The sequence below is a fragment of the Alcanivorax sp. 24 genome, assembly GCF_004360225.1.
GTDB classification, from domain to species: Bacteria; Pseudomonadota; Gammaproteobacteria; order Pseudomonadales; family Alcanivoracaceae; genus Alloalcanivorax; species Alloalcanivorax xiamenensis.
This window is the reverse complement of record NZ_SNUA01000006.1, coordinates 114,163-171,833: the sequence shown is the minus strand read 5'-3', so window position 1 is coordinate 171,833 and position 57,671 is coordinate 114,163. Positions and strand designations below refer to the sequence as shown.

General features: G+C 62.8%; 48 protein-coding genes (2 of these 48 only partly in view). 22 read left to right on the top strand and 26 right to left on the bottom strand.

Features of this window, described 5'->3' with window-relative positions:
* The 4 genes in view from E0L37_RS10435 to E0L37_RS10420 are tightly spaced (at most 36 nt apart) and all read left to right on the top strand, a layout consistent with a single transcriptional unit that may run on beyond the window.
* Window positions 1-1,194, top strand: the 3' portion of a protein-coding gene (locus E0L37_RS10435) for an acetyl-CoA acetyltransferase (protein ID WP_133491681.1). It extends 348 nt beyond the left edge of the window; 1,194 of the gene's 1,542 nt are visible here — the last part of the coding sequence; its start codon lies beyond the left edge, outside the window; the stop codon is at window positions 1,192-1,194.
* Between the two features lie 36 nt (window positions 1,195-1,230).
* Window positions 1,231-2,019, top strand: a complete 789-nt coding sequence (locus tag E0L37_RS10430; protein ID WP_133491680.1) for an enoyl-CoA hydratase-related protein — start codon at window positions 1,231-1,233, stop codon at window positions 2,017-2,019.
* A 22-nt stretch (window positions 2,020-2,041) separates the two neighbouring features.
* Window positions 2,042-3,220 (top strand): CaiB/BaiF CoA-transferase family protein, encoded by a 1,179-nt coding sequence (locus tag E0L37_RS10425; RefSeq protein ID WP_240687454.1) that lies wholly within the window; start codon window positions 2,042-2,044, stop codon window positions 3,218-3,220.
* A complete protein-coding gene (locus E0L37_RS10420; RefSeq protein WP_133491679.1) occupies window positions 3,217-3,873 on the top strand; it encodes a glutathione S-transferase family protein in 657 nt (218 codons plus the stop codon). The genes E0L37_RS10425 and E0L37_RS10420 overlap by 4 nt, the downstream gene beginning before the upstream one ends.
* Here E0L37_RS10420 and E0L37_RS10415 read toward each other — a convergent pair.
* Complete coding sequence (locus E0L37_RS10415; RefSeq protein WP_133491678.1) at window positions 3,847-4,203, bottom strand: DUF6694 family lipoprotein; 357 nt, start codon at window positions 4,201-4,203, stop codon at window positions 3,847-3,849. The two genes, E0L37_RS10420 and E0L37_RS10415, sit on opposite strands and share 27 nt — an antisense overlap.
* A gap of 168 nt (window positions 4,204-4,371) precedes the next feature.
* Here E0L37_RS10415 and E0L37_RS10410 point away from each other — a divergent pair, with 168 nt between their 5' ends.
* On the top strand, window positions 4,372-5,268 hold the full coding sequence (locus tag E0L37_RS10410; RefSeq protein ID WP_133491677.1) for an ATP-binding protein: 897 nt from the start codon (window positions 4,372-4,374) through the stop codon (window positions 5,266-5,268).
* 130 nt (window positions 5,269-5,398) lie between these two features.
* On the opposite strand, the gene E0L37_RS10405 is transcribed toward E0L37_RS10410, so the two are convergent.
* From E0L37_RS10405 to epmB, 3 genes are all read right to left on the bottom strand, one after another.
* Window positions 5,399-7,477, bottom strand: coding sequence for an EAL domain-containing protein (locus E0L37_RS10405; protein WP_133491676.1), 2,079 nt, complete (start codon window positions 7,475-7,477; stop codon window positions 5,399-5,401).
* Between the two features lie 93 nt (window positions 7,478-7,570).
* Window positions 7,571-8,509 carry a hypothetical protein gene (locus E0L37_RS10400; RefSeq protein ID WP_133491675.1) on the bottom strand — a complete coding sequence of 313 codons (939 nt, stop codon included), beginning with the start codon at window positions 8,507-8,509 and terminating at the stop codon, window positions 7,571-7,573.
* A 244-nt stretch (window positions 8,510-8,753) separates the two neighbouring features.
* The gene (gene epmB / locus E0L37_RS10395) at window positions 8,754-9,761 is read right to left on the bottom strand and encodes an EF-P beta-lysylation protein EpmB (RefSeq protein ID WP_166643039.1); all 1,008 of its coding nucleotides are present in this window, start codon (window positions 9,759-9,761) and stop codon (window positions 8,754-8,756) included.
* Window positions 9,762-9,813: 52 nt separating this feature from the next.
* Between epmB and efp the strand changes: the two genes are divergently transcribed.
* Together efp and epmA are read left to right on the top strand one after the other, a co-directional pair.
* Window positions 9,814-10,383: an elongation factor P gene (gene efp / locus E0L37_RS10390; protein WP_022993939.1), complete on the top strand. Its 570-nt coding sequence runs from the start codon at window positions 9,814-9,816 to the stop codon at window positions 10,381-10,383.
* Between the two features lie 34 nt (window positions 10,384-10,417).
* Window positions 10,418-11,356, top strand: a complete 939-nt coding sequence (epmA, locus tag E0L37_RS10385; RefSeq protein ID WP_133491673.1) for an EF-P lysine aminoacylase EpmA — start codon at window positions 10,418-10,420, stop codon at window positions 11,354-11,356.
* Here the strand turns inward: epmA and E0L37_RS10380 are convergent.
* Both E0L37_RS10380 and E0L37_RS10375 read right to left on the bottom strand, forming a co-directional pair.
* Window positions 11,288-12,250 carry an alpha/beta fold hydrolase gene (locus E0L37_RS10380; protein ID WP_133491672.1) on the bottom strand — a complete coding sequence of 321 codons (963 nt, stop codon included), beginning with the start codon at window positions 12,248-12,250 and terminating at the stop codon, window positions 11,288-11,290. The genes epmA and E0L37_RS10380 overlap by 69 nt on opposite strands.
* 143 nt (window positions 12,251-12,393) lie before the next feature.
* Window positions 12,394-12,822 (bottom strand): MarR family winged helix-turn-helix transcriptional regulator, encoded by a 429-nt coding sequence (locus tag E0L37_RS10375; RefSeq protein ID WP_159660001.1) that lies wholly within the window; start codon window positions 12,820-12,822, stop codon window positions 12,394-12,396.
* Window positions 12,823-13,184: 362 nt separating this feature from the next.
* Between E0L37_RS10375 and dapA the strand changes: the two genes are divergently transcribed.
* Complete coding sequence (dapA, locus tag E0L37_RS10370; RefSeq protein WP_133491670.1) at window positions 13,185-14,063, top strand: 4-hydroxy-tetrahydrodipicolinate synthase; 879 nt, start codon at window positions 13,185-13,187, stop codon at window positions 14,061-14,063.
* 45 nt (window positions 14,064-14,108) lie between these two features.
* On the opposite strand, the gene E0L37_RS10365 is transcribed toward dapA, so the two are convergent.
* From E0L37_RS10365 to E0L37_RS10355, 3 genes are all read right to left on the bottom strand, one after another.
* A complete protein-coding gene (locus E0L37_RS10365) occupies window positions 14,109-16,496 on the bottom strand; it encodes a penicillin acylase family protein (protein WP_133491669.1) in 2,388 nt (795 codons plus the stop codon).
* Between the two features lie 87 nt (window positions 16,497-16,583).
* Window positions 16,584-17,351, bottom strand: coding sequence for a helix-turn-helix transcriptional regulator (locus tag E0L37_RS10360; protein WP_133491668.1), 768 nt, complete (start codon window positions 17,349-17,351; stop codon window positions 16,584-16,586).
* A gap of 95 nt (window positions 17,352-17,446) precedes the next feature.
* On the bottom strand, window positions 17,447-17,983 hold the full coding sequence (locus E0L37_RS10355) for a DUF2058 domain-containing protein (protein WP_133491667.1): 537 nt from the start codon (window positions 17,981-17,983) through the stop codon (window positions 17,447-17,449).
* Between the two features lie 155 nt (window positions 17,984-18,138).
* Between E0L37_RS10355 and E0L37_RS10350 the strand changes: the two genes are divergently transcribed.
* Window positions 18,139-18,879, top strand: a complete 741-nt coding sequence (locus tag E0L37_RS10350; RefSeq protein ID WP_133491666.1) for a TIGR04219 family outer membrane beta-barrel protein — start codon at window positions 18,139-18,141, stop codon at window positions 18,877-18,879.
* A gap of 163 nt (window positions 18,880-19,042) precedes the next feature.
* Here the strand turns inward: E0L37_RS10350 and E0L37_RS10345 are convergent, their stop codons facing one another.
* The 4 genes from E0L37_RS10345 to E0L37_RS10330 all read right to left on the bottom strand — a co-directional run bounded on the left by E0L37_RS10345 (window position 19,043) and on the right by E0L37_RS10330 (window position 25,114).
* Window positions 19,043-19,963, bottom strand: coding sequence for an acyltransferase (locus tag E0L37_RS10345; protein WP_133491665.1), 921 nt, complete (start codon window positions 19,961-19,963; stop codon window positions 19,043-19,045).
* Between the two features lie 70 nt (window positions 19,964-20,033).
* Window positions 20,034-22,271 (bottom strand): DNA topoisomerase IV subunit A, encoded by a 2,238-nt coding sequence (gene parC, locus E0L37_RS10340; protein ID WP_133491773.1) that lies wholly within the window; start codon window positions 22,269-22,271, stop codon window positions 20,034-20,036.
* Window positions 22,272-22,479: 208 nt separating this feature from the next.
* On the bottom strand, window positions 22,480-24,366 hold the full coding sequence (parE, locus tag E0L37_RS10335) for a DNA topoisomerase IV subunit B (RefSeq protein ID WP_133491664.1): 1,887 nt from the start codon (window positions 24,364-24,366) through the stop codon (window positions 22,480-22,482).
* A 160-nt stretch (window positions 24,367-24,526) separates the two neighbouring features.
* On the bottom strand, window positions 24,527-25,114 hold the full coding sequence (locus tag E0L37_RS10330) for a YqiA/YcfP family alpha/beta fold hydrolase (RefSeq protein WP_133491663.1): 588 nt from the start codon (window positions 25,112-25,114) through the stop codon (window positions 24,527-24,529).
* A gap of 367 nt (window positions 25,115-25,481) precedes the next feature.
* Between E0L37_RS10330 and E0L37_RS10325 the strand changes: the two genes are divergently transcribed.
* A complete protein-coding gene (locus E0L37_RS10325; protein ID WP_133491662.1) occupies window positions 25,482-27,113 on the top strand; it encodes a Na/Pi cotransporter family protein in 1,632 nt (543 codons plus the stop codon).
* On the opposite strand, the gene E0L37_RS10320 is transcribed toward E0L37_RS10325, so the two are convergent.
* Together E0L37_RS10320 and E0L37_RS10315 are read right to left on the bottom strand one after the other, a co-directional pair.
* Window positions 27,110-27,466 (bottom strand): DUF1428 domain-containing protein, encoded by a 357-nt coding sequence (locus E0L37_RS10320; protein ID WP_133491661.1) that lies wholly within the window; start codon window positions 27,464-27,466, stop codon window positions 27,110-27,112. The genes E0L37_RS10325 and E0L37_RS10320 overlap by 4 nt on opposite strands.
* A gap of 89 nt (window positions 27,467-27,555) precedes the next feature.
* A complete protein-coding gene (locus E0L37_RS10315; RefSeq protein ID WP_022993955.1) occupies window positions 27,556-28,119 on the bottom strand; it encodes a LuxR C-terminal-related transcriptional regulator in 564 nt (187 codons plus the stop codon).
* A gap of 179 nt (window positions 28,120-28,298) precedes the next feature.
* Between E0L37_RS10315 and E0L37_RS10310 the strand changes: the two genes are divergently transcribed.
* The 7 genes from E0L37_RS10310 (at window position 28,299) to E0L37_RS10280 (ending at window position 35,940) form a co-directional block, all read left to right on the top strand.
* The gene (locus E0L37_RS10310) at window positions 28,299-29,483 is read left to right on the top strand and encodes an acetyl-CoA acetyltransferase (RefSeq protein WP_133491660.1); all 1,185 of its coding nucleotides are present in this window, start codon (window positions 28,299-28,301) and stop codon (window positions 29,481-29,483) included.
* A gap of 6 nt (window positions 29,484-29,489) precedes the next feature.
* Window positions 29,490-31,016 (top strand): class I adenylate-forming enzyme family protein, encoded by a 1,527-nt coding sequence (locus E0L37_RS10305; protein ID WP_133491659.1) that lies wholly within the window; start codon window positions 29,490-29,492, stop codon window positions 31,014-31,016.
* Window positions 31,000-31,806, top strand: coding sequence for a 3-hydroxybutyrate dehydrogenase (locus E0L37_RS10300; protein ID WP_133491658.1), 807 nt, complete (start codon window positions 31,000-31,002; stop codon window positions 31,804-31,806). Before E0L37_RS10305 ends, E0L37_RS10300 begins: the two co-directional genes overlap by 17 nt.
* A gap of 79 nt (window positions 31,807-31,885) precedes the next feature.
* Window positions 31,886-32,983 carry a TRAP transporter substrate-binding protein DctP gene (dctP, locus tag E0L37_RS10295; protein WP_236563969.1) on the top strand — a complete coding sequence of 366 codons (1,098 nt, stop codon included), beginning with the start codon at window positions 31,886-31,888 and terminating at the stop codon, window positions 32,981-32,983.
* A 46-nt stretch (window positions 32,984-33,029) separates the two neighbouring features.
* The gene (locus E0L37_RS10290) at window positions 33,030-33,545 is read left to right on the top strand and encodes a TRAP transporter small permease (protein WP_133491657.1); all 516 of its coding nucleotides are present in this window, start codon (window positions 33,030-33,032) and stop codon (window positions 33,543-33,545) included.
* A gap of 21 nt (window positions 33,546-33,566) precedes the next feature.
* Window positions 33,567-34,883: a TRAP transporter large permease gene (locus E0L37_RS10285; RefSeq protein WP_055099848.1), complete on the top strand. Its 1,317-nt coding sequence runs from the start codon at window positions 33,567-33,569 to the stop codon at window positions 34,881-34,883.
* 79 nt (window positions 34,884-34,962) lie between these two features.
* Window positions 34,963-35,940, top strand: a complete 978-nt coding sequence (locus tag E0L37_RS10280) for a zinc-binding dehydrogenase (RefSeq protein WP_236563972.1) — start codon at window positions 34,963-34,965, stop codon at window positions 35,938-35,940.
* A 25-nt stretch (window positions 35,941-35,965) separates the two neighbouring features.
* On the opposite strand, the gene E0L37_RS10275 is transcribed toward E0L37_RS10280, so the two are convergent.
* From E0L37_RS10275 to thiC, 8 genes are all read right to left on the bottom strand, one after another.
* Window positions 35,966-36,664, bottom strand: coding sequence for a DUF3592 domain-containing protein (locus tag E0L37_RS10275; RefSeq protein ID WP_133491655.1), 699 nt, complete (start codon window positions 36,662-36,664; stop codon window positions 35,966-35,968).
* A gap of 71 nt (window positions 36,665-36,735) precedes the next feature.
* Window positions 36,736-37,233, bottom strand: a complete 498-nt coding sequence (locus E0L37_RS10270) for a hypothetical protein (protein ID WP_133491654.1) — start codon at window positions 37,231-37,233, stop codon at window positions 36,736-36,738.
* A gap of 236 nt (window positions 37,234-37,469) precedes the next feature.
* The gene (locus E0L37_RS10265) at window positions 37,470-38,567 is read right to left on the bottom strand and encodes a DUF6708 domain-containing protein (protein ID WP_133491653.1); all 1,098 of its coding nucleotides are present in this window, start codon (window positions 38,565-38,567) and stop codon (window positions 37,470-37,472) included.
* The gene (locus E0L37_RS10260) at window positions 38,567-43,882 is read right to left on the bottom strand and encodes a T6SS effector BTH_I2691 family protein (RefSeq protein ID WP_205655602.1); all 5,316 of its coding nucleotides are present in this window, start codon (window positions 43,880-43,882) and stop codon (window positions 38,567-38,569) included. Before E0L37_RS10260 ends, E0L37_RS10265 begins: the two co-directional genes overlap by 1 nt.
* Window positions 43,883-43,982: 100 nt before the next feature.
* Window positions 43,983-44,789 (bottom strand): 3',5'-cyclic-AMP phosphodiesterase, encoded by an 807-nt coding sequence (cpdA, locus tag E0L37_RS10255; RefSeq protein ID WP_133491652.1) that lies wholly within the window; start codon window positions 44,787-44,789, stop codon window positions 43,983-43,985.
* A 175-nt stretch (window positions 44,790-44,964) separates the two neighbouring features.
* Window positions 44,965-45,414: a DUF1249 domain-containing protein gene (locus E0L37_RS10250; RefSeq protein WP_133491651.1), complete on the bottom strand. Its 450-nt coding sequence runs from the start codon at window positions 45,412-45,414 to the stop codon at window positions 44,965-44,967.
* On the bottom strand, window positions 45,411-46,040 hold the full coding sequence (locus E0L37_RS10245; RefSeq protein ID WP_133491650.1) for an NUDIX domain-containing protein: 630 nt from the start codon (window positions 46,038-46,040) through the stop codon (window positions 45,411-45,413). The genes E0L37_RS10250 and E0L37_RS10245 overlap by 4 nt, the downstream gene beginning before the upstream one ends.
* Entirely contained in the window at window positions 46,033-47,910 is a 1,878-nt protein-coding gene (gene thiC / locus E0L37_RS10240) for a phosphomethylpyrimidine synthase ThiC (protein ID WP_133491649.1), read from the bottom strand. The genes E0L37_RS10245 and thiC overlap by 8 nt, the downstream gene beginning before the upstream one ends.
* A gap of 248 nt (window positions 47,911-48,158) precedes the next feature.
* Between thiC and E0L37_RS10235 the strand changes: the two genes are divergently transcribed.
* Complete coding sequence (locus E0L37_RS10235; protein ID WP_133491648.1) at window positions 48,159-49,565, top strand: TolC family outer membrane protein; 1,407 nt, start codon at window positions 48,159-48,161, stop codon at window positions 49,563-49,565.
* Here E0L37_RS10235 and waaA read toward each other — a convergent pair.
* Window positions 49,511-50,788 (bottom strand): lipid IV(A) 3-deoxy-D-manno-octulosonic acid transferase, encoded by a 1,278-nt coding sequence (waaA, locus tag E0L37_RS10230; RefSeq protein WP_133491647.1) that lies wholly within the window; start codon window positions 50,786-50,788, stop codon window positions 49,511-49,513. The genes E0L37_RS10235 and waaA overlap by 55 nt on opposite strands.
* Before the next feature lie 136 nt (window positions 50,789-50,924).
* On the opposite strand from waaA, the gene E0L37_RS10225 reads away from it, so the two are divergent.
* Window positions 50,925-52,133 (top strand): FAD-dependent oxidoreductase, encoded by a 1,209-nt coding sequence (locus tag E0L37_RS10225; RefSeq protein ID WP_133491646.1) that lies wholly within the window; start codon window positions 50,925-50,927, stop codon window positions 52,131-52,133.
* Entirely contained in the window at window positions 52,133-52,918 is a 786-nt protein-coding gene (locus tag E0L37_RS10220) for an aldo/keto reductase (RefSeq protein ID WP_133491645.1), read from the top strand. Before E0L37_RS10225 ends, E0L37_RS10220 begins: the two co-directional genes overlap by 1 nt.
* 103 nt (window positions 52,919-53,021) lie before the next feature.
* On the opposite strand, the gene E0L37_RS10215 is transcribed toward E0L37_RS10220, so the two are convergent.
* Window positions 53,022-54,551 (bottom strand): NAD(P)/FAD-dependent oxidoreductase, encoded by a 1,530-nt coding sequence (locus tag E0L37_RS10215; protein WP_133491644.1) that lies wholly within the window; start codon window positions 54,549-54,551, stop codon window positions 53,022-53,024.
* Window positions 54,552-54,694: 143 nt separating this feature from the next.
* Between E0L37_RS10215 and E0L37_RS10210 the strand changes: the two genes are divergently transcribed.
* Window positions 54,695-55,705 (top strand): AraC family transcriptional regulator, encoded by a 1,011-nt coding sequence (locus tag E0L37_RS10210; protein WP_133491643.1) that lies wholly within the window; start codon window positions 54,695-54,697, stop codon window positions 55,703-55,705.
* A 217-nt stretch (window positions 55,706-55,922) separates the two neighbouring features.
* Here the strand turns inward: E0L37_RS10210 and hldE are convergent, their stop codons facing one another.
* Complete coding sequence (gene hldE / locus E0L37_RS10205) at window positions 55,923-57,356, bottom strand: bifunctional D-glycero-beta-D-manno-heptose-7-phosphate kinase/D-glycero-beta-D-manno-heptose 1-phosphate adenylyltransferase HldE (protein ID WP_133491642.1); 1,434 nt, start codon at window positions 57,354-57,356, stop codon at window positions 55,923-55,925.
* A gap of 237 nt (window positions 57,357-57,593) precedes the next feature.
* Between hldE and E0L37_RS10200 the strand changes: the two genes are divergently transcribed.
* Window positions 57,594-57,671, top strand: the start of a protein-coding gene (locus tag E0L37_RS10200) for a hypothetical protein (protein WP_133491641.1). Its footprint extends 1,110 nt past the window's final position; only the first 78 of its 1,188 coding nucleotides appear in the window; its start codon is at window positions 57,594-57,596; the stop codon falls past the right edge of the window.

Below are 57,671 nucleotides of genomic sequence, written 5' to 3'. Positions count from 1 at the left end.
GTCGGCGCCGAATCCCGGCATACCACGGAACGGGCGGCGAAACAGAATCTGGATCTGCCCTGGCCACCGCGTGATCCTGCGCCGAAGGTACGGCGCGGCAAGGACATTCTGCATCCGCTGTCGCTCAAGCACGGCATTCTGATGCCGCCCACGGTGTACCCATTTTACGAAAACGCTCTGCCTCACCGCTATGGCCAGACGCCCCGCGCGGCCATGGAGGAGTCCGGCCGTCTGTGGGCGCGAATGGCCCGCATCGCGGCGAACAATCCCCATACCTGGTCCGAACGCACGCCGAGCGCCGAGGAGATCATTACCCCGACAGCGGAAAACCGGGCAGTGGCCTGGCCGTACACCAAATGGCAGGTGGCCAATCCGATGGTCAATCAGGGCGCCGCCCTGCTGCTGACCAGCGCCGCCGTGGCCGCGGAAATGGGCATTCCCGAGAAACGCTGGATCCACTTGTGGGGCGGAGCGGCGGCGGTGGAGCCGGAGGATTATTTGCAACGGGATCAGTTCCACCGCTCCCACGCCCAGGACACCGTGCTGGAAACCGTGCTGCGGTGGGCCGGCGGCGACGTTGGCGGCTTCCGCCATCTGGAGCTGTACAGCTGCTTTCCCTGCGTGCCCAAAATGGCCCGCCGCACGCTCGGTCTGGACGAGGATTTCCAGCCCAGCGTGACCGGCGGCCTGAGCTTCTTCGGCGCGCCGATGAACAACTACATGACTCATGCCGCCGCCGCCATGGTGCGCCGCCTGCGTGACAGTGCCCCGGGCGAGGGGTTGCTCTATGGCCAGGGGGAATATGTCACCAAACACCATGCCGTGGTGCTTTCCAACCGGCCGCCACCGGCACCGCTGGCCGAGGACTACAGCGTCCAGGCGCAAGCCGATGCCCGCCGCGGACCGGTGCCGCCCCTGCGGGAACGCTATCAGGGCCCGGCCACGCTGGAGACGTTCACCGCGCTATTCAACCGTGCCGGCGAGGTGGATTACGCCGTGGTGCTGGCGCTGACACCGGCCGGCGAGCGTTTGATGGCCCGGGTTCCGGGCACCGACCGCGCCACCCTGGAAGCCCTGCTCGACCCGGAAAACAGCCCCATTGGCCTGGCCGGGGAGGCCATGCCGGGAGAAGGCGGCCTTCTGAACTTCCGCGTGACCTCGCAGCGGACGACCAACACCAGAGAGGCTGTATAGCCGCCAACCCCCAAGACCTGGATGAGAAACACACACATGACGGATAACACCAATAACGCCGTAACCCTGGAACGCCTGGGTGATCACATTGCCCTGGTCACGCTCAATCGCCCGCAAGCCCGCAACGCCGTCAACGGTGACGTGGCCCAAGGGCTGGAAGCCGCGGTCAAAGCCACCGAAGCGGACAACGACATCCGTGCCGTGATCCTGCAAGGCAGCGGCGACAAGGTGTTCTGCGCCGGCGCCGACCTCAAGGAAATCTCCGCCGGCAACGCCCATCGGCTGGTTACCCGGGAAGGCGGTTTCGCCGGATTTGTGCATGCGCCACGCCGCAAGGTGTGGATCGCCGCGCTCAATGGTCTGGCCCTGGCCGGCGGCCTGGAAATCGCTCTGACCTGTGACCTGCGCGTGGCGTCCCCCAGGGTGGCGTTCGGTTTGCCGGAGGTGAAACGCGGGCTGGTAGCGCTGGCCGGCGGTCTTTACCGCCTGCCCCGTAATCTGCCCCGGGCCATCGCTCTGGAACTGATCGCCACCGGCAACACGCTGGACGCCCAGCGCGCCTATGACTTCGGCCTGGTAAACCGGCTGGTAGAAGCGGATCGGGTTCTCGACACCGCCCGGGAACTGGCCGAAACCATCGCCGCCAACGCGCCGATCGCGGTGCAGGAAAGCCTGGTCATCGCCCGCCTTACCCACGACCTGGACGAGGCCGCCCTGATCGCCGCCGGCGACAAGGCCCGCGATTATCTGGTGACCACCGAGGACTACAAGGAAGGGCCGCGCGCGTTCATCGAGAAACGGGAACCGGTCTGGAGCGGCCGCTGATCGCCCACTCTTCGGGAGATTCATGATGTCCCAGAGCATGCTCGAGGGCATACGCATCATCGACATGACAACGATGATCTTCGGCCCTTATTGCACCCAGATGCTGGCCGATCTCGGCGCCGACGTGATCAAGGTCGAGGCGCCCGCCGGCGACCTCATGCGCATCGCCGGCAATCCGGCGAAAACACCGGGCATGGGGCCGGCGTTCGTGACCACCAATCGCGGCAAGCGGTCGGTGGTGCTGGATCTGAAACAGGAACGGGACCGGCGGGCGCTGGCGGCCCTGCTGGGTGACGCCGATGTTTTTATTCACAACGTGCGTGCCGATGCCATCGCCCGACTCGGTTTCGACTACCCCAGCGTCAAGGCGCTGCGCCCGAACATCATCTACGCTCACTGTGTCGGCTTCGGCTCCGGCGGTCCCTATGCCGGCCTGCAGGCTTACGACGACGTGATCCAGGCCGCCAGCGGCATGACCGATCTGGTCGGCCGCTACGACGGCGATGGCGGCCAGCCCCGCTATGTGCCTTCGGTGATCGCCGACAAGGTGGGCGCCTTGTACGCCAGCCAGGCGGTGCTGGCGGCGGTGGTGCACCGGCTGCGCAGCGGCGAAGGCCAGCAGGTGGAGATCCCCATGTTCGAGGCCTTCACCCAGTTTCTGTTCCAGGAACACTTGTTCGGCCACGCGTTCGAGCCGCCCACCAGCGAGGACGCCGGTTACTTCCGACAGCTGGACCCGCACCGCAATCCCTTTCCCACCGCCGACGGCCACATCAGCATCGTCCCCCACAACGATCATTGCTGGCTGACGCTGCTCGACCTGCTCGGCTGCCCCGAGCTCACCGAACGGCCGGAATTCAGCAGCCAGCCCGAGCGCCGCGCCAATATTTCCCTGCTTTACAAGGAAATGGCGCAACGCACGCCGCAAAAAACCACCGCCGAGTGGATGACACTGTGCCGGGCGTCGTCGATTCCGGCCATGCCGGTGTGCGCCTTCGACCGCGTGTTGCAAGACCCGCACTTGTGGGCCACCGGCCTGTTCCAGCGCCGCCATCACCCCAGCGAAGGGGATTACGTGGAAATGCCGCTGCCCACTCGCTTCAGCGCGCGGGCGCCACAACCGGCCCGGCCGGCACCACACCTGGGTCAGCACACCGATGAAGTGCTGGCCGAATATAAAATCACGGAGCCCCCGCGATGATCACACTGTACCACTGCCACAACGCCCGCTCGTTCCGCTGCCTGTGGGCCCTGGAAGCGCTTGAATTACCCTACCAACTCAACATGATGCCGTTCCCGCCGCGTGTTGAATGCCCGGATTACTTGCAGCAAAACCCGCTGGGCACCATTCCGCTGCTGGTGGACGGCGACACCCGCATGACCGAATCCTCGGGCATTGTTCATTATCTGGTAAGCCGCTATGGACCGGATTCGTCACTGGCACTGTCGGCGGACCATCCCGAATACGGCGCCTGGATCAACGGGTTGTACTTTGGCGAAGCCACCCTGACTTTCCCGCAGACACTGGTACTGCGCTACACCCAACTGGAACCGGAAGAACGGCGACTGCCGCGAGTGGCGGAGGATTATACGCGCTGGTTTCTATCGCGTTTGAAAGGTGTGGAGAGGGCTCTGAGCGACCGCGACTGGCTGTGCGCCGGCCGCTTCACCGCCGCCGATATTTCCGTGGCCTATGCACTGCTGCTGGCGCAGCGACTCGACCTGTCCCAGTACTTTCCGCCACGCGTCAGCGCCTATTGGCAACGGGCTCAGCAGGAGCCCGCCTACCTGCGGGCCCAGCGCTCCCAGGACCGGCATCAGCCATCCTCAGCCGCCGTTAATCCGCTGGTGTAGTTCGCGCCCGGCCGCCAGCACCTGCTCGGCGGTCATGCCCTGCAATCGTTGTGGGGCCACATCCATAATAAGCTTCACCGACTGGTCGAACTCAATGCGTCGTTCTTCCGGCAGTGACGAGCGGACCCGGCCCAGGGATTCTTGCAGGGAAACCTCGGTGCGGGTATCCAGCACCGGCGCGCTCCGGCCGGAAGAGCCGGCCTGATCCGCACTGGCGGCGTTATCGGAGGCCACATCCGCCGAAGCATCCGCGGATGGATTATCGGACGGGCCACAGCCCGTTACCAGCGCCACCACGATCATGGCGGCGGGTAGTTTCCAGATCGACATGTTGTTCCTTAGCTACTTCCGCACGATTGTCGAACCGGCTCAGAATAGCGCCGGCGGAGAGGTTTGTCTGTCGTATTCGCGCTAGTATTAGGCGGTTTTCAGGTAACCGCACCAGATCAGGTTGCGCCATCATAGGAGTTTCATCCTAGCCCCATTGACGGAGTCATCATGTCTCAGGATTCACCCTCATCCAACGAGGCGCTGCTGGCCGCTTTGCATCACCAGCTCGAGCGCATCGCCAACGCTCTGGAAACCGCCACCGGCACCGCTCCGGTGTCCTTCCCCGAAGAGGCGTCGGCCTATCGCTGGGAACGCCGTCAGGGGCCGTTCGGCGGCGGCCGCCTGGTTGCGATCGAGAATCCCGCGTTGATCCGCTTCGACGATCTGCGCAACGTCGACCGCCAGCGACAGGCGATCGAACGCAACACGCGGCAATTCGTCACCGGCCGCCCCGCCAACAACGTTCTTCTCACTGGCGCCCGGGGTACCGGCAAGTCATCACTGGTGAAGGCCTGCCTGCAAGCCTTCCAGGATGAAGGACTGCGTCTGATCGAAATCGACAAGGAAGATCTCGCCGACCTGCGCCAGGTGGTCGCCCTGATCCGCCAACGCCCGGAACGCTTCATTCTGTTTTGCGACGATCTCTCGTTCGAGGAAGGAGAAGGCGGTTACAAGGCGCTGAAAACCGCCCTGGACGGTTCGCTGACCGGCGCCGCCGCCAACATGCTGATTTATGCCACGTCCAACCGCCGTCATTTACTGCCGGAGAAGATGAGCGAGAACCTGGAGGCCCGTCCTGGCGAAAACGGCGAGATCCATCCCGGTGACACCACCGAGGAAAAGGTGTCGCTGTCGGAGCGGTTCGGCCTGTGGCTGAGTTTCTATCCTTTTACCCAGGACGATTACCTGCACGCCGTGGACCAGTGGCTTCACTATTTTGGTTTCAACGATGCGGAAGCGGCGGCGTTGCGCGACGAGGCGGTGCTGTGGTCCCGTACCCGCGGCGCCCGCTCCGGACGCATCGCCTGGCAATTCGCCCGCGACCAGGCCGGGCGGCGGGGCTGATCGCCCGTGGACATTGATACCCCACAGTTGGAAGAACAGCCCTGGACGCAAAACTGTTCGCCGGCAAGCCAGCTTCCCACAGCCGCTTCGTAGCCCCCTGTGAGAAGCTGGCTTGCTAGCGAATACCGCGTCACTCCTCCTCGGCTTCCGTCACCAGCAACGCCTCCGTGGGCGCCTGCAGGTAGTAACCCTGCAGGTAATCCACCCCGCCCAGAGTCCATAGCGCCTGCATCTGCGCGGCGGATTCAACGAATCCGACCACCGTGCGGCACCCCTGCTCGCCGGCCCGTTTGACCAGATCGGCGAAACGGTCGCGGCTTTCCGGTTTGCCCAGTTCCTGGGTGAACGACCCCTCGAACTTGACCATGCTGGCGGGTAAATGCTCAAGCAATTTGAACGGGTCCAGACTGCCACCAAACCGGCTGATCGACAGACCACAGCCCAGTTTGCGAAGGTCCCGGCCAAACGCCGCCGCCTGCTTCAAGTGATTCACCGCATCCCCCTCGGTGAGCTGGAAGGTCACCTGGGCCGGGCGTAACCGCGCCGCGCGCAAGGCTTTGGCCAACCAGTCCACCAAACCGGCTTCGCCCACCGAGAAGCCACTGAGGTTGATCAACAGCCCCGGTACCCGCGATTGTGTCGCGGCGGCGCGCATGGCGTTCAGTATGATCCAACGATCCACCCGTCCGGCCATGCCCATTTCCGCGGCCACCGGCATGAACTCGGCGGCGGCCAGAGGCTCCCCCTGGCGTTGCGGCATCTGCACGAACACCTCGAACAGCTGCTCACGATCATCGTTCAGGTTCATCAGAGGTTGATAGCGCAGTTGGAACCCGTTGTGCTCCAACGCTTCGCGCAGACTCAGCACGATCGCCTCCCGAGACCCGGAAGCGACGTCGTCCATGGGATCGTGCACCTTCACCGCGTTACCCTTGCCGCCGTTTTCGCGCTGGGCCTGATGGCAGCATTTCAAGGCCAGTGTCAGGATCGAGTGACTGCTGCGGGCATCCTCGCGGGCGAAAGCCAGCCCGACACTGGCACTGATATGAACGGTACGGGAAGCCACTTCCGGCATCAGTCCGGCGATGCCGGTGCACAGCGACTCCGCCATGGCACGCGCCTCATCGATGTCGTTGACCGGCCGCAGCACGGCAAAGTCCTCACCATCCATGCGCGCCAGCTTGGCGTCGGCGCAATGCCGGCGCAGCCAGTCCGCCACCGCCCGCAACACCTGATCCGCGTTCTCCACGCCCAGAGCGGATTGGTGCTGCTCGAAGTCATCCACCCGCAAATACAGCACCGCCGCCAGTTGCCCCTGGCGGACCGCCTCCGCCACCGCCTGGTCCAACTGCTCCATGAACCAGGAACGGCTGTACAAGCCGGTGACCTGGTCGGTCTGCACGATCTCATCCAACCGCGCCTGAATCGCGTTTTCATCCACCTCGCTGACGCGAATCACGATCTGGGTACAGGTCTCGCCGTCATAGGTACTGGGGGAGAACACGAAGGTCGCGTCGAACTCCTCGCCGTCGGTACGCAGCCCCCGGCATTGCAGTTCGTCGGTCTGACTGGCGTCGGCGGCGCGGCCACGCAGCAACTGCTTCAGACGGGCGTGGTCGCTGGCGGAGATCAGATCCATGATCGGCACGCCGGCCAGATCGTCCGCGCTCTGATAGCCGAACATCGAGACATAGTTGTCATTGGCGTGAATATGCATGCCGTCGAGGACATAGGCAATGGCGTCCCGGCTCTGGTCCATCAGCAACGCCAGCCGCTTTTCCGCCTCGTGGCGAATGATCTCCGAGTGTTGCAATTCCCGGCGCAGACGCAGGAACTCGATCATCCGGTCCACCATCAACATCAGCAGTTCGCGATCGTCCACCGGCACCACCGCCCGGGCGCCCGCCATCATGGCGGTACGCACCCGGTCCGCCGAGTAGTCATCGCACAGCAGCACCACCGGCAAGGCCCGCCCCAGGCGATTGATGTGCTCCAGCGCCCGCTCAAAGCTGCCGTCGCCAAAACGGGGCCGGCACAGCATCAACTCCCAGGTGCCGCCCTTCAGGGCCTGGGCCAGATCTTCATCGTTCAGGGCCAGATGGGCCCGGGTAGCACGCCCGGCATTGCGCAGGGCGTTCATCAGTTGTTCCGCGTCGTCCTGGGAATCGTGCGCGATCAGCAGGCGAAGGGTATCGAGAGCGTAACTCATCGGCGCATTCACTCATCCATTATTCGTAGATGAACTATTGTGCCTGACCCTTTCGGGTTCTCCAAAACGATCCTTCGATCGTGTGAAAAAGGATCAACCGCAATCCTGCGCGGAGGGTCTGGACACCGGCCCCGGTTCCCAGGCCCAGCGCAAATGGTCGTGCAAACGCCGCGCTTCGTCACCGCCGCGCCGGGTCAGCGCCGCCGCCAGCGGCCGGGGGTCGAAATAACGCGTGTTGAAGCCGCCACCGGAATCGGCGCGGGAAGGCGGCCGGTCGGAATCCAGCTCCACCCGGAACAAGGCCCGTCCTTCCAGCGGCTCCAGGGTCAGCCAGCGCGCCCATTGCGCGGCCGCCCGATACAACGCCAGCACGGCGGGTCGCGACAAGGCCCCCGGTTGAGCGCTGGCCAGCAGCACCAGACGGCCGTAGGTCACCGCCACCGTGGTTTCCCGCCCCGGCCAGTCCACGTCATCCACCGCCATGGCCTCCAGCTCTTGGTGCTCGGCTACCGCGTAGAGCCGGTGCAGACGCCGCCACAATCCCGGCTCCGGGGGACGGTGCAGCAGCAAATACAGCAACAGACCGTGCCCCAGTTGCTCCAGGGTCCGTTGCAGCGCCACGGCCGCGGCCTGACGCGATGGCAACCCACGCCCCGCCAACACCGAACGTGCCACGCCCTGATACCCCAGCGCCAGGCGATCATGCAGGCGTACCCCCAGATACAACACTTCCAAATCGGTGCCGCGCGGAGACAACGGTAAATTGAGTAAGTCACCGTCCAGAGCCTGACGGCATTGCCGGACTCGTGGCCGGCACAATTCCAGCAGGGTCATCCGCAAGGGGGACTCCGCCCGCAGGCGGCAAAGATCAGAGAGCACCGCGGCCAAAAGCTCCACGCTTTCCAGCGGGTCCTCCATGGGTAACTTCGCCAGCCAGGCGGCCAGACGGCGGGGGCGGTGATTGGCGAACGGCAAGCGATCCAGGTCCGGCGCGCGTTCCTCGGCCGGTATGGTCCAGATGACCTCATCCATGACGGTGCTTCCCCAACAATTCGAGGCCCTTGATTCAGGGCCTCTTGATTCGAGCTTTACGGCGTAACCCAACAATTATTTGTGACTCACATCACAGAATTTAATTGAATAAAAAGAAAATGTAAAACTCGCCACGGCGCCTGGATTAATGCCGCCCCACCGTTGTGGCACAACCCGCCCGGCATGACGTTTTCATCGTCTTTGGGTTTAGCGTGCTGGCGTGTTGCGTGTATGCGTACTGGACTCACCCCGCCAATACCGTCTTGGCGTCCTCCCCGGGCTCCTCCCGCGCCAGCCGCGGCACCAGAAAACCAGGCAAGCGCCCACGCATTTCCCGCACCAGCGCCAGGGCCCGCCGGTCGTCCACGGCGAAATGCGCGGCGCCGGCCACCGCGTCCAGCTGGTGCAGGTAATAGGGCAGCACCCGCGCCTCGTGCAAGGCCTCGGACAAGTCCACCAGGGCATCGCTGTCGTCGTTCACCCCGGCCAGCAACACCGACTGGTTCAGCAGGGTGACCCCCGCCGCGCCAAGATCGGCACAGGCCACCGCCAGTTCTGGAGAGATCTCCCGGGCATGATTGGCATGAAACACCACCGTGGTACGCCAACGCGGCCGGGCCAGCAATTCGATCAGTTCCTGATCCAGCCGGGCCGGCAGCACCACCGGCGTGCGCGTGTGCACGCGCAGCCGGCGCAGATGCGGCAAAGCCGCCAGTTCATCCAGCAACCGCCGCAACCGGTCGTTACTCAAGGTCAGCGGGTCACCGCCGCTGAGAATCACTTCCTGAATATCCTCACGCCGCGCCAGCCAGTCCAGCGCCGCCCGCCAGCGTCCGCCGCTGAGATGGGTCTGATAGGGAAAATGACGGCGGAAACAATAGCGGCAGTGCACCGCGCAGGCGCCGGTCACCACCAGCAAGGCGCGCCCGTGGTACTTGTGCAGCACCCCCGGTACCGGTGTATGCACGCTTTCATCCAGCGGATCCGGCCCGTAGCCCGGCACCTCGCGGCGTTCATCGCGGTGCGCGAGCACTTGCCTCAGCAGCGGATCCTCGGGATTGCCCTTTTCGATCCGGTCCAGATAGGCCCGTGGCACGCGCAGGGGAAAATCACTGTCCGGATCGGCCCCGGCGGCCAGTTCGGCACGGTCCAGTTCCAGCAGTTCGCAGAGGCGGTCCAGATCAGTGACCAGATCCGCTTGCTGCCGGCGCCACTCCGGCACCTGCCAACCGTCGGCCTCCTGCGTTATCATGGCCAACCTTTGTAACGCCATCGAAAGATTCCTGAATCAACGGAAAGGGTTTATGGCCAACTATTCTACCAGTGAATTCAAGTCCGGCTTGAAAGTGATGCTTGATGGGGACCCCTGTTCCATCATCGAGAACGAGTTCGTCAAGCCCGGCAAGGGCCAGGCATTCAACCGGGTCAAACTGCGCAACCTGAAAAGCGGTAAGGTCTGGGAACGGACCTTCAAGTCCGGGGACAGCCTGGAAGGCGCCGACGTCATGGACGTGGAGATGCAGTATCTCTACAGCGATGGCGAGTTCTGGCACTTCATGGATCCGCAGAGCTTCGAGCAAAAAGCCGCCGATGCCGCCGCCGTGGGCGACGCCAAGCAGTGGCTGAAGGAAGAGGACCTGTGCGAAATCACCCTCTACAACGGTGAACCGCTGTCGGTGTCCGCGCCCAACTTCGTCGAGTTGGAGATCGTGGAAACCGATCCCGGCCTGAAAGGCGACACCGCCGGCACCGGCGGCAAACCCGCCACCCTCACCACCGGCGCGGTGGTCCGGGTGCCGCTGTTCGTGCAGGTGGGCGAGGTGGTCAAGGTGGACACCCGCACCGGCGAATACGTCGGTCGGATCAAAGGCTGAGCATCGCCTGGCCGTGTCCTGACGCCGGATAACCATGTCATCCCGGATCTGGCAGCCCGCCGCCTCCCTGGAGGCCATGAAAGCGCGCGCCGAGCTGTTGAGCACGGTACGCGCTTTTTTTGCCGACCGTGGCGTGCTGGAGGTGGAAACCCCCGCCCTGGCCACTCACGGCGTCACCGACCCGCACATCCATTGCATCGAAGTGCCCGGCTACGGCTGGCTGCAGAGCTCGCCGGAGTACCACATGAAGCGGCTGCTGGCCGCCGGCAGCGGCCCGATCTACCAGTTGTCCCGGGTGTTCCGTCACGGTGAGGCCGGCCCCCGCCACAATCCGGAATTCACCATGCTGGAGTGGTATCGGCCCGGTTTCTCTCTGGAACAATTGATCGACGAGTGCCTTGCGCTGTTAGGCCAGTGGCTCCGCTGTCCCCACACCATCCGCCCGTTCCGGCACCTGTTCGCCGAAGTGACCGGGCTGGATCCACTGACCTGTCCGCCAGCGGCGCTGGTGACCGCCGCCGTCGAGGCCGGCGCGCCGCAGGGTCTGGATCACGGCCAGTCAGCGGACTTCCTGATGGCGACACAAGTGGAAACCGCCCTGGATCCGGCCACCCTCACCGTGGTCACCGACTTCCCCGCCTGGGCGGCGGCGCTGGCTCAGGTGCGGGAGGATGAGGACGGCGTGCCGGTGGCACGGCGCTTCGAGATTTACCACGGCGGCCTGGAGCTGGCCAACGGCTATCAGGAATTGACCGACGCCGGCGAGCAGGCCCGGCGCTTCGCCGCCGACAACCAACAGCGTGCCGGACACGGTGACCACGCCATGGCACCGGACCCGCATCTTCTGGCCGCGCTGCAAGCCGGCCTGCCCCCCTGCAGTGGCGTGGCCATGGGGGTGGAACGGCTATTGATGGCCATCCACGGATACCGCGACATCCGCCAGGTGCTCACCTTCCCCACCCAGCGGGCGTGATGCCCCGGCGCGGCGCGCGGTGGCGGCAATCAGTTCTCCGACACGCGGCAACACGGCGGGTGGCAGGTCATGGCCCATCCCTTCCAGAATCGCCAGTCGGGCACCGGGAATCGCCTTGGCCGAGGCCTTGCCGCCGGCGGGGCGGATCAGCGGATCACTGCCCCCATGAATGATTTGCGCCGGGCATTGGACCCGGCGCAAATACCGGTTGAGGCTGCCGGTGGCGAGAATGGCCATGAATTGATTACGGATGCCGCGCGGATTCAAGCCACGTTCCCAACTCTGCCGAAACGCCCGCTCCAGGTCCTGCTGATCCTGCGGCAGGGTGCCGCCGATCCTGCTCATCATGTCACGGCCAAACGCCAGATACTGGTCCAGGGTTTCCACTTTCACTTTCGGCGCCACCAGGGTCTTCAACGCCGCCGGCTTCGGTGGCGGCAGAAACGGGCTGTTATTGCTGGACATGATCGAGGTGAGGCTGAGCACCCGGTCACTCCGGGTCGCCGCGGTCAGCTGCGCGATCATGCCGCCCATGGAAGCGCCCACCAAATGCGCCCTGGCAATGCCGAGAGCATCCAGCAGGCCGACGGTATCCGCCACCATATCCACCAGCGTGTACGGCGCCGCCACCGGCATCCCCAGCATATAACGCGCCATAGCGCCCACCGGCCCCTGCCGGATCGGCGCGCGAATGGCGGTGGACATCCCCGCGTCCCGGTTATCAAAAGCGATCACCCGGTAACCGCGTCGCGCCAGATCATTCAGCAGCGCCTCCGGCCAGAACACCCACTGGGCGGACAACCCCATGATGAACAGGATCGGCTCGCCGTCCTCGGGCCCGCGGGCGTCGTAGTACAGCTCCATACCATTGCTTTTGATGATTCCGGATGACACCTGGACGCTCCTTAGGACCTGTTCACACTACTTTCGTCCCGCCCCCGATCTCGGAGCGCCGACGCGATAACGGATTAAAGGGTAAGCAAGGCCACGAAGGTCAACAAGCCATCCCCATCGGTTTGGCCCCGCCGGCATGGCCTTCAACCTTCATCTTCCTGCAGACAGCGACGCAGCAGCCGCGTCAGGGAGGCCTGATCGGAAGCGGACAACGGCTCACAGAGATGGTGCAGCGCGCGCCGTTCGATGCGGGCGCAAAGAGATGCCGTGCTCAAACCCTTGGCGGTCAGCGAGACCCTGGCGGCGCGGCGGTCCAGGTCATTGACCTGGCGTTCCACCAACCCCTCTTCCACCAAGGCGGTCACCAACCGGGTCAACTGGCCCTTGTCCCTGCCGGAGCACGCCGCCACATCGCGCATCCCCATCGCCCCGCGCCGTTGCAGCAGCAACAGCACCTGCACCGCCGGTGGCGGCAAGCGTATGCCCTCGCGGCGCAACCCGTCGCGCAGCTCCCGACGCAGACGGATCAACACGCCGTCCAGAGCCTGAGACAGCTCATTCAATACATCCAAGCCGAATTCCTCCTGCCGCGGTTCCCGATCGGCCCCGTCACCATCCGAAATTATTGACCAAGTCTATCAAAGCCCCCATCGGGAAGCGCGCGACGCCGGCAATCCCGATTGACCGATCGTTCCGGCCACTGCTAAAGTCGGGCCTCGACAGTGTCAATTCAGACTCACACCGATGCACCCGACTTTCTCCAATAAACGCCAGGCCAAGAAACGGACCTCCGATGTCCAGGCCGGGTGCCGCATGGAAAAAGTCTGAATCACCACTGACGTCAGATCTTAAACAAAACCCGGTCGCGGATGGCGCGACCGGGTTTTTTATTGCCTGCCAGCGCCCCCGATCCTTAACACAAGGAATTTCCGATATGTTTGAAGGTTCCCTGGTCGCGCTGATCACTCCCTTTCAGGATTACCGGATCGACGTCCCCGCTTTGCGGCGCTGTCTCGATCTGCATCTGACTGGCGGCACCGAAGGCCTGGTGATCGCCGGCACCACCGGTGAGGCGCCCACTTTGTCAAAGCAGGAATACGGACAGCTGCTGGAGGAAGTGTGCCGATATGTGGCGGGCCGGCTACCGGTCATCGCCGGCGCCACGTCCTACGATCCCATAGCCGCGTTGCAGTGGGTGAACATCGCCCGGGAGTGCGGCGCGGATGCGGCACTCTGCGCCACCGGATTCTATAACCGGCCCAATCAGGAGGGGCTGTACCACCATTTCCGATACCTGCATGACAACAGCGACCTCCCCCTCCTGATTTACAACATTCCTCCCCGCACCATCGTCGATATTCAACCGGAAACCATGGCACGCCTGGCTGTCCTGGAACGGGTGATCGGCGTCAAGGATGCCTGCCGCGACCTGGCCCGGCCGGCGCAGGAACGTGCCCTCATTGGCGACGACTTCATCTGGCTTTCCGGCGATGACTGCACTTCGGCGGCCTATAACGCCATGGGGGGACAGGGCGTGATCAGCGTTATCGCCAATATCCTGCCCCGCGCAAGCCGGCAATTGCAGGACGCCTGCCGCGACAACGACTTCGCCACCGCGACCCGCTTGCAACAAGCACTGACTCCGTTGATTCAGGCATTGAGCCTCGCCCCCAATCCGGCCGGCGTGAAATACGCCTGTTCCTTGCTGGAGTTGTGCACGGAGGAATGCCGGCCGCCAATGATGGCGCTGGACGAGCCTGGCCGCCAGGCGATACGGGCGGCGCTGGAACCGTGGTTACAGGAGGATTGGTGAAAGGCAGCGAGGCGCGGACGGTCGATCCGTCCGCGCCGTCGCGTTTTACTGGCTCAATTCGGTGATGGAGATGCTCTGTTGCTTGATCTGTTCCTCGGTGAACGGGAACTCAAGCCATGTTTTCTCGGAATAATCCTCGGTGGCCTCGCTGTAATAGGGGCTGGCCGGGTCCGTGGTCACCGCGTGAGTGAGCATGGTGTAAGCCCGCACCGGTTCGCCTTCCGGGAAGTCCACCACGTGCATGTAAGTGTTGCGCAGCACCGTGAAGTAGCCTTCATAGCCTTCACCGCCGAACTGTGGAATGTCGGTGCCAGTCTTGGCGTACTTCTGCCAGTCACGGACCTTGGCGTTCAGAGCCACGCCGGAGTCCACCACTTCCTGCACGGCCTCGGAGAAAGCGGCTTCCACGGCGGCAACCACATCCGCGTTACCGGTATTCAGACCATTCGGTGTGTGTATCGGATCTTCCGCGTTGAACGGATTGGCGTAAAGTTCATCCTGGTTGCGGATCTTGAGCCAGAACGCGCTCCAGATATGAGCACCAGCCGCATCCAGGTTGCCGGTGTTATCCCAGTTAGTCAGTACGGTACAGGCTTCAGCTTCATCGGCGGTATCACCCGGGCAAACCAACGGCAATACATCCGCTTTCAACAGTTCGGCGCTCAGGTTACGACTGTTCAATACCAGATCCCGGATGGTTTCACTGCTGGCATTACCGGTGCCAAGCCCACCATTTCCGAGTGCCGGATCCTCGACCAGAATATGCCCCATACGGGTACGCAGGCTTTGCTCATAGTCTTCCTGGCCGATGATGCCGGCATAGCCGGTCAGCGGCTGGTCCGGGCTGCTCAGCCAGTAGCTGTCGTTCATGTTGGCGATGTAATCCGTGGTCAGCAGCATCGGCAGATTGGCCGGACCGAAGGTCCCCGGCGCGGCGGAATCCCCATCGGTTTTCCAGTCGCATTCGGAACGGCTGCCATCCAGCAGCGGCAGCCCTGGTACCGCCTGCATGATGACCGGCCCCAGGGTGGGCACCAGGCAACCCGCCAACATGCTGTCAGGGACGTTGGGAACCGCGGTGACGTCGGAATACAGTGCGTTGCTGTTGTCACGGCCGATAGCGGAGGTATTCACCCAGGGGATACCGACGTACTGTTTGATGGCGGCGACGAACTCATCCAGCGAGCCGGCATGGCCGAAGGCGAAGAAGTTCTTGAACGAGCGAGTGTTCTCCAGGTTCACGTCACGCAGCGTGAACGCCTGGCTGGTACTCCAGGCCAGCGCCGGATGCAGCGACGACAGGTTGATCATCGGACCGTACTCGGAACGATACAGCGTGCGGGACACCGGCGCCAGAGAACCGTCCTCCTGCAGCACCTGAACGGTGATGGTTTCCTCTTGCAGCGGCTGCTCCACGCCATCCTTGATGTAGGTGGTCGGGTCGCCGTCCTTCAAGGCGAGACGATAAAGCGTGAACCGCCGCGCGGTGGACACCGTATGCGACCAGGACACATTGTTGTTGAAGCCCAACAGCACCATGGGCGCGCCCATGATGGACACCCCGGCCACATCGAGTTTGCCCGGCAAGGTCATGTGCATCTGATAAAAGCGATCCACGCCTTCAAGATACCAGTGTGGATTGGCGAAATTCAGCGACCGGCCATCCTCGGTGTAATCGCCGCCAAAGGCATAAGTGTTGCTACCAATACCGAATTCACGCCCCAGTTGGAACCGCTCCGGATCCAAATCGATCTCGCCGTCACCGTCACTGAAATTACCGCGCAGACGCTGCTGCTCCGGCGCTGAAGGGGGCGCCGCCGCAACGATTTCCTCGACCCAGTTGGCGGAACTGGCCGCCAGATTCAGTGCCACCAGACGGCGGAACACCGCCTTCTCATCGATTTCGTCAAGCCATTCCGCGTCACGGCAATCAGCATGGCGACCGACATGCTGGCCGGCCTTGATTTCATTCAGATAGCGGTTATAACCCACCGCGAAGCCATCGGACAGATCGCGCATTTCCCGCGGTTGCTCCGCCATGAAATCCTCGACCTGCTGGTCATTGACGACAAAACGGAAGAAGAAATCCGCTTCCAGATTCGACGGCGTCCCGAACGTCCCCGTGACCGCCGCCGGGTCATCCGCGCCGAAATACCGTGACCGTTCCCCACGGAAGGTCACATAGGCGTCCGCCAGTACACACAGGTTATCCTCGGCAATGGCATAGCCGTGGCCATACCCAAGGCCACGATAGTCGTCAGCACTGATATGAGGGATACCCTGGGTGGTGCGCTCGATGGTGGCGTTGTAGGAAATCGAGGACCGATTGGAAGAGGAATCACTGCCACAGCCGCTCAAGGCGACCGCGACGGATAACACGCAAGCGGCAGACAAACTGCCCCTGTAGCGACGATAAAGGTCAGGAAAAGGCATTACAGCACTCCCATTCTTGTTATTAAGACAGCGTTATTGAATAACGGAGTCTAGGGACGTACCGGCAGGTAGGCTTGAACGCAGCGGCTATTTCATATGCAGGCGCATGCCCCGCGCCAGAAACGACGGCGTCAGCCCAAAAAACGCCTTCAATGTTCGGGTAAGGTGAGCCGAATCGGAGAAGCCCACATCATGGGCCACGCTGACCAGGGTGTCGCCACGGGCAATGCACTCCACCGCCCGGCGCATCCTCGCCCATAACAAATAGCTTTTTATGGAAATACCAAGAGATTCGGAAAACAGATGGGTCAGCCGGTCCTGGGACAACCCGACTTCTTCCCCCAGCTCCGCCACCGTACTGGTCAGCGGCAATTCCTTTTTGATCTTCTGGGCGATGTGCATGACGCGCATGTCGATGGGCATACGAATCGGTTGGTATCCGATGATGGCGCGTGGCAACTGCGTGGTGAGCCGGAAAAACGCCGCGTCCTCGAAAGCCTCACAGGTACAGCGACGCACCCAGTCCGATGGCAAGGCCTCGTCATCCAGGGTCACCGCCTTGACCCCTTCCTCCCCCAGGAAGGCGGAAAGCGCATGATATTCATAACTCTGCGGGTCGAAATTCAGCGACAGCAAGGGCACCGAGCCGGCATCCAGCGACCGGGTCACCTGTTTGCCCACCAAAGCAGCATGATAGGGCTGCACGGCGCCGTCCGATTCACACAGCGTGAAGGGCTGGTCATTCAATGACAGCAGCAAGGTAACGGTATGACGCTGGGTATAACCGGAAGCAATCCCCTCGGTCAGGTATAAAAAGCGGTCGTCCCAGACATAAAGCACATTGGGAAATCCCATCTCGGCTTCTCGTTGTTATAGTCCATTTTATTAAGCAGTGTAATAAACCGCGTTTCAGGCGGCCTTGCCCTGGCCGCCTCGCCGATGCCCGGGATCTACCACATCAGATCGTCGGGCACCTCGTAGCCGGCATAGGGATCGTCCTCGTCCTGCTTCTTCGTGGACGGGGCATTGCACACCAGGACGACGCCCTCATCCCGTTCCCGGATCTTGTCCACCACCTCGGCGGGCACCAGCTCATAGCCTTCACCCAGCGCCACCAGGGCCAGCCGGCCATTGGCCAGCTGGGCTTGCTGGGCAGCGGTTACATAGGCGGTTTTCACCTTGCGTTCCTGCACGAACCGGAACCCCACTTCGCCCTGCTCGCGGGGCAGACGGTGGGTTTCGATCAGCTGCCGTAACTGTGCCCGTTTTTCCTTTTCCTCGCGCTCGGCCTGGCGCTGAACCTCCAATTGGCGGTCCCGTTCGGCCTGCTCCTGGCGCTGGCGGCGGGCACGCTCCGCGGCGTCTTCATCACCCCCATCGCGGCGGGCACGGTTGGCGTCCTCACGTTTTTGCTGCTTGGCCCGGCGGGCGGCCTTCTTATCCGCCAGCCCGGCTTTCATTAACTGCTGTTGCAGGGAATTGGCCATGGTTCTGTTCCCGGTCTGTCCGAACCCACTAGGATAGCCGTGAAGGGCGCCCGGGGCCATCGGCGCGGCGGCTTTTCCGGGGTTGGTCCGCGGCGAAGGCGATGCAATACTGCGCCTCAAACGCAGCCCTCACATGCAACAAGGATACCCTGATTATGAAACGATTGATGCTTGGCGCCCTGGTACTGGGCGCGACACCCCTGGCTCAGGCCGCCCCGCTGGTGGACGCTTATTTCGGCGCCTACACCTGGGACGCGGAAATCAGCGGTGACATCGCCTCCGGCGGCGGCAACATTGATGTGGAACACGATCTGGGGCTGGACGACAGCCGCGAGAACGTGCTGTTCGTGGGCGTGGAGCACGCCATTCCCCTGATCCCCAATGCGCGCATCCGGCATATGGAATTCTCCGAGGGCGGCAGCCATACCCTGGGCCGTGGCATCTCCTTCAACGGCCAGGACTTTCTGGCTGGCGAGGAGGTCAGCGGCGACCTGGATCTGGAGATGCTCGACGGCACCCTTTACTGGAGCCCGCTGAATAACGTGGTGAAGCTGGATCTCGGGGTGACGGTACGCCGCATGGAAGCCGACTTTAAAGTGAGCGGCCTTGGCCGCAGCGCTTCGGAAAGCGCCAACAAGACCTTCCCCATGGGCTACCTGGCGGCCCGCGTCAATCTGCCACTCACTGGTTTGTATGTGGGCGGGGAGGTCAACGCGATTACCTACGATGGCAGTGACATGCGCGACTATACCGCCCGGGTGGGCTGGCAGTCCGACTTCCTGCTTGGTGTGGAAGCCGGCTACAGCCGATTGGAAGTGGAACTGGATGACATCAGCGGCGTGGATACCGACCTGGAGATCGGCGGGCCTTATCTGGCGGCGACACTGCGTTTTTAGGGTCAGTGCTGTCCCACGGTTGGGGAGACACGCTTACACGCAACACGCCGTATTTGCTGGCAAGCCAGCTTCCCACAGTGGCTAAAGAGTCGCAGTGGGAAGCTGCTTTAGCAGCGAATGGTGAGACGGCACCGGTCCACGGAGCGCAGTAACGCCGCTTTTCTCAGGACAGCTCCCGGGTTTCGGCGCCAACGCTGCGATTCTGCTCCGCCAGTGCATCGATCAGCGCGTCTTTCTCCCGCCACAAGTCGTTGACCCAGCGCTGGATCACGGTCCGGAATTTGGGGTCGTTCTCGTAGTCCCCCCGCCACAGGGCCGGATCCAGCTCACGCATGCGCAGGTCCACGATCACCCGCTCAACCTGGCCGCTGATCAAGGCCCAGAATCCCGGCGGCGTGTCGTCCGGGTAAACGATGGTGACGTCCAGCAAGGCGTCCAGGCTGTCTCCCAACGCCGCCAGTACAAAGGCAACACCGCCGGCCTTGGGCTTGAGCAGATGCTTGAACGGGGAATTCTGCCGGGCCTGCTTCTCCGGCGTGCGGCGGGTACCTTCCAGGTAGTTGACCACGGTCACCGGCATGTCCTTGAACTTTTCGCAGGCAGCCTTGGTGATCTCCAGATCCTTGCCGAGCAATTCCGGGTGCTTTTTCAGATAGCTCTTGGTGTAGCGTTTCATGAAGGGGTAATCCAGCGCCCAGAACGCCAGACCGAGGAACGGCACCCAGATCAGCTCTTTCTTGAGGAAGAACTTGAAGTACGGCACCCGGCCGTTGAGCACCTGAACCAACGCCGGAATATCCACCCAGGATTGATGATTGCTGACCACCAGATAGGAGGTGTCCCGGCGCAGCCCCTCGGCGCCGCGCACCTCCCAGCGGGTCGGCGTCATTACGTTGAAGATCCCCTTGCAGATGGCCGCCCAGGTCTCCGCGACCCACATGACACCGCGGGAACAGCGGTTACGCAGGGCCTTGCCCGGCAGAATCAGCTTGAGCAGGGCGATCACCATCATCGGCCCGATCAGAATCAGCGTGTTCAGCAGCAACAACAGTGCGGTGGTAACACCGGTCAACATGGCACGCATGACGCGGCAACTCCTTTTCACTTAACGCCCGGATCATAACCAAAAGCGGCGATCCGGGCGCCCCCCTGGCTCAGTCGCGGGACTCCACATCCATGGCGTCCACATTCTGGAAACCGCGTGGCAGCTTGGCGCCACGCCGTCCCCGCTCTCCCATGTAGTGCTCCAGATCCGAGGGTTTGAGTTTCAGATGACGCTTGCCGGCACGCACCACCAGCGCATCCTCGGGGCCAAGCACCTGGATGTCCTGCACGAACTCCACCCGGTCCGCCACCCGCGCGGACGGAATGGAGACCATCTTGTTGCCCTTGCCACGCGCCATCTCCGGCAGATCCGCCGCCGGGAACACCAACAGCCGGCCTTCGTTGGACACCACCGCGATCAGCGCCTGCTCGATTGCCGGCATCGGCTTCGGCGTCATCACCCTGGCCCCTTTGGGCACGGTCAGCACCGTCTTGCCGGCTTTCTTGTTGGCCAGCAGATCCCCGTAACGCACCACGAAACCGTAACCGGCGTCGGTACTCATCAGGAACGCGTCTTTCTCCTTACCCATGACCGCCGCCACGAACTGGGCACCGGAAGGCGGATTAACCCGCCCGGACAGCGGCTCACCCTGGCTGCGGGCGCTGGGCAGGGTGTGGGCCGGCAGTGAGTAGCTGCGGCCGGTGGAGTCGAGGAAACACACCGGCTGGTTGGACTTGCCCTTGGCGGCGGCCAGGAAGCCGTCACCGGATTTATAGCTGAGCCCCTCCGCGTCCACATCGTGGCCCTTGGCGGCACGCACCCAGCCTTTCTCGGACAACACCACGGTGACCGGGTCCGAGCCCAGCAGATCCGCTTCGTCCATGGCCCGGGCTTCGCCACGCTCCACCAGCGGGGAGCGGCGGTCGTCACCATAGGTGGCGATGTCTTCTTCCAGCTCCTTGGCCACCAGCTTCTTCATCTTGGCCATGGAACCGAGGGTCGCTTCCAGGTTATCGCGCTCCTGGGACAGGTCGTCTCGCTCGCCCTTGATCTTGAATTCTTCCAGCTTCGCCAAATGACGCAGCTTCAACTCCAGGATCGCTTCCGCCTGTTTGTCGGAAAGCCCGAAGCGCTCCATCAATACTGGCTTGGGCGCGTCCTCGCGACGAATGATCTCGATCACTTCATCAATATTAAGGAAGGCGATCAACAAACCTTCCAGGATGTGCAGGCGATCGAGTACCTTGTCGAGTCGATGCTGCAGACGGCGGCGCACGGTGACCATGCGGAATTGCAGCCACTCGTTGAGAATCACGTCCAGGCTCTTCACCTGCGGCCGCCCGTCGATGCCGATCATGTTCAGATTGACCCGGTAATTCTTCTCCAGATCGGTGGTGGCGAACAGGTGCGCCATCAGCTGTTCCACGTCCACCCGGTTGGAGCGCGGCGTGATCACCAGGCGGGTGGGGTTTTCATGGTCGGACTCATCGCGCAAATCACTGACCATGGGCAGTTTTTTCTTCTGCATCTGATCAGCGATCTGTTCCAGCACCTTGGCGCCGGAGACCTGATAAGGCAGCGCGGTGACCACGATATCCCCCTCTTCCCGGTCGTAAACCGCGCGCTGCTTGAGCGTTCCCCGGCCTTCCGAGTACATGCGGATGATGTCGTTGCGGGAGGTGATGATTTCCCCTTCGGTGGGGAAGTCCGGCCCTTGGATGTATTCCATCAGATCATCCAGCGAGGCGCCGGGGTCCTTGAGCAGGTGGATACAGGCCTGGGCCACTTCACGCAGGTTATGCGGCGGGATATCCGTGCTCATGCCCACGGCGATGCCGGTGGTGCCGTTCAGCAAGACATTGGGCAGACGCGCCGGCAGCAGTTTTGGTTCGTCCATGGTGCCGTCGAAATTGGGCACCCATTCCACCGTGCCCTGGCCCAGTTCCGCCAGCAGCGTCTCGGCATAGGGTGCCAGCTTCGACTCGGTGTAACGCATGGCGGCGAACGATTTGGGGTCATCCGGACTGCCCCAGTTGCCCTGCCCGTCCACCAGGGGATAGCGGTAACTGAACGGCTGCGCCATCAACACCATGGCTTCGTAACAGGCGCTGTCGCCATGGGGGTGGTACTTACCCAGCACGTCGCCCACGGTACGGGCGGACTTTTTGTACTTGGCGGTGTTCTTCAGTCCCAGCTCGCTCATCGCATAGACAATGCGGCGCTGCACCGGTTTCAGACCATCGCCGATGTGCGGCAAGGCCCGGTCCAGAATCACGTACATGGAATAATCCAGGTACGCTTTTTCGGTGTAGTCCCGGAGGGAGAAACTCTCGAAATCGTCGGCCATAATGATTCGCTTCACTCGTGGGCTTGCACGCTAACACGCAACACGCAACACGCTTGGGCATATCGCGATCTGTAACCATTGCTGCCAGGCACCAACCTCTATCTACAATTCTTAAAAATCCAGAAAACGCCAGGCCAACCCGCCTTCCCCAACATGCAAAAAATATCTTTTCGCGTGCAAGCGTGAAGCGTGTTGCGTGTAGGCGTCTTTATACTTCCGCCAGGTTGCCCTTTTCTTCCAGCCAGCTCTTGCGGTCGGACGCGCGCTTCTTGCTGAGCAGCATGTCCATGAGCTGATGGGTGTCGTCGTCGCTGGTCATGGTCAATCGCACCAGGCGGCGGGTATCCCGGGCCATGGTGGTTTCCCGCAGTTGCATTGGATTCATCTCACCGAGGCCCTTGAAGCGGGTCACGCTGACCTTGCCGCGCTTTTTCTCGGCCTTGATGCGATCCAGCACGCCTTCCCGCTCTTCTTTGTCCAGGGCGTAATAGACGTCCTTGCCGATGTCGATGCGGTACAGCGGCGGCATCGCCACGAACACGTGCCCTTCGCGCACCAGCGCCGGGAAATGACGCAGGAACAGCGCGCACAGCAAGGTGGCGATGTGCAGGCCGTCGGAATCGGCATCGGCGAGGATGCAGATCTTGCCGTAACGCAGACCGGACAGATCATCGGCGCCCGGCTCGATGCCCAGGGCCACGGCGATATCGTGAATCTCCTGGCTGCCCAGCACTTCCGCCGGATCCACTTCCCAGGTGTTCAGGATCTTGCCGCGCAACGGCATGATCGCCTGGTAAACCCGGTCACGGGCCTGCTTGGCGGAACCGCCAGCGGAATCCCCTTCCACCAGGAAAATCTCGGTTTGCGCCGGGTCATCGCTGGTGCAATCGGCCAGCTTGCCAGGCAGCGCCGGCCCGCTGGTGACTTTCTTACGGGTGACTTTTTTGGCCGCGCGCAGACGCTTCTGGGCGTTGCTGATGCACAACTCCGCCAACTGCTCCGCCTCGGAGGTGTGCTGGTTGAGCCACAGCGAGAACGCATCCTTGACCACCCCGGAGACGAAACTGGCGGTTTGCCGGGAGCTGAGCCGCTCCTTGGTCTGGCCGGCGAACTGCGGGTCCTGCATTTTGACGCTGAGGACGTAGCAGGCCCGGTCCCAGATGTCCTCCGGGGTCAGTTTCACGCCACGGGGCAATAAATTGCGGAATTCACAGAATTCGCGCAGCGCGTCCAGCAAACCGGAACGCAACCCGTTCACGTGAGTACCGCCCTGGGGCGTGGGGATCAGATTCACGTAGGACTCGGTGATCAGCTCGCCGCCTTCCGGCAGCCACAGCACCGCCCAGTCCACTGCTTCAGTGTCGCCTTTCATGGCGCCATCGAAGGGCTCCGCCGGTACCCGTTCCCAACCCCGGGTCCCTTCCAGCAGATACTCCACCAGGCCGTCACTGAACCGCCAGTTCTCGGTCTCGCCGGTGGCCTGGTTTTCCAGGGTCACCGCCAGCCCCGGGCACAGCACCGCCTTGGCGCGCAATAAGTGACGCAGGCGGGCCACGGAAACCTTGGGAGAATCGAAGTAGCTCTCGTCCGGCCAGAACCGCAGCAGCGTCCCGGTATTGCGCTTACCGACGGTATCGACCACTTCCAGGTCGCTGGTCTTCTCGCCGCCGGCGAAGCTGATGTGGTGCAGCTGGCCATCCCGTTTGACCAGGACCTCCAACTTGCGGGACAACGCGTTCACCACCGAAACCCCAACGCCGTGCAAACCGCCGGAAAACTGGTAGTTGTTGTTGGAGAACTTGCCACCGGCGTGCAGCGTGGAAAGGATCACTTCAACGCCGGGCTTCTTCTGCACCGGATGCAGATCCACCGGCATGCCGCGGCCGTCGTCCTCCACTTCCACTCCGCCGTCCTTGAGCAAGGTGACGCGGATACTGCGCGCGTGCCCGGCCAGGGCTTCGTCGACGGAGTTGTCCACCACTTCCTGGATCAGGTGATTGGGACGGGTGGTGTCGGTGTACATGCCGGGGCGCTTGCGCACCGGCTCCAGGCCCGAAAGGACCTCGATATTCTCTGAGGTATAGGTGTTGGTCATAGATTTCCTAAACAAACGCCTGAGGCCAAACGCCAGACGCCGGACGCTTTTACATGCCTTGGCCGAAGCCATTGCGGGGTACCCTGCACGTTACGGCCAAGACGCATGCTTTGGTGGTCCCGGGGTTTGGTGTTCGGCATCCAGCGTTCGGCGTCGAGCGTCAGGCGTGCTTTAACTCTATTCCACAAAAGCGCAACACTAACGGAATAAAGGCATCGAAGTCATCGAACCCGTGGCTGCCGCCCAGCCCGCAGTAGCGGTGGCAGTCGGCATAGTATTCCCAGCCGTCGGTCCAATCCAGGGACTCATCCCCGGTTTGCGTCAGCAGCAGCATGCGCTCGGGCTTGCTGACCTCCGGCACCTCGTAGCGTTTGAGTTCATCGAGCCAGGCCGGATCGAAATCATAGGCCTGGTTGGTGTGGTAGTTATGATTGATACCTGTGTATTTGTCCAGTAGTGCCCAGGGCCGAACCGCCGGATTCACCAGTACCGCGGGCAAATCGTGGTGCTCCGCCAGCCAGGTGGCGTAGAAACCGCCGAGGGATGACCCCAGCAGGGCCACCGGACCGGCACCGGCGATTTCCGTTTCCAGCGCGGCCATGGCCCGCTTGGGCTGCGGCTCCAGGATCGGAATATGCAGGCGATGCCCGGCGCCGGCGGCCTCGAACACCTGACGTAACAGCCCCGCTTTATGAGATTGAGGCGAGCTGTTGAAGCCGTGAATGTAGATCAATGACGTTTCGTTCATGGCCTTCCGCCGTTCATGATGTTTTACGGTTGCCCCCACCCGCTGGGCCAAACCAGGGCTCAAGGCTCCCGAGTTTGCCGGTCAGCGTCAAGCACCCCAGCTGTGCCACGGTTGTGGAACCGCCCGCTGGCACGCCTACACGCCGATTCGTTGGCAAGCCAGCTTCCCACAGCAGTTCCTTAGTTCCCTTTATGGGAAGCTGGCTTGCCAGCGAATACAACGCGAATTCATATCTACAAGGCTGCGCAAACACGTCCAGCATGTTGCGGTGAACGAATTATGGGATGCCAGCAGGTCAAGCGCCGCGATGGCAACCGTGCTATAACGAAAACAACCATCCTGACCGTTCATTATCGGGAGGGTCGCCATGCAGGTGCTGCTGCATCTGATGTCCGCCGTGGCGTTGCTGGTGTGGGGCACGCATATCGTGCGCACCGGCGTTCTGCGGGTTTACGGAGCCCGTCTGCGCCATTGGCTGAGTCACTATCTGGATCGCCGGCTGCTGGCCTTTGCCGCCGGTACCGGGGTTACTCCGCTGGTGCAAAGCAGCAACGCCACCGCGCTGCTGGTCAGCGGCTTCGTCGCCGACGGCCTGATGCCTCTCGCCACCGGTCTGGCGATCCTGCTTGGCGCCGATCTGGGCACCGCCCTGATGGCCCGCGTGCTTACCCTGGATCTGTCCTGGCTTTCCCCGCTGCTACTGATCATCGGCGTTCCGCTGTTCCTGTCCCGCAAGCAAAGCAAGGCCGGGCAACTGGCACGGGTGGCGCTGGGACTGGGCCTGATGCTGCTGGCCCTGACGCTGATCATCGAGGCCATGGCGCCGGTTACCGAAGCCCGCGGCGTGCGCGTTCTGTTCGAGTCCCTCACCGGTGATCTGCTGCTGGACGCGGTGGTCGGCGCATTGTTCGCCATGTTGACCTACTCCAGTCTGGCGGCGGTCCTGCTCACCACCACCCTGACCGCGGCCGGTGCCTTGTCCCTGCCGGTGGCGTTATGTCTGGTGATGGGCGCCACCGTGGGCAGCGGCGTGCTGGCCTTCCTCAACAGCGGTTTTTATCACACCGCCGGCCGCCGCGTGGCCCTGGGCAGCCTGCTGTTCAAGCTGACCGGGCTGATCCTGATGCTGCCCTTCGTGGATCCCACCGCGCGCTGGCTGACCACCCTCCCCTTCGCGCCCCAGGATCTGGTGATCGGCTTCTACCTGGCCTACAACGGCGGCCGCTGCCTGATCATGCTTTCCTTGACCCAGCCAATGGCCCGGCTGTGCCGGCTATTGCTGCCGGACCCGGCCACGCCCGAGCCGCGCCAGGGGCCTCGCCATCTGGACCCTCAAGCCCTTGATCAGCCTGCTCTGGCACTGGCCAACGCCAGCCGCGAGGTGCTGGCCATGGGGGACCTGGTGGAAACCATGCTGGAAGCCCTGGGTAACAGCCTGCGCCACGAGACCACCAAAATCGAGGCTCCGCCCGCTCAACTGGACGACCAGTTGGATACGCTGCACACCGCGATCAAACTCTATCTGGCGAAGCTGCCCAGGGAACAACTGACCCGGTCCGAACTGCGCCGTTGGGGGCTGGTGCTGGAGATGAGCATCAGCCTGGAACAGGGAGGCGATCTGATCGAACGGATGATGGTCAAGGTGCGTGACCGCAAGACCGCGCGCCGCCGTTCATTTTCCAGCGCCGGGTTGCGGGAGCTGCTGGAATTGCATCAGCGCCTGACAACCAATCTGCGTCTTGGCCTGTCGGTCTTTCTCAACGATGACGATGACAGCATTGGCCGCCTGCTGGAGGAAAAACGCCGGTTTCAGACGCGCCAGCGGCAACTGGCCCACGCCCACCTGGAACGGCTGCGCCATCAGGTGGTGCAGAGCCTGGAAACCAGCTCCCTGCACCTGGATCTGCTGGGCGACATGAAACGGCTGAACTCCCTGTTCTGTGCCGCCACGCTGAAACCGGTGGAGCGGGAGCGACCGGCCGGCGAGTCCCGCTTTTAGAGACTCAATACCGGCCGGAACCCACCCCATATCATCCGTTTGCCGTCGAAGGGCATGGTGGTCGGATCGATACCGGCGATGCGCGGATCCTTCATCACCTGCTCGTTGATACGATCCCGTTCCTCCCGCGAGGCGTAGGTGATCCAGGAGAACACCACCACCTCCCCGGGCTCCAGTTTGACGCTCATGGGAAAGGAGGTGACTTCACCGTCCGGTACGTCATCGGCCACGCATTCCACGTAATCGATGGCACCGTATTCCTTCCACACTTCCCCGGCTTTGCGGGACATCTCCAGGTAAGCCTCCAGATTTTCTTGCGGCAAAGGCAGTATGAAACCGTCCACGTAATGCATCGCTGTCTCCTTGATCAAGCGCCTGTTTAAGGTCTCTAGGGGTTTTCCTGACCTGGTCGAACCAGCCGTTTCAGGATCGACACCCACGGTCACCTCAAAACGATGATTTTCGACACCAGTTCGGCGGTGTTCTTCGCTTCCAGTTTCTTCATCAGACGGCCACGGTGGACTTCCACCGTGCGATGGGAAATCCCCAGCTTGCGGCCGATCTCCTTGCAGGTGAGGCCGTTGACGATATAAGCGGAAATCTGCCGTTCCCTGGGCGTGAGCTTCACCGTCGCCTGGATCGGATTATCGATGCGTTCGAAGTGCCACACCATCAGTTCGAAAGGCGACTCGGGGGTCAAGGTGTAGCCGTTGGCGCGGGCCCAGAAAACTTCGCCGGAACGGTGCTGCATGAAACGTTCATCGGAATAGGAACGGTTGCGCTGCAACCAGCTCAGACAGCGGTCGCCGATGGCCTGGAAATCCGCCATGGAGGGGTACAAACGCAGAATCAGCTGGCCCAGCAATTGCTCCCTGGAGTAGCCGAACAGCGCGTTGAACGCTTCGTTGAAATCCAGCATGGCCCGCTGCCGGGTGATCACCTGGGGCGCCGGCGAAACACGAAAGGCCAGACGTTCCAGATCCTCGGTGGTGACGGAATCGTGCATCGCGACACCTCTCGCAGTCAGCCCCCACAGGCATTGGGGCCGTGAACAGGCTCTTAGTCACGTACGTAGTTGCACGAATAGCGGTACGGGACGGGAATGGACCACATTGTAAATAGAACCGGCGGTCTGGCAAGTGCCTGTACCGCGAACCCCGCGAACAACAACAACGCAGGTGCCTCATGACTCAGCAGGACCACTCCGTCGCCATTGTCGCCAGCGGCCACACCCGCTTCGGCCGACTCAACGACACCACCCTGGAAGACCTGATCGTCGAAGCCAGCCGCGAGGCGCTCGACGACGCCGGTGTGGACGCCAGCGACATCGATCAGATTTTCCTCGGCCATTTCAACTCCGGCATGGTCCCGGACGGCTTCCCCTCCTCGCTGGTATTGCAGGCGGATCCCGGTCTGCGCTTCACCCCGGCCAACCGCTGCGAAAACGCCTGTGCCTCTGGTGCCGCGGCGGTGTTCGCCGGCATCAACGCGATCCGTTCCGGCGCCGCCGAGATGGTGCTGGTGGTGGGCGCGGAGAAAATGACCGCCAACAGCACCGCCGATGTTACCCGCGCCCTGGGCGGCGCCGGCTATCAGAACGATCCGCGCGAGGCCGGGCTCAGCTTTCCGCAGGTGTTCGGCATCGCCGCCCGCGCCTATCAGGAGCGTTACGGCGATCCGCTGGCGGCGATGGCCCGCATCGCCGAAAAGAACCACGGCAACGCCATGGAAAACCCGCTGGCGCAGATGCACCGTCCGCTCAGCTTCGACGAATGCAATACTGTCTCGGAGCAAAATCCGCTGATCGCCGACCCGCTGCGGCTCACCGACTGCTCGCTGATCACCGACGGCGCCGCCGCCATCGTGCTTGCCTCGCCGGAGCGGGCCCGGGACTTCCCCCGCCAGGTGGCGATCCGTTCAGCAGTGCAAGTGAACGATCTGCTGCCGATGAACAGCCGTGATTTTCTCGCCTTCGAGGGCCCGCGCCGGGCCTTGTCCCAGGCCTACCAACAAGCCGGGGTGACCCTGGAGGATCTGCATTTCGCCGAGGTCCATGACTGTTTCACCATCGCCGAGCTGCTGATTTACGAAGCCATGGGGCTGGCCCCCGCCGGGCAGGGTGCCCGAGCGCTGGAAGACGGCACCGTGTTCGCCGACGGCCGCCTGCCGGTCAATCTGTCCGGGGGGCTCAAGGCCAAAGGACATCCGGTGGGCGCCACTGGCGTCTCCATGCACGCCCTGGCGTTCCGGCAACTCACCGGCCAGGCCGTCGGGCGGGCCCGCGCCAATGCCGAGATGGGGCTGATTTTCAACATGGGCGGTGCCGCCGTGGCCAACTACGCCTCGGTGCTGCAGGCGAAGAGGACCTGATCACCGATGAATATCGCAAACTGGCTGCACGATCAGGCCCGCTGCCATCCGCAACGTCCGGCGCTGTTCCACGGCGCCGAACAGGTGGCGGACTACCGCGCCTTCGCCGACCACGCCGCCACCATCGGCGGCCTGCTGCGGGAGCGCCACGGCGTGGTCCCCGGCGACCGGGTGGCGCTGTTCATGAAAAACGGCGTGGACTACCTGCCGCTGATGCACGGCATCTGGTGGACCGGCGCCGTGGTGGTGCCGGTGAACGCCAAACTGCACGCCGCGGAAGCGGCCTGGATCGCCGGCAACGCGGAAAGCAAGCTGGTCATTACCGATGACGGCCGCACTTTTCAGAACCCGTCGCTGGAGAGCGGTGTCGAGCTGGCCGCCGGTGATCTGGTTGCCAGCGGCACACCAACCGCGCGCACGCAGCCCCCGCATCCCCGCCGCGCCGAAGACCTGGCCTGGCTGTTCTACACCTCCGGCACCACCGGCCGCTCCAAAGGCGTCATGCTCTCCCACGGCAATCTGGTCGCCATGGCGTTGTGCTACCCAGTGGATGTGGAGCCGGTAACCGGGGACGACGCCCTGCTCTACGCCGCGCCCATGTCTCACGGCGCCGGACTGTATAACTTTATCTTTGTTCGCGCCGGCGCCCGCCACGTTCTGCCAGTGTCGCGGGGATTCGACGCCGCCGAGGTGCTCGATCTGGCCCGGCGACTCGACCGGGTGTCGCTGTTCGCGGCGCCGACCATGGTCAAACGGATGGTGGCGGAAGCGCGCCGCCAGGGCGAGCACGGAGAAGGCTTGAAAAGCGTGGTCTACGGCGGCGCGCCGATGTACACCGCGGACATTCGCGAGGCCCTTTCCGTACTTGGACCGCGCTTCATCCAGATCTACGGCCAGGGCGAAAGCCCGATGACCATCACCGCCCTGGACCGGCGACGCATCGCCGACCATGAAGCCCCCGACTGGGAACGCCACCTGGCCTCCGTGGGGCGCGCGCAATCCTGCGTCGACGTACGGGTGGTCGATGCTCAAATGCGCCCCCTCCCCCCGGGAGAAAGCGGTGAAGTGGTGGTACGCGGCCTGACCGTCATGGCGGGTTACTGGCGTAACGACGATGCCAGCCGCGACACCCTGGTGGACGGCTGGCTGCGCACCGGGGATATCGGCTTCCTCGATGAGCAGGGATTTCTGACCCTCACCGATCGCAGCAAGGACGTCATCATCTCCGGCGGCACCAACATCTATCCGCGCGAGGTGGAAGAGGTGCTGGCGCAGCACCCGGCCATCACCGAGGTGTCGGTGATCGGTGAACGGGACCCGGAATGGGGCGAAATCGTGGTGGCCTTCGTGGTCGCTGACGACAACATCAAGGCAGAGGAGCTGAACCTGTGGTTCAGCGAGCGCATGGCCTCGTTCAAGAAGCCGAAGAAATACTATTTCCGCGACGATCTTCCGAAAAACAGCTACGGAAAAATTTTGAAGACCGAGCTGAGAAAACAATTAGAGGTATTGAGCGATGGAACGGTTTCTTGACGGCAAAACCGCACTGGTCACCGGTTCCGTCCAGGGTATCGGCCTTGCCATTGCCAAGGCGCTTGGACGGGCCGGCGCCCGCATCGCCGTCCATGGACTAGCTGATCCCGCTCAAGCGGCGACGGCCTGCGCGGAGGTTCAAGCCACCGGGGCGCCGGAGGCCCGTTTTTTTGCAGCGGACATGCGCGAGCCCCAAGCGATCGAGGCAATGATGGATGCCGTTTCCGAATGGGGCGGCGCTGACATTCTGGTCAACAATGCCGGCGTCCAGCATACCGTCCCGCTGGCGGAGGCGACGGCGGCGATCTGGGACACGGTTCTCGCCATCAATCTCTCGGGAGCCTTCCATACCATGCGATTGGCGTTGCCGACCATGGCCAGCCGCGGCTACGGACGCGTCATCAACATCGCCTCGGTCCACGGGCTGGTGGCTTCGGTACACAAGTCCCCCTACGTCGCCTCCAAGTTCGGACTGGTCGGGCTGAGTAAAGTCGCCGCTCTGGAATACGCCGACAAAGGCGACAAAGCCTCCGGCGGAATCACTGTCAACTGCCTCTGCCCGGGGTGGACGGAAACCGCCATCCTTGACCCACAGATCGACGCCAGCGCCGCCGAACAGGGTGGCGACAGGGCGGCCGGCATCAGGAAGATGCTGGCCGAGAAACAGCCTTCCGGGCGCATGTCCGCCCCCGAGGAAATCGCTGAACTCGCACTGTGGTTGAGTGCCCCGGTGGCTCACAACCTCACGGGCACGGCGATTCCGGTGGACGGCGGCTGGACGGCGCAATGAACATCGACGCGCTTTTGCGCGTCGCGAAAACCATGACACCTGCCCATAAGACAACACTGATAACAACAGGAGACACGTGATGACAATAAAAAGAAGGGATTTCCTCAAAGGCAGCGCCGCCCTGGCCGGCGCCGGCATGCTGAGCGGTTTGTCGGTACCGGTGTGGTCCGCGTCCGCCACCCGCATCAAGTTCGACACCTACATTTCTGAAACCGCCGGCCCCTCGCGCCTGGACGGCTGGTTCCTCGACGAACTGGAAAAACGGGCCGGCGACGCGGTAAAAATTCGCCGTTTCTGGGCCCAATCGCTGAACAAGGTTGGCGAGCATCTGGCGGCGGTCCGCGACGCCACGTCCGAAATGTCGCTGATTTCCCCCGGCTACTACCAGGCGGAACTGCCGGTGACCCGGGGACTGGACTGGTACTTCCGCATGCAGCGCGCCGATGCTCTACAGCTGGTGTGCCGCGACCTGTACCAGCAGTTCGAGCCGCTGCGTCAGGAATGGGAGCAACGGCACCGGTCCAAGGTGATGTACTGGACCAACTGGTATTACGCCCCCCTGGTGACCCGGGAACCAATCCGTTCCCTGGAGGACATCAAGGGCAAACGGATTCGCGGCTACGGTGTGGCCACGGAAGTGATCGAACGCCTGGGCGGCACCGCCGTGCCGATGGCGGCGCCGGAAGTTTACACCGCGCTGGAACGGGGTGTTCTGGACGGCGTCTACGGTTTCGATTTCATGACCTCCATTGCTTACAAGCTGCATGAGATCGCGCCTTATTTCACCGACCTTGGCGACGGCCCCCACGCGCCCGCCGCCACCATCATGAGCATGAGCACCTGGAACGAGCTACCGGAGAAGGTGCAGGGTATCTGCAACGAGCTGGTGGAAGAGATTTATGCTGGCAAGTACACCGAAATCTACGGTGCCACTTCCCGGGAGTATATGAAAACCGCGCTCAAGGAAGGTGCCCAATTTTCCTCGCTCAGCGATGCCGAGAAAGCCGAAGCCAAGGGGTTGATCCAACCGGCCCAGGTGGAGGGCTGGATCGAACGGGTAGCCAAACCAGCCAACATCGACGGCGCCAAGATGCAGGCGCTGGTGGATACCGCGATCGCCAAACACGACGCCAATGGCACCCTGAAGCGGCCGATTGAACTGGCGGCGGAGCTGTAGCTCCGCCCCAACCGGCGCATCGGATGACAACAATAATGAGGTAATCATGACCTTCCTTGAACGGCCATTCCGGGCCCTGGCCAATGTGTTTGGCGGTGTGGCACTGGTTTCACTCGCCTTTCTGATGGTGGCCATCACTCTGGATGCCACCGTGCGCTCCCTGATCGACCGGCCGATCACCGGCATCTTCGAGCTTTCGGAGATCGCCCTGGTGCTGATCGTATTCCTCGGTCTGGGCTGGACCCAGATGGAACACGCTCATATCCGCGTGGACGCCCTGGTGAAACTGGCGCCACCGCCAGTGGCCCGGGCCATGAATGCCTTTTCCTGGGCCGCCGCCGCACTGGCACTGGCCCTGCTTACCTGGCCCTCGACCCTGGACGCCCTTCATTCGTTCCAGATCAAGGAGTTCCGCTGGGGCTATATCGAGTTCCCGATCTGGTGGGCGAAGATCGCCCTGGCCGTGGGCCTCTGGTTCGCCACCGCGCAAATGCTGCTGTATTCCGTTCTCGCCCTGCTAGGCCGGGACCACCCTGCTGCATCAGACCAGCCCACCGACTGACAGGCCAACAAGAGACCCGTTATGGATGAAATGACCGCTACCCTGCTGGCCATTGGCCTGGTCTTCGTACTATTGGCCACTGGTGTTCCCGTCTTCGCCTCCCTGGCCCTGGCCGGCGTGGCCGGTGTGGTGATGGTGGAAGATCTGGACTTCGCGCTGAACCGCCTCAAGGCTTTCTCCTACACCCAGACCGCGGTCTATCTGCTGACCGTAATCCCGCTGTTTATTCTGATGGGGAACTTCGCGCAAAAAGCCGGTGTCGGGCAAAGGCTATTCAGTGTGGCGCGTAAATGGGTCGGGCAATTGCCCGGCGGCCTGGCCATCGCCAGCGTCCTCACCAGCGCCGGGTTCGCCGCCACCTCCGGCTCCAGCGTGGCCACCGCCGCCACCGTCGGCGCCGTCGCCATCCCGGAAATGAAACAGGCCGGTTACGATCGTCGGCTGAGCACCGGCGCGGTGGCGGCTGGCGGTGTGCTGGGCGTGCTGATTCCACCGAGCGTGTTGTTGATCTTCTACGCCGCGCTCACCGAAGTTTCCGCCGGCGCCATGCTAGTGGCAGGGGTGTTGCCCGGGTTACTGTCCACTCTGGTGTTCATCGCCGGTATCGTGGTGGTCAGCAAAAAAATCATGCCCGATTGCCACCAGACCCAGCCCCACTATGGCTGGGGGGAACGCTTTGCCTCCCTGGGCGATGCCTGGCAGGTGATCGTGCTGTTCGTGGTCGTGCTCGGCGGCATTTATCTGGGCTTCGTCACCCCCACCGAAGCCGGCGCGATCGGTGCTTTCGCCGCCTTCGTGATGCTGCTGTGCTCACGCCAGGCCCGCGCCAACCTCGGCGGCAACCTGAAGGACAGCTTCCGCTCCTCGATCAGCACCACGGTGATGATCCTCATGACCATGCTAGGCGCCGGCATCTTCAGCTACTTCCTCACCCTGGTGGGCGCGCCGCAATACATCGTCGAGGCCGTCACCACCGTGGATCTGCCGCCGCTGCTGATCATCGGTTTACTGCTGTTGATCTATCTGCCGCTGGGCATGTTCCTGGACGCGTTCTCGATGCTGGTAATCACACTGCCGATTCTGTTCCCCACGGTGCAGTCACTCGGTTTCGATCCGCTCTGGTTCGGTATTCTGGCGGTGAAAATGTGCGAGATCGGCCTGATCACCCCGCCGGTGGGCCTGAACGTCTATGTCACCGCCGGCATCGACCGCGACACCCCGCTGGTGGACGTGTTCCGCGGCGCCGGCTGGTTCATGATCATGGAAGCGGTCACCACCTTGCTGATTTTCTTCTTTCCGGTCATTGTCACCTGGCTGCCCGCCAACATGCTCGGCTGAAGGTCGGATCATTGGGGGTCGAATAAACAACAGCGTTCATGCACAGGCGTTCGTGCATAGGAGAGATGCCGTGAAAGCCATGATCATCGATCGTTCCGGCGCGACACCGGCCATCCGTCAAGGTGACATCGAGCCCCCTTCCCGGGCCAGGGGACAGGTGCTGATCCGGGTCCAGGCCGCTTCGGTGAACCGCGCCGATCTGGCGGTTCTGGCTGGCACCCATGCCGCTCCCGGAGCCGCCGGCGCCCCCGCCGTGGTGGGTCTGGATGCCGCCGGCACCGTTGTCGAAGCCGATGAGGATAGCGGATTCAGCGTTGGCGACCGGGTGATGACCATGGTGGGCGGCGGGCTGGCGGAGTACATCGCCATCGATGCACGATTCCCCGTTCCTCTACCGGCCCCATGGACCTTCGAGGAAGGCGCCGGCGCCATCGTCGCCCTGATGACCGAACACAACGCGCTTCGTACCGCCGGGCGACTTCGCGGCGGCGACGCCGTGTTCATCAATGCCGCCAACTCGGGGGTCGGTCAGATGGCGATCCAGATTGCGCGCTATCTGGGCGCCGGGCGGATCATCGCCGGCGTCCGCACTCACCGGGAAGACGCTCTGCTCAAAACACTCGGCGCGGACGCGGTCATCAACACCGGGTCCGAAAAATTCGCTGAGCGGATACTCGACGCCAGCGACGGGCAAGGCGCGGACATCATCGTCGACCATGTGGGCGGCCCCTATCTGGCGGACCACATCAAAGCCGCGGCGCTTCAGGCGCGCCTCATCGGCGTGGGACGTCTCGGCGGCGCCGAAGGCACCCTGGACCTGGAAGCCCTGGCCTTCAAACGAGTGGAAATCATTGGCGTGACGTTCCGCACCCGCAGTCTGGAAGAGAAGGTCCGCATCGTCGAGGCAATGCGTGAGGATCTGGACAACGCCCTGGCCGAAGGCAAGCTGAAGCCTCGTATCGACCGGGTGCTGCCCTGGACGGAAGTTAGAGCGGCACAAGAACTTGTCTCCGGCAATGATCACCTGGGCAAGGTCATCCTCCAGGTCACGCCTTGATCATTCAGGGCAGGCTCGGGCGCGGCTATTTCGGAGACCCGGGCAGAAACGACAAATCCATGTGATAGCGGCGAGGGTCGTCACGCCCGACAAACACCGGCACGTTCACGTCCTGCAAATAAGGGGCAGGGTCGTACCATAAGTAATCGCTGAGAAAACGGCGGCTCTCCCCGCTCAACGGATCGCGTCCCCGCGTCACCACCCGATAAGGATGGCGATACTGCACCTTCACCGAAGTCACATGCTCCACGCGCTCCAGCTCGGTCTCGATCCGCCGCCCTTCACGCTTCAGCACAGACACCCGGCGTCGCTTGCGCCGCCCGGCCGCAATCCAGATACCGCCGATCAAAAGGAATACCGGCCCGATCAGTCCACCGATTATCGAACCGCCCCAGAGCGCAAAGAAATTATCAATACGGGCCTCTTCAGGCCTGGCCGACGAATACAGGATCGGCACAGTATCGCCAATCCGCGCTCCAGAACAACGCGTCCCCGACTTGGTGGAGAACTCAATCAGGCGCCCTTCTTCCGTATGGAATCGCACTACCCATTCGCATACGGTCTTTTCGTCCACACGCCGCTCACGAACGTTCTCTAGCACTCCTTGCCCTGATACCGCCTCCTTCATGAAAGAGGCCGTATCCAGATACAACACGACCGCCATAACAATCGCGGCGAAGCCAAAAGCCGCAAAAAAGTATTTGAAGAGCCCACGAACGGTCATGATTCAATCGCACCCGCACTGCGCCATCCTTTCCTCAATTCCCGTCCTCTCATATCCACCGTGCTCCGCCCTCAGCGTATCTCCCCGGAGCGAATTTTCCTCACCACCGCCGCCAGCTCCGGGCTCACTATCTGCCGGGCGCCCCAAAGTAACTCCCGCTTGTTCAATTGCTTCTTGCGATACAACATTTCTAGGTGACCGGCAAAATCCCTGTCACTCATACCCGGCTCACGATGCGCCATCACCACTTCAAACGCACGCAGCCAACGATAAATGAACCCGTATACAATAACTGTGGACAAAAGCGAGACGGCCATTACGACAAAGAGAACGACATCCACCGGCTTGCCAAGCCAGAGTTTGACACCATCCCAAAGAAACACCCCCAGACACAACAGAAAAACAGCCAGGAGCCCCCATGTGACCGGGGCCGGAGTTCGCCGATAAACAACGGGGGCTTTCCGTGGATCCAGAGGCGGCTTATCCGGTCCCGCAAAGAACCAGTCGTGATGTGCCTGACAACAGAAGAGGCGGCCGTTCTCGCTGGCGACGGCTTTATCCGTGGTCACTTTCTTATCGCAGGCGGCGCATTTCGGGGAAGCTCTGAGCACGACCCTCTTCCTTTGGTGGACATCATACGCCCTATTGAAACACAGGACGGCGATAGGCGCCGGCCGATGCTCATTACCTTTTCACCAGTAAAACGAGGGTTGAGCGCCCATCAGAAAAAACTGCCCGGCACTCCACCCAGGAAATGGGCGAAGGCCAGAGCACTTCTCCCGTCGTTCAATAAAACAAACCCACCTCACGGCAGCCACTGAGAGCCGGATTCTTCTTCCTTGGCAGGCGCATCTGGATCATGGCCCTTGGGCACCCACAAATCCGCATTCAAATACAAACGACGGCAGATCTCTGGGTCGTAATCTTCCGCCGTGGTCAGTTTGGGCACTGGCTTACCGGGCTGGCCCGCTTCACGAATAATTTTCGGCCAACGCGGCTCCCAGCACAGTAACTGAGATACCCAATGTCCCGCCCCCAAAATCAGGAACGCGGGACTCATCAGCAATTTGCCCAACCACAGTTTCCAATCACCATGACGCAGAATCGGCCACAGCCCTTCGAATTGGGGTTCCAGGCTATACCAGGGCCAGGGGATCTTGCTCCGCACCCGGGGTTTGGGTACGGACTCGAGGCCGTCTTCCATGTAGCGGCGAATGAACTCCCATTCGTTGAGCAGGTCCTGGGCGGTGCCAGCGCGTTTGCCGACGGCGGCAAAGGTCACAAACGGCTGCCCGGTTCGGTGAGGCATCCAAGCCAAGACCAGACGCATACCCGCCCCTTCATGGATAGCTATGGTCTTGTCCCAGGGCATGGTTACTACCCCTCCCGCGTACTTAGGGCGATGCAAGTACACTTGCCGGGTCGTGCGGTTGAAGCGGATCAGTAAACGGCGATGGGTGAACAATTCCCAGCGAATGGGGATGTAGAATTTGAATTTGAAGAAGCAGTACCAGAGTCCGGCGGTTAAGCCGCCTACTCCAATCACACCGACAAGATAATCTATAATCCCATTGTGGTTGGGACCTTTAAGCAGTAAATCAACTGCACCGTAAGCTCCACCGAAACCAAATAAGAAGAGCAATAAGGCCAACGGAGTAATCAATCCCCGATAATGTTCCAGGGACCCGCAACGCATTTCCAGGAATGTATCATTGAAGGCGAACACTGGCCCCCGGCTGTGGGGGACATCGCTGGCAGACTGCTCCAGAGGGGGCAGCTCTTCTTCCAAGGCTTCTTTCAATGACGCCTGGTTCTCATCCATGAACTCCTTACCGAAAACCTTGTCTTTCCCCTTTTCAGATAGGGTGTTACCCCACCAAAGCATCCACTCAAAAAAATACATCAGGTTACCTCGGCAATGGCCTGCCACAACTCGGATAACTCCGCACCCAGGTCATCGTAGCCAACACCGCCATTCTTGCGGAAAGCGCTCTTGTCGCACCACGCCTCCAGGGCATCTGGCGTCACCAAATACCATACTCCGGTGGCCAGCCAAAATACGGCATTGCTTCCCACCAAGGCACGGGTCAAAAACTTTTGAGCCGCTTCCCTGCCAAGCCACGTTGCAAGGCGAGCACTCGCTCTAGCAACAATAATCCCCGCTTTGTTGGTGGACGTCTTCGCCACATGCTCAAAGAACGGTCCAGCAGCGGCGACAGCCAGCAAGGAACTGGCGCCACCCAGACCAAGGCCGGCCAGGCCTCGGGCAAGGTAGACCGTTGCTAAAGTACCTTGCCCACTTTCTCTTGCATCCCAAAAATCTGCCAAGTCATATCCTGCCAATACCACCCCACCCACGGTACCCAACGATGCCGCCCACAGCTTGCGGCTGCCTTGCAGGATGCGGGCACCCTGGGCGCCGGGCCCGGCACGCTGGGCCGCCGCTTCGGCGGAACTGGCCAGCAGCTCCGCCCCACAAGCCGCACCCGCCATCACCCCGGCCATGGCCTCCATGTAAACCCGCTGGTCTCCAGAGCCCAGGCTTTGTGCCTTGAACAACAGCATCAATGCCTCGGCGGCGATCAGTACCGACAGGGCGCGCCCATAACGTACTTCACTGGCCTTCGGCTGAGTGATGAAGCTGTCCAGCCCGGCCTGGGCGCTTCTTGCCGCACCCACAGGGGGTTCGGATTGTCGCACCAGTTTTTCGACCAACCCGGGCGCGGTACGCGCGACAGGGTGGGCCGCCGCACGGGACAACTGTTTGTGCAGTTCCGCATCGAAGGCATAGCGCCCCAGTTGCGCCCGGCTCGCCGTTCCCAGTAATCGGTATAGCGCCCTTTCGCCTTTGCCGGGATGACCGCTGCCAAACAGATTACGAAGCAGGCCCGCCTGCCAGGCGAGCACGCCACTCACCGCAATACCATTGTGTTCCAACGAACTGATAGCTGTATCCAGTTTTTCGAACTGCTGAGTAGCAGCCTGAACCGCCTGAAGCGCACCGATGGCCACCCAGTTCGGGCCCTCGTCATCGGTGTCAGTTTGTCCTTCCAGCACCGTGGCCATTTCAACCAAGTTGTCTTCCAGCGCCTGCTGGTTGTAGGCCATGGCACGCCAGCACAGGTTGGCCGGGCCACCGCCGGGGCCTTGGCTCCACCAGCCATCGATCACGGATCGGCCACTTTCGCAGCCTACCAGGCCATCCACCGCCAACCCCAAGGTCGCGGCAAAGCGAGCGCCGTTCTCCTCATCCGCCTTGTCGTAGGCCTGCAGAGCCCCTTGCAGGTAATCGCTTTGCAGTACCGCAATCTGTTCCGGAGCACGGTTTTCCATCTCCGTTTCCGCGTCCTGGCTGTGCTGGGCAAAAGCGGTTTGCACCTGATCCATCGCGTCGGTATCCAGCCGGGACAGATAGCCCTGCTCGAACTCCGCTTTATAGGCCGCCTGGCGCTCGGGCGTGTATTCCCGGTCCTGGGCCTGTTCTTCGGTTTCCTGTCGGCGCTGCAGGATAAGCTGCCTGCTTTGAGCGATTTGGTCCGCATACCTCTCTTCATAAACACGGTCACCGTGGACACGCCGCAGTTGTCGCTCTCTCGCGTCCAATTGGTGCAGGCGCACGTCCATACTGCCGTGGGCGGCCTCCCAGGCACGGACATTCTGCCCCACCAAACCTTCCGCCTTCTTCCCGGCATACCCCTCATGCAATTGCTCGATCTGCTGCTGGATCTGGACCTTCCAGTCATTGCTGACGCCTTGTTCGTCTTCTTCCTGGAGCCAATCATGCAGCGGGTCCAGGGCCGCGTTACGCCAGGCGTTCAGGGTCTGGGCGGCGCCGAGGGCGTCGTTCAGGGCCAGAACGGCGCCGTGGGTGGAGACCGCTTGGGTGACGGTGGTCAGAGTGCCCTTCAGCACTCCGACGTTGGCGTACTGAATCAGGCCTTGATCATCCGCCAGCCAGGCGGGGGCGAACGGGTCTTGCGCCAGCGCCTGTTGCAGGGCCGGATTGCCGTCAAGGCACGCTTCGGTCACCGCGTTACCGATCTGCTCGCCGTGCAGGGTATCAAGCTGAGAGGTTTGTCCTTCGGCCCATTCCTTCGGCGAGAAGGTTTGCCAATAGCCTTTGGCGGTATAGTCGTCGGCGTTTTCTTCATAATCCGCTTTGCGGGCGTCGGTGAGCGGGTCCGGGGTGAACAGCCACCATGAGCGTTCAACGGTTTCCGCTTTTTCGATCTCCACCGCCAGGGTGTTGGGCGTCACCGGTTCAGGCTGGGCCGGCGCTTTTGGCGCCTCACCGTCAAACCGGGTCAGGTCGCCGTTGGGTTTCACCTGATACTGCTGCCATTCCTTCCGGCCGCCCCGGTCCAACAGCACATACAGATAGCCCGTCCGCAATAATCTCAGGGTCTCCCGGGATTGGGACAATGAGGCGGGCGGGATGAGTTGTTTCGGCAGTTGGGGCGCATGCTCGACCAGCGCCCCCGTGGCCACGGCGTGACGCACCGGCAGGATGGTGAGCGTCAGCGTCTCCATCATTTCCTGTTCGGTGGTTTCCTCTTCCTCATCTTCCCACTCGACATCCGCTAAACGCTGCGGCGCGAGGGGCGCTTTGGCGGTCAGAGAGGGCGCCAGTCCGGCCACTTTTTTTGCTAAAGGAACGAAGGGGAACAACCCCGCGGGCAAAGCGGGAAGATCGGTATTGTTAGACTGCCCACCTTCCAACGACTTAATGGAACCCTTCACGGTAAAGGTCCCCGGGCAGCGGAAGGTGATGTTGGCGCCGTCGAGGACGATTTCGGTCTGGCCGCTTTGCAGGGTGATTTTTTCCTTGGCGAGGACGCTGACCTTGCCTTCGCTGCTGGTGGCGGTGATGGCCTGGTCGGCAAGCAGTTCCAGCGGGCCACCGTTGGCTTGCAGCGAGACCGGGCCGTTCTCGCTGATGATCTTGATCGGGCCTTTATGGCTGTATAGGCCGGCGCTGCCGCCGCTGGCCATGGCCAGGTTATCACCGGCGGCGATGTGGCCGTCGCTCTGGGTGGTGATGTGCAGGTGCTCGCCGGCCATGGCGGCGGCGCTTTTGTCGCTGTTGAGGACGATGTGGTCCGGGCTTTCCAATACCAGTTTCGGGTCGGCGAAGGTTTCCACTGGCTGGTCGCTGTCTTCACGGCTGCCGGGCCTCGGCTTGAACGGCGACTGGCCCGCCACGGGGGCGGTGTAGCGGCCGTTCACTCGCGGGTCCAGGGCTTCGCGGAAGGCGGTTTGCGCGGCATTGCCAGCCAGGCCCGGGACGCCGGCGGCGGTGGCGGCGTCGTGCAGGGCCTGGGCGGTGCGTTCCGCGCCTTTGAGCTGGGACACGGCCTCGTTCATTTCCATCTGGGTGCCCTGGCCTTGGGCCTTGGCACTGGCGGATATCAGCAATCCGCGACCAGCGCGCACGGTGGTCCAGGCCTGGGTCGCCAGTTCCCAACCCTGACCACGCAGGGCGCCGCGCACGGTGGGTCCCGGGGTGACGCTGTAATCCACCAGGTAGCCCAGCCCCAGGCCGCTGCGGGCCAGGCTGGTTTCCAACCGCACACTGACTTGTTTCGGGGTGTCGTCCAGCAGCAGGCGCTGCAGGGTCGGGCTGTGATCGCCCTGGCCGTCGTGGTCGCGGGTTTGCAGGCCGCTGACGGTGCCGGCGTGGTTGGTGCCGTCTTCCCGGGCGACACCGAACGGCGGTTTCACTTCGCCGTTGTAGAGCTGGCCGATGATCACCGGCTGGTCGATGTCCCCCTGGCGGAATTCCACCAGCACTTCGCTGTCGATCCGGGGCAGGAAATTGCCGCCCCAGTTCGGTCCGGCCAGGGCTTCCGCCACCGGCACCCAGATGCCGGAAGAATGGTCTCCCGGGGCGTGTCCTGGGTGCTGTCCACCGGTGTCGTCAAGGCCGCCGGGGTTGGGCGCCGAGCCGCGCTGCCAGGCGTATTGAATGCGCACCTGGTGGTCGCGATTGCTGGTGACGGCATCGCCGGGCATGCCCACCACCCGCGCCACCAGCGGCCCGCCCACGGTGGGTTTGGGGCGGTATAGCGGCGCGATCGGGGTGGTCGCCGGCACCGCCAGGAAGGTGTTGCGGTACTGGCCGGCCTTGAGGGTATCGTCGCCGAGCAGTTCGCCGGCGTGGGCCAGGTTGTTCACGGCGGCGTGCTCCACCGCCAGGGTCAGGTAGGGCCCCTGATCACAACGGGGGTGGCCGCTGAGGGTAAACGCCTCACCAGCGGCCAGAGTGCGGGAACGCCCCTCCCCCCGGTGCACGTGCCGCAACACCCGCAGCGCGTCGAGATGATGGCGGGCGCTTTGCTCCGCCTGATCCGCGCCGTCGAAACGGGCGTCCTGGCGGTGCCAGTAAACTTCCCGGACCGGCAAACCATCGGGATCGGCTTCCTCGGCACGGCCGGTGACGGTGCGCACCTTGCCGCTGTGCCAGCTGGCCACCTGCACCGCATTGGGGGTCAGGCGGGTGCCGTCGGTGAAGCGGGTGATCGCCGCCCGGCCTTCCTCGGAAAGGTCATTATGGAAATGCAGCGGCGCGGCCTCGGGGTGTCTGGCATGGCGATCAAAGATCACCAGAGTCACCAGCGCCCCTTGATCCCCCTCCCCTTCGTCCTGGCGATGCTCGAAACGCCAGGCCAGACCACATTCGGCCATCAGCCGCCGCACGAAATGCCAGTCGCTTTCCCGGTACTGGGTAATCATCGGCCGTTGTGGTAGCGGGTCCATCAGGTCGAATCGCACCGCGCCATCGGCGTACTCCGCGAACACCTGCTCCAGCACGTCCCGAACGGTGCATTGGGGGAACACCAGGCTGTTGAGTCGCTGCTCCAGCCACCAGGTCCAGGGCGCCACGATAAGTTCACAGCGAGGCAGGCCGTCCATGTCGACAAAGTGATGGCCGTCCACGCAGACGCCGTGCCAGCGCCGCCAGCCGCCGTCGGTGCGGCGCAGGGACAAGGTCAGGGGCTGACCGATCAGGGCGTCGAGAAAACCGTCGTCACGGCGATCAGAACCGGAGATGAAGCATTGCAACTGGAAACGATAGTCGCCGCAAATTTCCTCGCGGCCACGGAAACGCTCGACCACCAGACCATTCACCGGAGCATCCAGTTCGATCAGGCGCTGATCCTGCAGAGGGCTGGCCAGAGAGGCCAATAGATCACGGGCGAGGGATTGGGTCTCAATCATGGAAAGTCCTTTTCCAGAGGGCGGGTCCTGTCTTAACCTCCCGCCGAATCCGCAGAGCATAGCAAGGCGGCCGGATGAGTCAACCTGGCCGCCACCGGCGTCAGTAACCGTTAACGGTGAGATCCACGGTGAAATGCATGCCCTGGACCCGGCTCACTCCGGACTCGATACGCCCGTCGGGGTAAAGATCCAGCCAGCGGTAGCCCGGGTTGCATTCATCCAGGGCAAAATCGGCGCTGTGCGGTTTGAACTGAACGCAGGTGCTGGGCACCGACAGCAAACGCACATTTTTGCGGCGGCTTTCGTATTCCTGATGAACGTGCCCCCATAACACCGCCCGCACCTGGGGGTGCTGGTCGACGATGCGGAAAAAGGCGTCGGAATTGGCCACCTGCTGCTCGTCGAGCCAGCGGCTGCCCATGGGCACCGGATGGTGATGCAGGCAAATCATCACATGGTGATCACGACTCTCCGCCAGCGCCTGCTCCAGAAACGCCAGATCCCGATCAAACAGCTCACCGGGTACCTGGCCGGGAATGGTGGAGTCGAGCATGATCACCCGCCAGCCGTCCACGGCGCCGACACAGGGGCTGACCCGGCCGGCTTCATCGGCGAGCATGGCGCGCATGGGGTGGGTTTCATCGTGGTTCCCCTCCAGCCAGTAGACCGGCACGTCGAAGGCCCTCAGCGTCTGTTTGAGGCGCGTATAGGATGCTTCGGAGCCGTCCTGAGAGAGGTCCCCGGTGGCCAGGATCGCCCGCATATCCGGCTGCTCGGCGCGAACCAGACGAAGAACGGTCTCCAGACTGTGCTGCGTATTCAACCCCAGCATGGTACTGGCCGGGTCGGCGAACAGGTGGAAGTCCGACAGTTGCACCACCCGAACGGGTGTTACCGGTTGCGACAAGGTACGCGCTCCCGCTGTTTGTAGTGATCCGTTTTACCCTCAAGCGCCGTGGCGCCCATCCCATGCGTCGCCGGCCCCTTCCCCAAGCGGCCGGACCACGCTTTCGGCAACTTAGAGCCTGTTCAAGACCTTATAACGCAACCATTACAGGATTGACCAGGAACCTGGTTCCGTTTCAGGAACCGGCCGCCGGCCATACCGGGGCGGCACTGCGTCCATGGTCGCTGACATGGGTCAGCCACTCACCGAGAAAGCGATTCCACTGCGCCTTCTCATCGCGCTGATGCATGTCGGGATTGGGATAGGGGTAGCGGGCGCTGACGCGTTGGAAGCGGCTGGCCTCGGTGACTTCCGCCACCCGGGCATCGTGGTAAAGCCGCACGGTGAGGCGCTGCCCCGGCATGGCTTCGTGCAGCCCCTGATCTTCCAGTCGCAGAGTGGTGGTATAAGGGGCGCGTTCCAGCACCCGGATGTTCAGGGTACGAGGCCGCTCGGCACCCAGCGACAGATCCAGGCTGTCCTGTTCACCCAGAGCGCGGATCAACGGCAAAAGGCGGGCATAGTTGGCCTCGCACTGCGCCATCAGATCACGAAAGTTCAGGCGGTAGCGGCGAGATACCGTCATCCCCGCCACTCCCGGTCCAGCGCAGCGCGATGCAACAGCAACCATTGAAGGGTGATCAGGGAGGCGGCGTTATCCACCCGCCCGCTTTCCAGCAGTGCCGGAATTTCCGCCACCGGCCATGTCGTCGCCAGGATGTCCTCGCCTTCCCCGGCGCAGCCGTAAACACCGCCGGCACCGGCCAGATCAGCGCGGGCGACGAACAAATGCAGCCGCTCATTGGTGCCGCCGGGGCTGGGCATGTAGCTGAGCACCGGGCGCATCTCGCCAAGTTCGATGCCGGCCTCTTCCATCGCTTCACGGCGTACCAGTTGCTCCACCGGCTCGCCCTCCTTGTCGGCGATACCGGCGATCATTTCCAGACACCACGGGGTATCCCGCCAGCCCAGGGCGCCGACGCGGAACTGCTCCACCAGCAGGATCTCGCCACGTACCGGGTCATAGGGCAGCACCGCCGCGGCCGGCTGTCGCAGGAACACTTCACGGGTCAGTTCGGGGCCCCAATCGCCTTGATAACGGCGATGACGCAGGGTCAACCGGTCCACCTGGAAAAACCCCTTGAACGGGGTTTCCCGCTTCAGCACTTCCACATCGGCGACACTGAAGCGGGGGGCGCGGGAATTATTCATTGGCCTCATGATAAAGCTTGGAGCCCTGTTGCAGGAATTCGCGGGACTTTTCCTCCATGCCGACACGGGCCTGATCAACCTGTGCCTGTCCATCGCCGTAGGTCTCGCGAACCTCCTGGCTGATCTTCATGGAGCAGAACTTCGGTCCACACATGGAGCAGAAATGGGCCACCTTGTGCGCCTGCTTCGGCAGGGTCTCGTCATGAAAAGCCCGTGCCCGGTCCGGGTCCAGCCCCAGGTTGAACTGGTCTTCCCAGCGGAATTCGAAGCGCGCCTTGGACAGCACATTGTCACGCAGTTGAGCGCCCGGGTGCCCCTTGGCCAGGTCGGCGGCGTGGGCGGCGATCTTGTAGGCGATGATGCCTTCCTTCACGTCTTCCCGGTTGGGCAAGCCCAGGTGCTCCTTGGGGGTCACATAGCACAGCATGGCGGTGCCAAACCAACCGATCATGGCGGCGCCGATGGCGCTGCTGATGTGGTCATAGCCCGGGGAGATGTCCAGGGTCAGCGGCCCCAGCGTGTAGAAGGGCGCCTCGTGGCAGTGCTTGAGCTGCTCTTCCATGTTTTCCTTGATCATGTGCATGGGCACGTGACCGGGGCCTTCGATCATCACCTGGACGTCATGTTTCCAGGCGATCTTGGTCAGTTCACCGAGGGTACGCAGCTCCGAGAACTGGGCTTCGTCGTTGGCGTCGGCGATGGAGCCGGGACGCAGACCATCACCGAGACTGAAGGTCACGTCGTAGGCCTTCATGATCTCGCAGATGTCTTCGAAATGGGTATAGAGGAAGTTTTCCTCATGGTGTGCCAGACACCATTTGGCCATGATCGAGCCACCGCGGGACACGATGCCGGTCACCCGGTTGGCGGTGAGCGGCACATAGCGCAGCAAGACGCCGGCATGAATGGTGAAGTAATCCACTCCCTGCTCGGCCTGTTCGATCAGGGTGTCGCGGAAAATTTCCCAGGTCAGGTCTTCGGCAATACCATTGACCTTCTCAAGCGCCTGATAAATCGGTACCGTGCCGATGGGCACCGGCGAGTTGCGCAGGATCCATTCCCGGGTTTCGTGAATGTTCTGCCCGGTGGAAAGGTCCATTACGGTGTCGCCGCCCCAACGGGTGGCCCAGGTCATCTTCGCCACTTCCTCCTCAATGGAGGAGGTCACCGCGGAGTTGCCGATGTTGGCATTGACCTTGGTGAGGAAGTTGCGGCCAATGATCATCGGCTCGATTTCCGGGTGGTTGATGTTGGCGGGGATCACGGCGCGGCCGCGAGCGACTTCATCGCGGACGAATTCCGGGGTGATCTCATCCGGAATGGCGGCACCGAAACTGCGGCCCGGATGTTGCGCCACCGGCAGGCCGGCCTCGCGATGTTCACGCAGGCGCTGGCTTTCACGGATGGCGATGAATTCCATTTCCGGCGTGATAATGCCCTGACGCGCGTAGTGCATTTGCGAGACATTGCCGCCCTGGCGCGCGCGCCGCGGGGCACGGATGTGCGGGAAGCGCAAACCGGCGGTAGCCACATCGGCGGCGCGGCGGCGACCGTAATCACTGGTCAGGTCGGCGAGTTGCTCGCTGTCACCGCGCTCCTCGATCCAGGCACCGCGCAGTGCCGACAGTCCCTGGCGGATGTCGATACGCGCATCGGGGTCGGTATAAGGACCGGAAGTGTCGTACACCGACAACGGCGGATTCTGCTCAAAGGCCCCGTTGGCCAGGGGGGTCGGATCCTGGCGGATTTCACGCATGGGAACGCGGATATCTGGGCGGCTGCCGGAGACATACACCTTCCGCGAACCCATGATGGGTTGGCAGGCCTCGTCGATGGCATTGGGTGCGGCATTACGTTGCTCGTCTGGCACGATCGGCCTCCAGGGCTACAACAAACATGGGGGAGGCGAACACTATACGCAGCGACCCATTTACGGACAACCGAGGGCGCGACGATGGGAGTGTCAATCCGTCTCGCTTGCCATTACCATACTGGCCAGTTCACCATTTCACCGTTACCTGTCGGTGGGGATCAAGCGCCAGCCGTGCAAGGACAAAATGCCCGGCACGGCTGGCGCGAGACACAAGCCGGAACAAAAGAATGAGGAAGGAAACGCATATGAAGCGGAGCCCGCTGAAACCTCTGGCCCTGGCCATCACCCTGCTGTCCATGGGCGCCCAGGCCGCCGACCTGAAACAGGTCGCCAATGCCGCCTGGGATTACGACAGCACCTGGCGCGCCGAGCGGCAAACCTGGGAAGCGGAACAGGAAACGCTGGTGCAGGGCCGGGCGGCGCTGCTCCCCACCATCGATGCCCGCTACGGCCGCTACCGCACCGACCGGGATATCGAGGAAGGTAATTTCAACCAGAAGTATGACTCGGAAGCCACCACGGTAACGCTGTCGCAACCGCTGTTCCGGCTCGACGCCTGGTACGGCTTCAAGGAAGCCAAAGCGGTGGTCTCCACCGCCGAGGCTGAATTCCAGCAAGCGCGCCAGGATTTCGTATTGCGCGTGGCTCAGGGCTACTTCGGCGTGCTGCGGGCCTGGGACACCCTGGTGTCGGCCCAGGCCGAGGAAAAGGCCATCTCCCGGCAACTGGAGCAAACCAACGAACGCTTCGAGGTGGGTCTGGTGCCAGCCACCGAAGTGGAAGAGGCACAAGCCGCCTATGACCTGACCCGGGTGAACCTGATCGTCGCCGAGCAGGACTTCGCCATCGCCCGTGACCAGTTGGAAACCCTCACCGGTCAGCGTTGGGAAACCCTGGCGGAACTGCGTGAGCAACTGCCGATGGAAGGGCCGCAACCGGCAACAATGCAGGACTGGCTGGACAAGGCCTCGGTACGGAATCCCCAGGTACTGGTGGCCCAGGGGAACGCCACCGCGGCGGGTTTCACCGCCGACCGTCAATTCGGCGCGATGATGCCGCAGGTGGCTTTGGTGGGCACCTACTCCCACACCCACACCTCTCCACGAGGCGACAGCGCGGTGGGCACCACGTCTTCCGGGATCACCCCGGACAACCACGGCACGGAAGTGGGCATCGAGATTTCCATGCCACTGTTCCGTGGCGGCGGCCTCAACAGCCAGCGCAAACAGGCTGCTCTGCGCGCCGACGCCGCCGACCAGTTGTATCAGCAGGCGATCCGTGACGTTACCCAGCAGACCCGCACCTTTTACCGCACGGTGGAGGCGGACGCGCTGCGGGTCAGCGCTCGCAAGCAGGCCATCCGGTCCGCCCGCGCCGCTCTGGAAGCCACCCAGTCCGGCTACGAGGTGGGCACCCGCAACGTGGTTGACCTGCTCAACGCACAGCAGGCCCTGTACGGTGCGTTACGCGACTACGCCAACGCGCGCTATGACTACATCCTCAACACTCTGAACCTGAAAGCCGCCACCGGCGAGTTGGACGTCGAGGATCTGGCCTCACTGAATGACTGGCTGTCCGGTCAGGAAAGCCTGGACCTCTATGATCCGGATCTGGAAGGCCAGAGCGAAGCGCAAATGGTCACGCCACGCTGAAGCGCCCCACGGTTGGCGGCCACCACGGCCGCCGCCGCCTCTCCCCGGCGTCGGCGCAATGCCGGGTCTTCGAACAATCCCGTTACCGCCCGCGCCAGCGCCTCGCCATCGGCCACCAATTCCAAGGCCTCCGCCTGATCCAGCAAATCGGCGATGGCGGTAAAGTTATGCAGATGGGGCCCGCTCAGCACCGGCAGTGACCAGGCCGCCGGCTCCAGCAAATTATGTCCGCCCACCGGCACCAGGGAACCGCCGACGAAAGCCACGTCACTGATACCGAACAGCATCAGTAATTCTCCCATGGTATCCGCCAGGTAAACCTGAGTCCGTTCGTCCACCGCCTCGTCACGGCTGCGGCGAGCGACACTGAATCCACGCCGGCGGGCCAGGCCCGCCACTTCATCAAAACGCTCCGGGTGGCGGGGCACCAATACCAACAGCGCCCGCGGCTGCCCCGCCAGGACCTCGCGGTGCGCATTGAGAACGATGTCGTCCTCGCCGGGGTGAGTGCTGGCGGCGATCCACACCGGGCGTTGCCCGAATCCGGTCTTCAATGCCGAGGCCGTGGTTTTCACCGGGTCGTCCAGGGTCAGGTCGAATTTGACGCTGCCGTTGACCTTGATCCGTTGCGGATCGGCGCCCAACTGGCGAAACCGTTCCGCCTCCGCTTCGGTCTGCACCGCCAGCACCTGGAAACGGCCCAGCATCGGGCGCACCAGGGCACCGAGCCTGGCATAGCCGCGATAGCTCTTCTCCGACAGCCGGCCATTCATCAGCATCAGTTTGGCGCCACGGGCTTCGGCGGCGGCGCACAGGTTCGGCCACAGCTCGGTTTCCAGGACGATCACCAGACGCGGATCGAAGGCCCGGAAAAAGCGCCGGTAGGCGCCGGGCAATTCCCATGGGCAATAGACATGCGTGACCCGGTCGCCGAACAATGCCCGCACCCGTTCCGAACCGGTGGGCGTGGTGGTGGTCACGATCAATGGCGTTTCCGGGAAACGCGCCAGCAGCGCTTCGATCAACGGCGCCGCCGCCAGGGTCTCCCCCACCGACACCGCATGAATCCAGACGCTGTCCTTGAGCGTACCGGAGCGATAGCCCAGCGCCATGCGCTCACGCCAACGCTGTCGATAGGCCGGCGCCCGCCGCCCCCGCCACCACAGACGCACGAACAGCAACGGCAGCAGCAGATACCAAAGCAAGGTGTAGAAAAAACGCATAGAACGATCCAAACAGTGGCACGGGCGAGACAATCGACCTTGAGGTCGCCGGATATCATCCCCACAGATGACCCACATCGGCATCCTTGACGGCGGCCTATGCTAGCATAGCCGCAACTTTTTCCGGCGGTGAGCCATGACTACCCAGACCCTAGAACCGGACGTTCTCATTTTCGGCGGCGGCATTGCCGGCCTGTGGTTGATCAACCAATTACAGAATCAGGGCTACCAATGCCTGCTGCTGGAAACCGGCACTCTGGGCGGAGCCCAGACCCTGGCCAGCCAGGGCATTATTCACGGCGGGCTCAAGTACGCCCTTGGCGGCGCCCTGTCCAATGAATCCGAGGCCATCGCCGGCATGCCGGAGCGCTGGCGCGCCGCCATGGCGGGACAGGGCCCGGTGCCGCTGAATGGTCTGGATGTGCTCTCGGACACCCAGCATCTGTGGTCCGCCGGCTCCGTGGCCAGCCGCATGACCACCTTCTTCGCCAGCAAGATGCTGCGTGGCCGGATCGAGCGTTTGCGCCGTGGCGACTACCCTTCCGCCCTCGCCAATGCCCGTTTCAAGGGGCAGGTCTACCGGCTCGACGATCTGGTGGTGGATACCGAAAGCCTGCTCGATGTGCTGACCGCGCCGGTGCGAACCCGATTGCTGCGGGCGCCGGATTTAAGCGAACGGCTGACCTGGGATGAGCGCGGCATTCGCGAAGTGCGTCTCGATGGCGCCGTGATCCGCCCGAAACTGTCGGTACTGGCCGCTGGCGATGGTAACGCGGCCTTGCTGGACAGCGCCCACACGCGGCACCTGTTCGCCCAGGATGAAAGCCAGAGCCGGCCTCTGAAAATGGTACTGGTGCGTCATCGTCTCGGTCACGCGCTCTACGCCCACTGCGTCGGCGCCAGCAGCAAACCGCGTCTGACCGTCACCACCCACCCGCTACCGGACGGTTCCCTGGTCTGGTATCTCGGTGGTGACCTGGCGGAACGGGGCGTGGAACGGAATGACGCCGAACAGATCGCCGCCGCCAAGGCGGAACTCGATCAATTGTTCCCCTGGCTGGACTTCAGCGGCGCCGATTGGGCCACCCTGGATGTGAGTCGGGCGGAGCCGCGCCAGAACAGCCTGGCCAAGCCCGACAACGCCTATGCCCGGCGCGACGGCGACCTGATCCTGACCTGGCCCACCAAACTGACGTTGGCGCCGGACCTGGGTGACCGGGTTGAAGCCTTGATCCGTGAACACGGCCTGCAACCGGGCCCCGCCATGGCGCCGCCCGAAAACCTGCCGCTGGCCCCTCTGGGGCAACCGTACTGGCACCACTGCTTCGCGCGGGAGAATCACTGATGGCGTTTCTGCGCCCGCTCGGCGACACCGGGCTGACCGTCAGCGCCCTCGGCCTCGGCACGGTGAAGATCGGCCGTGACCAGGGCGTGAAATACCCCTCCGCGTTCACCATTCCCGATGACCAGGCGGTGCGCGAGCTGCTGGCGCTGGCCCGGGACCTGGACATCAACCTGATCGACACCGCTCCGGCCTACGGACGCAGCGAGGAACGGCTGGGACAGTTGCTGACCGGGCGCCGGGACTGGGTCATCGTCTCCAAGGTCGGTGAAGAGTTCGAGAAAGGCGAGAGCCGTTTCGACTTTACCCCCGAGCACACCATCGCCTCGGTGGAGCGCAGCTTGCGCCGCCTCAACACCGACTATCTGGATTGCGTGCTGATTCACTCCGACGGCAACGATCTGGACGTGCTGCGTCAGGGCACGCTGGAAGTCCTGGCGGAGCTGAAACGCAAAGGGCTGATCCGGGCCATCGGGGTTTCCACCAAGACCGTGGAAGGCGGCCTGGAAACCCTGCGGCGGGCGGACGTGGCCATGGTCACCTATAACCTGGCCCACGATGAGGAACGGCCGGTGATCGATTACGCCGCCGAACACGGCAAAGGGATTCTGATCAAGAAGGCGTTCGCCAGCGGTCACCTCGACGCCGGTCACGCTGATCCGGTTCAGGCCAGTCTCGACCGGGTCCTCGGCACACCGGGCGTCGGCGCCGTGATCGCCGGCACGGTCAACCCCAGGCACCTGAAGGAAAACGTGGAGAAAGCCCGCCGGGCCGTGGGTGATCTCTGACGCCGGTATTCGCTGCCAAGGCAGCTCCCACAGCGGCTTCGTAGTGAGCTTACTGTGGGAAGCTGCCTTGGCAGCGAATGGCGTGTCAACACGCTATCCCGTGTCAGACCCTCACCGGCTCCCCTTGCGGTTGTCTCTCCGCCACTTTTTCCCAGCGATAAACGGACTCGTCCAGGGAGCGGGTCTTCAGCCAGTAGCGCCAGGTGGAGTACGGCCAGATCGCCACGTTGCGGCCATCCGCCTGCTGATACCAGCTGGAACACCCACCGCTCTGCCACACCGTGCCCTTGAGATCCATCTGCAACTGATCATTGAAAGCGTCCATGTCCGAGCGCTTCACATCCAGATAATCCGCGCCACGCCGCGCCACCGTGCGGATGGCATCGACGATGTATCGCGCCTGGCACTCGATCATGAAAATAATGGAGTTGTGGCCGAGTCCGGTGTTGGGGCCGACCATCTGGAACATGTTCGGATAACCAGCCACGCTGACGCCCAGATAGGCCTCGGAAGCATTGCGCCAGTCATCCTGCAGACGATGACCCGGCAGCCCGGTGATCTCGAAATCCTTCATGTAAATGCGCGGATCCACCACGAAGCCGGTGCCCAGCACCAGACAGTCCATCTCCCGCTCGCTGCCGTCACTGAACACAATGCTGTGTTCCCGTATTTCCTTCACCCCTTCAGTGACCAGCTCCACGTTGGGCCGGTTGAAGGTGGGGTAATAGCGATTGGAGATCATGATCCGCTTACAACCCAGCCGATAGTTGGGCGTCAGCTTGCGAGCGGTTTCCTTGTCCTTCACCTGATAGCGAATGAACTGCTTCACCAGCGGCTCCAGCAGGGATGCCAGGCGCGGATGGAAGATCGGCAGCACCCGGGACTCATTGCTCCAGTACAGGCGCGCCCGGTGCAGCTTGCGCAACAACGGGAAACGGCGGAACCAGGTCTTGTCACGCCGCGAATAGGCTCTCTCATCACGGGGCACGATCCAGCCCGGGGTGCGCTGCACCACCGTCAGTTGCCCCGCTTTCGGCGCGATCTCCGGCACATACTGAATGGCGCTGGCGCCGGTGCCGATGGACACCACTTTTTTGCCGGCGAGGTCGTAGTCGTGGTCCCACAGGGAGGAGTGGAACACTTTGCCTTTGAAATTTTCCAACCCCGGAAATTCGGGAATCGACGGCACATGTAGCGGACCAGTGGCCAGCACCCAGTGCTGACAATCGACACGGGCGCCATCGGTGAGCCGCAGCGTCCAGCGGGCTCGCTTTTCATCAAAGTGGGCCGCTTCCACCTCCGAGTTGAAACGGATGCTGTCGTGGAGCCGGTGCTTGTCCGTCACCCGTTGGATGTAATCCTGAATCTCCCGCCAGCCACTGTAGCGACGAGACCAGTCGGGATTGCCTTCGAAGGAATAGGAGTACAGGTGCGATTGCACGTCACAGGCGGCACCGGGATAGGTGTTTTCCCGCCAGGTACCGCCGACCTCACCCGCTTTTTCCAGCACAACGAAATCGTCGATTCCGGCCTCCCGCAGCTTGATCGCCATGCACAGGCCACCAAAGCCGCCGCCAACGATCGCTACCTTGGTGTTCAGATCGCGAACATCCAGGTTCACCTTACTGTTCATCTTGTTCTCCTGTTGGACACGCCATGCCGGCAGTCTAGCTTGGCGGCCGCCATCGGGAACGTGTTAGGCTGGCCGGGAAATTGATAATTCCGGCCACGACCAGACAACCAAGGAAATCCTGCGAAGCACCCAGGCAGACACTTATGTCACAACGCTCCGTTCTTGCCTTGATGTACACCCTGGATCTGCTGGAGCAGCGCGGCATCCCGTACGCGCCGGCGCTGGCGCGGCACGGCCTGGACGCCGCCAGGCTGGACCCCAACGGCGAAATCGAACGTGACCGGGAATTGCGACTACTGGCGGAACTGCTGCCCCTGGCGGAGGATCCGCAATTGGGCATGGAGATGGGAAAACGGTTCGGGCTGGCCGGCTACGGCCCGCTGACCATGCTGTTGATGACCAGCGCCACCGCGTTCGATGGCTTCCAGCTCGGCGTCCGCTATCAGTCCCTGACTTATCTTTACGGCGAGTTGTCGCTGGTGCCGGGCAATGATACCACCGCCCTGATTCTGAAGCCGATTCCGCTGCCGGAGTCGGTGCGCCGTATCCTCATCGAGCGCGACATGGTCGGCACCTTCAAACTGGTCAACGATATCCAGACGCAGCTGGGTCTGGACCTGACACCACGGGAAGTCTGGCTGCCCCTGCCCGAGCCGGAGCACAAAGCACCTTATGAACAGTTTTTCCGCGCGCCGGTGAAGTACGGCATGCCCTGGTGTCAGGCCACCATCGGCAACCGCGATCTGGCCCTGCCCCTGCCGGGCTACAACCGCACCGCCCATGAACTTTACCGCTCACAATGCGATGCTCTGCTGGCACGTCGCGGTGAACCGAGCGAACAGTTGGCCGCCCGCGTCAGCGCTTATCTGGATTTGTTTCTGGGGGATTTTCCCGGCGCCGCGCAGGTGGCCACCACTTTCGATTTGCCCGAACGCACCCTGCGCCGCCGCCTCAGTGCCGAAGGACGGCCGTTCCAGCAGCTTCTCGACGAAGTCCGCCTCAACAAGGCCCTGAATTACCTGGCGGATTCCGGACGCAGCGTCGAGGACATCGCCCGCCTGCTCGGCTACAGCGAACCCGCCGCCTTCATTCGCGCGTTCCAGCGCTGGACCGGGGAGACCCCGGCAAAACACAGAAAAGCAGTTGACAGTTGATAGTGGACAGTTGACAGCGGAAAACAAAAACAGGTGATCTTTAGCGGCTGTGGGAAGCTTGCTTGCAAGCGAATGGGCTTCGCTCAGGCGCTTGGCAACATTCGCTTGCAAGCAAGCTTCCCACAGGAAAGGCATGAATCAACTTTGTTGATACGCAAATAGGTTTTTCACTTCCACATTTCTTTTCGCTGTCAACTGTCCACTATCAACTGTCAACTTACCCTTCGTTCTTCCTGATTTTTTGCACGATGTGCGTGGTGGAAATGTCCTCGACGAAGTCCAGTACTTCCACCTCGCCACCGTAGGCTTTGACGATGTCGGCGCCAACCACCTGATCGACGGCGTAATCACCGCCCTTGACCAGTACATCGGGCTTTACCTTTTCCAACAGCGGTTCAGGGGTGTCGGTGTCGAAGGCCACCACGTAGTCCACCGCTTCCAGCGCCGCCAGCACCGCCATGCGCCGTTCCAGCGGGTTGATCGGCCGGCCGGGGCCCTTGAGGCGGGTAATGGAGGCGTCGCTGTTGACCGCCAGCACCAGGCGGTCGCCCAGACGGCGGGCGGAGTCCAGGTAGCCCACATGACCGGCATGGATGATGTCAAAGCAGCCGTTGGTGAAGACGATTTTTTCCCCCTGGGCGCGGGCGTCCTCGATCGCCACCAGCAATTGCTCCTCGGTCATCACACCCCGCCCCAGGCCGCCGGTCTGATGCACCGCCCGGCGCAGTTCCGGCGCCGATACCACCGCGGTGCCCAATTTGGCGACGACAATACCGGCGGCGATGTTGGCCAGAGCCACCGCTTCCTCCATGGGACTGCCCGCGGCCAGCGCCACCGCCAGGGTGGAAATCACCGTGTCACCGGCGCCGGTGACATCAAACACTTCCCGGGCGCGTGCCGGCAGGTGCAGTTCAGGTTTGCCGGCGCGAATCAGCGTCATGCCCTTTTCGCTGCGCGTCACCAGCAGCGCTTCCAGATCCAGATTGGACAGCAGTTCCTTTCCTTTGGCGACCAGGGTTTTCTCGTCCGGCACCGGCCCCACCACCGCTTCCAGTTCCGCCAGATTGGGGGTCAACAGAGTCGCTCCCCGGTAGCGCTCGAAATCCGTGCCTTTGGGATCCACCAGTACCGGCACCCCGGCCCGGCGCGCCAGCGCAATCAGGCCCTGACAGTCACGCAGCGCCCCCTTGGCGTAATCGGAGAGCACCAGAGCGCCGCAATCACGCAGCCCCTGCTCCACCTCGGCGGCGAACGGAGCCGGATCCTCGTCCTGGAACGATTCCTCAAAATCCAGCCTCAACAGCTGCTGCTGACGACTCACCACCCGCAGTTTGGTGATGGTGGGCAGCCCGGGGATCTTCTGGAAACGGCTGGTGACCTCGGCCGCGCTGAGTCTCTCCTCGAGCAGACGGGCGGCCTCGTCATCCCCGGTGACTCCCACCAGGGAGGCTTTGGCGCCCAGCGCGGCCATGTTCAGAGCCACGTTGGCGGCCCCGCCGGGACGGTCCTCGATGTCCGTGACCCGCACCACCGGCACCGGTGCTTCCGGCGAGATGCGCCCGGTGGGCCCATGCCAGTAGCGATCCAGCATGACATCACCGGCCACCAGCACCCGGGCCTGGCCAAAAGGGGGAATTCGCGGGTCGTGCATCACCGTCTCCTCAAGCGCCGACTCATAAATATCGGCGCAAGCCAATGTTTGCCGCGCAGTGTAGCATAGGACACTGTCGGCACCGCCGCCCCCGGCGTCACTGCCGACGGCCCGCCGGAGTGTGGTTTTTCCCCGGCGCGCTCAGTACACTTCCGACTCGCCGGTGAAGGCGGACAGAGCGTATCAACAGGTTTCTCCTTGACGGAGGACCGGGAGCGATCAACGGGATAAGCATCTATGACGGCATTGCGCCCTAACGTACTGGAAGGCCGGGGACTGCGGCTTTGGTTGACGGTTTCCTTCGCGGTGATGTTC

What these genes read in the sequence shown, in the direction of transcription:
- E0L37_RS10430 (WP_133491680.1), top strand. Translation starts at nt 1,231, where the DNA reads ATGACGGATAACACCAATAACGCCGTAACCCTGGAACGCCTGGGTGAT.
- E0L37_RS10425 (WP_240687454.1), top strand. Translation starts at nt 2,042, where the DNA reads ATGATGTCCCAGAGCATGCTCGAGGGCATACGCATCATCGACATGACA.
- E0L37_RS10420 (WP_133491679.1), top strand. Translation starts at nt 3,217, where the DNA reads ATGATCACACTGTACCACTGCCACAACGCCCGCTCGTTCCGCTGCCTG.
- E0L37_RS10415 (WP_133491678.1), bottom strand. Translation starts at nt 4,203, where the DNA reads ATGTCGATCTGGAAACTACCCGCCGCCATGATCGTGGTGGCGCTGGTA.
- E0L37_RS10410 (WP_133491677.1), top strand. Translation starts at nt 4,372, where the DNA reads ATGTCTCAGGATTCACCCTCATCCAACGAGGCGCTGCTGGCCGCTTTG.
- E0L37_RS10405 (WP_133491676.1), bottom strand. Translation starts at nt 7,477, where the DNA reads ATGAGTTACGCTCTCGATACCCTTCGCCTGCTGATCGCGCACGATTCC.
- E0L37_RS10400 (WP_133491675.1), bottom strand. Translation starts at nt 8,509, where the DNA reads ATGGATGAGGTCATCTGGACCATACCGGCCGAGGAACGCGCGCCGGAC.
- epmB (WP_166643039.1), bottom strand. Translation starts at nt 9,761, where the DNA reads ATGATAACGCAGGAGGCCGACGGTTGGCAGGTGCCGGAGTGGCGCCGG.
- efp (WP_022993939.1), top strand. Translation starts at nt 9,814, where the DNA reads ATGGCCAACTATTCTACCAGTGAATTCAAGTCCGGCTTGAAAGTGATG.
- epmA (WP_133491673.1), top strand. Translation starts at nt 10,418, where the DNA reads ATGTCATCCCGGATCTGGCAGCCCGCCGCCTCCCTGGAGGCCATGAAA.
- dapA (WP_133491670.1), top strand. Translation starts at nt 13,185, where the DNA reads ATGTTTGAAGGTTCCCTGGTCGCGCTGATCACTCCCTTTCAGGATTAC.
- E0L37_RS10365 (WP_133491669.1), bottom strand. Translation starts at nt 16,496, where the DNA reads ATGCCTTTTCCTGACCTTTATCGTCGCTACAGGGGCAGTTTGTCTGCC.
- E0L37_RS10360 (WP_133491668.1), bottom strand. Translation starts at nt 17,351, where the DNA reads ATGGGATTTCCCAATGTGCTTTATGTCTGGGACGACCGCTTTTTATAC.
- E0L37_RS10355 (WP_133491667.1), bottom strand. Translation starts at nt 17,983, where the DNA reads ATGGCCAATTCCCTGCAACAGCAGTTAATGAAAGCCGGGCTGGCGGAT.
- E0L37_RS10350 (WP_133491666.1), top strand. Translation starts at nt 18,139, where the DNA reads ATGAAACGATTGATGCTTGGCGCCCTGGTACTGGGCGCGACACCCCTG.
- E0L37_RS10345 (WP_133491665.1), bottom strand. Translation starts at nt 19,963, where the DNA reads ATGCGTGCCATGTTGACCGGTGTTACCACCGCACTGTTGTTGCTGCTG.
- parC (WP_133491773.1), bottom strand. Translation starts at nt 22,271, where the DNA reads ATGGCCGACGATTTCGAGAGTTTCTCCCTCCGGGACTACACCGAAAAA.
- parE (WP_133491664.1), bottom strand. Translation starts at nt 24,366, where the DNA reads ATGACCAACACCTATACCTCAGAGAATATCGAGGTCCTTTCGGGCCTG.
- E0L37_RS10330 (WP_133491663.1), bottom strand. Translation starts at nt 25,114, where the DNA reads ATGAACGAAACGTCATTGATCTACATTCACGGCTTCAACAGCTCGCCT.
- E0L37_RS10325 (WP_133491662.1), top strand. Translation starts at nt 25,482, where the DNA reads ATGCAGGTGCTGCTGCATCTGATGTCCGCCGTGGCGTTGCTGGTGTGG.
- E0L37_RS10320 (WP_133491661.1), bottom strand. Translation starts at nt 27,466, where the DNA reads ATGCATTACGTGGACGGTTTCATACTGCCTTTGCCGCAAGAAAATCTG.
- E0L37_RS10315 (WP_022993955.1), bottom strand. Translation starts at nt 28,119, where the DNA reads ATGCACGATTCCGTCACCACCGAGGATCTGGAACGTCTGGCCTTTCGT.
- E0L37_RS10310 (WP_133491660.1), top strand. Translation starts at nt 28,299, where the DNA reads ATGACTCAGCAGGACCACTCCGTCGCCATTGTCGCCAGCGGCCACACC.
- E0L37_RS10305 (WP_133491659.1), top strand. Translation starts at nt 29,490, where the DNA reads ATGAATATCGCAAACTGGCTGCACGATCAGGCCCGCTGCCATCCGCAA.
- E0L37_RS10300 (WP_133491658.1), top strand. Translation starts at nt 31,000, where the DNA reads ATGGAACGGTTTCTTGACGGCAAAACCGCACTGGTCACCGGTTCCGTC.
- dctP (WP_236563969.1), top strand. Translation starts at nt 31,886, where the DNA reads ATGACAATAAAAAGAAGGGATTTCCTCAAAGGCAGCGCCGCCCTGGCC.
- E0L37_RS10290 (WP_133491657.1), top strand. Translation starts at nt 33,030, where the DNA reads ATGACCTTCCTTGAACGGCCATTCCGGGCCCTGGCCAATGTGTTTGGC.
- E0L37_RS10285 (WP_055099848.1), top strand. Translation starts at nt 33,567, where the DNA reads ATGGATGAAATGACCGCTACCCTGCTGGCCATTGGCCTGGTCTTCGTA.
- E0L37_RS10280 (WP_236563972.1), top strand. Translation starts at nt 34,963, where the DNA reads ATGATCATCGATCGTTCCGGCGCGACACCGGCCATCCGTCAAGGTGAC.
- E0L37_RS10275 (WP_133491655.1), bottom strand. Translation starts at nt 36,664, where the DNA reads ATGACCGTTCGTGGGCTCTTCAAATACTTTTTTGCGGCTTTTGGCTTC.
- E0L37_RS10265 (WP_133491653.1), bottom strand. Translation starts at nt 38,567, where the DNA reads ATGTATTTTTTTGAGTGGATGCTTTGGTGGGGTAACACCCTATCTGAA.
- E0L37_RS10260 (WP_205655602.1), bottom strand. Translation starts at nt 43,882, where the DNA reads ATGATTGAGACCCAATCCCTCGCCCGTGATCTATTGGCCTCTCTGGCC.
- E0L37_RS10250 (WP_133491651.1), bottom strand. Translation starts at nt 45,414, where the DNA reads ATGACGGTATCTCGCCGCTACCGCCTGAACTTTCGTGATCTGATGGCG.
- E0L37_RS10245 (WP_133491650.1), bottom strand. Translation starts at nt 46,040, where the DNA reads ATGAATAATTCCCGCGCCCCCCGCTTCAGTGTCGCCGATGTGGAAGTG.
- E0L37_RS10235 (WP_133491648.1), top strand. Translation starts at nt 48,159, where the DNA reads ATGAAGCGGAGCCCGCTGAAACCTCTGGCCCTGGCCATCACCCTGCTG.
- waaA (WP_133491647.1), bottom strand. Translation starts at nt 50,788, where the DNA reads ATGCGTTTTTTCTACACCTTGCTTTGGTATCTGCTGCTGCCGTTGCTG.
- E0L37_RS10225 (WP_133491646.1), top strand. Translation starts at nt 50,925, where the DNA reads ATGACTACCCAGACCCTAGAACCGGACGTTCTCATTTTCGGCGGCGGC.
- E0L37_RS10220 (WP_133491645.1), top strand. Translation starts at nt 52,133, where the DNA reads ATGGCGTTTCTGCGCCCGCTCGGCGACACCGGGCTGACCGTCAGCGCC.
- E0L37_RS10215 (WP_133491644.1), bottom strand. Translation starts at nt 54,551, where the DNA reads ATGAACAGTAAGGTGAACCTGGATGTTCGCGATCTGAACACCAAGGTA.
- E0L37_RS10210 (WP_133491643.1), top strand. Translation starts at nt 54,695, where the DNA reads ATGTCACAACGCTCCGTTCTTGCCTTGATGTACACCCTGGATCTGCTG.
- hldE (WP_133491642.1), bottom strand. Translation starts at nt 57,356, where the DNA reads ATGCACGACCCGCGAATTCCCCCTTTTGGCCAGGCCCGGGTGCTGGTG.